The 56885-nt window shown below is 61.4% G+C and carries 54 protein-coding genes and 1 pseudogene (2 of these 55 only partly in view); 29 read left to right on the top strand and 26 right to left on the bottom strand.

Annotated elements, in window-relative coordinates; translation table 11 throughout:
* The 8 genes and pseudogenes from RPF88_RS16620 to RPF88_RS16655 all read right to left on the bottom strand — a co-directional run.
* Positions 1-72 carry the 5' end (the start) of a hydantoinase/oxoprolinase family protein gene (locus RPF88_RS16620; protein WP_337122683.1) on the bottom strand. Its footprint begins 1956 nt before the window's first position, so only the first 72 of its 2028 coding nucleotides appear in the window; it begins with the start codon at positions 70-72; the stop codon falls past the left edge of the window.
* Positions 73-174: 102 nt separating this feature from the next.
* Positions 175-1155 carry a helix-turn-helix domain-containing protein gene (locus RPF88_RS16625; protein ID WP_013533169.1) on the bottom strand — a complete coding sequence of 327 codons (981 nt, stop codon included), beginning with the start codon at positions 1153-1155 and terminating at the stop codon, positions 175-177.
* Between the two features lie 295 nt (positions 1156-1450).
* Positions 1451-1698, bottom strand: a pseudogene (locus RPF88_RS16630) (helix-turn-helix domain-containing protein); the annotation flags it as partial.
* Positions 1699-1895: 197 nt separating this feature from the next.
* Entirely contained in the window at positions 1896-3233 is a 1338-nt protein-coding gene (locus RPF88_RS16635) for an HlyD family type I secretion periplasmic adaptor subunit (RefSeq protein ID WP_063167461.1), read from the bottom strand.
* A gap of 19 nt (positions 3234-3252) precedes the next feature.
* Positions 3253-4947 (bottom strand): type I secretion system permease/ATPase, encoded by a 1695-nt coding sequence (locus tag RPF88_RS16640; RefSeq protein WP_013533172.1) that lies wholly within the window; start codon positions 4945-4947, stop codon positions 3253-3255.
* 63 nt (positions 4948-5010) lie between these two features.
* A complete protein-coding gene (locus RPF88_RS16645; protein WP_337122684.1) occupies positions 5011-10902 on the bottom strand; it encodes a beta strand repeat-containing protein in 5892 nt (1963 codons plus the stop codon).
* Positions 10903-11626: 724 nt separating this feature from the next.
* Positions 11627-12229 carry a general stress protein gene (locus RPF88_RS16650; RefSeq protein ID WP_063170170.1) on the bottom strand — a complete coding sequence of 201 codons (603 nt, stop codon included), beginning with the start codon at positions 12227-12229 and terminating at the stop codon, positions 11627-11629.
* A 20-nt stretch (positions 12230-12249) separates the two neighbouring features.
* A complete protein-coding gene (locus RPF88_RS16655) occupies positions 12250-12993 on the bottom strand; it encodes a DUF4142 domain-containing protein (protein WP_063170169.1) in 744 nt (247 codons plus the stop codon).
* Between the two features lie 163 nt (positions 12994-13156).
* Between RPF88_RS16655 and RPF88_RS16660 the strand changes: the two genes are divergently transcribed.
* The 3 genes from RPF88_RS16660 (at position 13157) to RPF88_RS16670 (ending at position 14160) form a co-directional block, all read left to right on the top strand.
* Positions 13157-13336: a hypothetical protein gene (locus RPF88_RS16660; RefSeq protein WP_024502377.1), complete on the top strand. Its 180-nt coding sequence runs from the start codon at positions 13157-13159 to the stop codon at positions 13334-13336.
* Between the two features lie 152 nt (positions 13337-13488).
* Positions 13489-13743 (top strand): DUF982 domain-containing protein, encoded by a 255-nt coding sequence (locus RPF88_RS16665; protein ID WP_013533177.1) that lies wholly within the window; start codon positions 13489-13491, stop codon positions 13741-13743.
* 90 nt (positions 13744-13833) lie between these two features.
* Positions 13834-14160, top strand: a complete 327-nt coding sequence (locus tag RPF88_RS16670; protein WP_063170168.1) for a hypothetical protein — start codon at positions 13834-13836, stop codon at positions 14158-14160.
* A 30-nt stretch (positions 14161-14190) separates the two neighbouring features.
* Here RPF88_RS16670 and RPF88_RS16675 read toward each other — a convergent pair whose 3' ends face one another.
* From RPF88_RS16675 to RPF88_RS16715, 9 genes are all read right to left on the bottom strand, one after another.
* A complete protein-coding gene (locus RPF88_RS16675; RefSeq protein WP_013533179.1) occupies positions 14191-14523 on the bottom strand; it encodes a hypothetical protein in 333 nt (110 codons plus the stop codon).
* Positions 14524-14525: 2 nt separating this feature from the next.
* The gene (locus RPF88_RS16680; protein WP_013533180.1) at positions 14526-14885 is read right to left on the bottom strand and encodes a hypothetical protein; all 360 of its coding nucleotides are present in this window, start codon (positions 14883-14885) and stop codon (positions 14526-14528) included.
* Positions 14885-16105 (bottom strand): NRAMP family divalent metal transporter, encoded by a 1221-nt coding sequence (locus RPF88_RS16685; protein WP_063170167.1) that lies wholly within the window; start codon positions 16103-16105, stop codon positions 14885-14887. Before RPF88_RS16685 ends, RPF88_RS16680 begins: the two co-directional genes overlap by 1 nt.
* Entirely contained in the window at positions 16102-16563 is a 462-nt protein-coding gene (locus RPF88_RS16690; protein WP_063170166.1) for a hypothetical protein, read from the bottom strand. Before RPF88_RS16690 ends, RPF88_RS16685 begins: the two co-directional genes overlap by 4 nt.
* A gap of 399 nt (positions 16564-16962) precedes the next feature.
* The gene (locus tag RPF88_RS16695) at positions 16963-17190 is read right to left on the bottom strand and encodes a hypothetical protein (protein ID WP_063170474.1); all 228 of its coding nucleotides are present in this window, start codon (positions 17188-17190) and stop codon (positions 16963-16965) included.
* Between the two features lie 126 nt (positions 17191-17316).
* Positions 17317-17919 (bottom strand): hypothetical protein, encoded by a 603-nt coding sequence (locus RPF88_RS16700; RefSeq protein WP_063170165.1) that lies wholly within the window; start codon positions 17917-17919, stop codon positions 17317-17319.
* A gap of 47 nt (positions 17920-17966) precedes the next feature.
* On the bottom strand, positions 17967-18182 hold the full coding sequence (locus RPF88_RS16705; RefSeq protein WP_063170164.1) for a hypothetical protein: 216 nt from the start codon (positions 18180-18182) through the stop codon (positions 17967-17969).
* A gap of 4 nt (positions 18183-18186) precedes the next feature.
* A complete protein-coding gene (locus RPF88_RS16710; RefSeq protein ID WP_063170163.1) occupies positions 18187-18405 on the bottom strand; it encodes a hypothetical protein in 219 nt (72 codons plus the stop codon).
* Positions 18402-18668, bottom strand: a complete 267-nt coding sequence (locus RPF88_RS16715) for a hypothetical protein (RefSeq protein ID WP_063170162.1) — start codon at positions 18666-18668, stop codon at positions 18402-18404. Before RPF88_RS16715 ends, RPF88_RS16710 begins: the two co-directional genes overlap by 4 nt.
* A gap of 698 nt (positions 18669-19366) precedes the next feature.
* Between RPF88_RS16715 and RPF88_RS16720 the strand changes: the two genes are divergently transcribed.
* On the top strand, positions 19367-20545 hold the full coding sequence (locus RPF88_RS16720; protein ID WP_063170161.1) for a zinc-dependent alcohol dehydrogenase: 1179 nt from the start codon (positions 19367-19369) through the stop codon (positions 20543-20545).
* Positions 20546-20967: 422 nt separating this feature from the next.
* Here RPF88_RS16720 and RPF88_RS16725 read toward each other — a convergent pair whose 3' ends face one another.
* Together RPF88_RS16725 and RPF88_RS16730 are read right to left on the bottom strand one after the other, a co-directional pair.
* A complete protein-coding gene (locus RPF88_RS16725; protein ID WP_063170160.1) occupies positions 20968-21348 on the bottom strand; it encodes a response regulator in 381 nt (126 codons plus the stop codon).
* Positions 21345-24455, bottom strand: coding sequence for a CheR family methyltransferase (locus RPF88_RS16730; protein ID WP_063170159.1), 3111 nt, complete (start codon positions 24453-24455; stop codon positions 21345-21347). The genes RPF88_RS16725 and RPF88_RS16730 overlap by 4 nt, the downstream gene beginning before the upstream one ends.
* A gap of 271 nt (positions 24456-24726) precedes the next feature.
* On the opposite strand from RPF88_RS16730, the gene RPF88_RS16735 reads away from it, so the two are divergent.
* Complete coding sequence (locus tag RPF88_RS16735) at positions 24727-25383, top strand: response regulator (protein ID WP_082826656.1); 657 nt, start codon at positions 24727-24729, stop codon at positions 25381-25383.
* Between the two features lie 102 nt (positions 25384-25485).
* Here RPF88_RS16735 and RPF88_RS16740 read toward each other — a convergent pair whose 3' ends face one another.
* Positions 25486-25758: a hypothetical protein gene (locus RPF88_RS16740; RefSeq protein WP_063170158.1), complete on the bottom strand. Its 273-nt coding sequence runs from the start codon at positions 25756-25758 to the stop codon at positions 25486-25488.
* Positions 25759-25963: 205 nt separating this feature from the next.
* Here RPF88_RS16740 and RPF88_RS16745 point away from each other — a divergent pair, with 205 nt between their 5' ends.
* The 9 genes from RPF88_RS16745 to RPF88_RS16785 all read left to right on the top strand — a co-directional run bounded on the left by RPF88_RS16745 (position 25964) and on the right by RPF88_RS16785 (position 35187).
* Positions 25964-27070 (top strand): NAD-dependent epimerase/dehydratase family protein, encoded by a 1107-nt coding sequence (locus RPF88_RS16745; RefSeq protein WP_024502367.1) that lies wholly within the window; start codon positions 25964-25966, stop codon positions 27068-27070.
* Positions 27067-28140, top strand: coding sequence for an NAD-dependent epimerase/dehydratase family protein (locus RPF88_RS16750; RefSeq protein ID WP_063170157.1), 1074 nt, complete (start codon positions 27067-27069; stop codon positions 28138-28140). The genes RPF88_RS16745 and RPF88_RS16750 overlap by 4 nt, the downstream gene beginning before the upstream one ends.
* Positions 28137-29429: a TIGR04295 family B12-binding domain-containing radical SAM protein gene (locus tag RPF88_RS16755; RefSeq protein ID WP_063170156.1), complete on the top strand. Its 1293-nt coding sequence runs from the start codon at positions 28137-28139 to the stop codon at positions 29427-29429. The genes RPF88_RS16750 and RPF88_RS16755 overlap by 4 nt, the downstream gene beginning before the upstream one ends.
* Entirely contained in the window at positions 29414-30514 is a 1101-nt protein-coding gene (locus RPF88_RS16760) for a glycosyltransferase family 4 protein (protein WP_063170155.1), read from the top strand. The genes RPF88_RS16755 and RPF88_RS16760 overlap by 16 nt, the downstream gene beginning before the upstream one ends.
* Positions 30515-30516: 2 nt before the next feature.
* Positions 30517-31647 (top strand): CgeB family protein, encoded by a 1131-nt coding sequence (locus tag RPF88_RS16765; RefSeq protein ID WP_024502363.1) that lies wholly within the window; start codon positions 30517-30519, stop codon positions 31645-31647.
* A complete protein-coding gene (locus RPF88_RS16770) occupies positions 31644-32738 on the top strand; it encodes a CgeB family protein (RefSeq protein WP_013533197.1) in 1095 nt (364 codons plus the stop codon). Before RPF88_RS16765 ends, RPF88_RS16770 begins: the two co-directional genes overlap by 4 nt.
* Positions 32735-33838 carry a CgeB family protein gene (locus RPF88_RS16775; RefSeq protein WP_063170153.1) on the top strand — a complete coding sequence of 368 codons (1104 nt, stop codon included), beginning with the start codon at positions 32735-32737 and terminating at the stop codon, positions 33836-33838. The genes RPF88_RS16770 and RPF88_RS16775 overlap by 4 nt, the downstream gene beginning before the upstream one ends.
* Before the next feature lie 23 nt (positions 33839-33861).
* The gene (locus tag RPF88_RS16780) at positions 33862-34908 is read left to right on the top strand and encodes a UDP-glucuronic acid decarboxylase family protein (RefSeq protein WP_013533199.1); all 1047 of its coding nucleotides are present in this window, start codon (positions 33862-33864) and stop codon (positions 34906-34908) included.
* Positions 34909-35001: 93 nt separating this feature from the next.
* The gene (locus RPF88_RS16785) at positions 35002-35187 is read left to right on the top strand and encodes a hypothetical protein (RefSeq protein ID WP_013533200.1); all 186 of its coding nucleotides are present in this window, start codon (positions 35002-35004) and stop codon (positions 35185-35187) included.
* Between the two features lie 10 nt (positions 35188-35197).
* Here RPF88_RS16785 and RPF88_RS16790 read toward each other — a convergent pair whose 3' ends face one another.
* Positions 35198-36940: a hypothetical protein gene (locus tag RPF88_RS16790; RefSeq protein WP_063170152.1), complete on the bottom strand. Its 1743-nt coding sequence runs from the start codon at positions 36938-36940 to the stop codon at positions 35198-35200.
* A gap of 155 nt (positions 36941-37095) precedes the next feature.
* On the opposite strand from RPF88_RS16790, the gene RPF88_RS16795 reads away from it, so the two are divergent.
* From RPF88_RS16795 to RPF88_RS16840, 10 genes are all read left to right on the top strand, one after another.
* Entirely contained in the window at positions 37096-38199 is a 1104-nt protein-coding gene (locus tag RPF88_RS16795) for an inositol-3-phosphate synthase (protein ID WP_013533202.1), read from the top strand.
* Complete coding sequence (locus RPF88_RS16800; RefSeq protein WP_063170151.1) at positions 38196-38792, top strand: histidine phosphatase family protein; 597 nt, start codon at positions 38196-38198, stop codon at positions 38790-38792. The genes RPF88_RS16795 and RPF88_RS16800 overlap by 4 nt, the downstream gene beginning before the upstream one ends.
* A gap of 14 nt (positions 38793-38806) precedes the next feature.
* Positions 38807-39907, top strand: coding sequence for a CgeB family protein (locus RPF88_RS16805; RefSeq protein ID WP_063170150.1), 1101 nt, complete (start codon positions 38807-38809; stop codon positions 39905-39907).
* Positions 39907-40710, top strand: coding sequence for a sugar phosphate nucleotidyltransferase (locus RPF88_RS16810; protein ID WP_063170149.1), 804 nt, complete (start codon positions 39907-39909; stop codon positions 40708-40710). Before RPF88_RS16805 ends, RPF88_RS16810 begins: the two co-directional genes overlap by 1 nt.
* A gap of 2 nt (positions 40711-40712) precedes the next feature.
* The gene (locus RPF88_RS16815; protein ID WP_013533206.1) at positions 40713-41474 is read left to right on the top strand and encodes a TIGR04290 family methyltransferase; all 762 of its coding nucleotides are present in this window, start codon (positions 40713-40715) and stop codon (positions 41472-41474) included.
* The gene (locus RPF88_RS16820; protein WP_063170148.1) at positions 41467-42399 is read left to right on the top strand and encodes a hypothetical protein; all 933 of its coding nucleotides are present in this window, start codon (positions 41467-41469) and stop codon (positions 42397-42399) included. Before RPF88_RS16815 ends, RPF88_RS16820 begins: the two co-directional genes overlap by 8 nt.
* Positions 42400-42406: 7 nt before the next feature.
* Positions 42407-43555 (top strand): glycosyltransferase, encoded by a 1149-nt coding sequence (locus RPF88_RS16825; protein ID WP_082826655.1) that lies wholly within the window; start codon positions 42407-42409, stop codon positions 43553-43555.
* Entirely contained in the window at positions 43552-44538 is a 987-nt protein-coding gene (locus RPF88_RS16830; protein ID WP_063170147.1) for a GNAT family N-acetyltransferase, read from the top strand. The genes RPF88_RS16825 and RPF88_RS16830 overlap by 4 nt, the downstream gene beginning before the upstream one ends.
* Positions 44539-44541: 3 nt before the next feature.
* Positions 44542-45456, top strand: a complete 915-nt coding sequence (locus tag RPF88_RS16835) for a class I SAM-dependent methyltransferase (protein ID WP_063170146.1) — start codon at positions 44542-44544, stop codon at positions 45454-45456.
* Positions 45457-45761: 305 nt separating this feature from the next.
* Complete coding sequence (locus RPF88_RS16840) at positions 45762-45938, top strand: hypothetical protein (RefSeq protein WP_081714227.1); 177 nt, start codon at positions 45762-45764, stop codon at positions 45936-45938.
* Here RPF88_RS16840 and RPF88_RS16845 read toward each other — a convergent pair whose 3' ends face one another.
* On the bottom strand, positions 45939-46502 hold the full coding sequence (locus tag RPF88_RS16845; RefSeq protein ID WP_013533212.1) for a sigma-70 family RNA polymerase sigma factor: 564 nt from the start codon (positions 46500-46502) through the stop codon (positions 45939-45941). It abuts the gene before it with no gap.
* Positions 46503-46792: 290 nt separating this feature from the next.
* Between RPF88_RS16845 and RPF88_RS16850 the strand changes: the two genes are divergently transcribed.
* On the top strand, positions 46793-48904 hold the full coding sequence (locus RPF88_RS16850; RefSeq protein ID WP_337122685.1) for a catalase: 2112 nt from the start codon (positions 46793-46795) through the stop codon (positions 48902-48904).
* A 74-nt stretch (positions 48905-48978) separates the two neighbouring features.
* Here RPF88_RS16850 and RPF88_RS16855 read toward each other — a convergent pair whose 3' ends face one another.
* The 4 genes from RPF88_RS16855 to RPF88_RS16870 all read right to left on the bottom strand — a co-directional run bounded on the left by RPF88_RS16855 (position 48979) and on the right by RPF88_RS16870 (position 51747).
* Positions 48979-49473 (bottom strand): hypothetical protein, encoded by a 495-nt coding sequence (locus RPF88_RS16855; RefSeq protein ID WP_013533214.1) that lies wholly within the window; start codon positions 49471-49473, stop codon positions 48979-48981.
* 87 nt (positions 49474-49560) lie between these two features.
* The gene (locus RPF88_RS16860; RefSeq protein WP_063170144.1) at positions 49561-50856 is read right to left on the bottom strand and encodes an Nramp family divalent metal transporter; all 1296 of its coding nucleotides are present in this window, start codon (positions 50854-50856) and stop codon (positions 49561-49563) included.
* A 249-nt stretch (positions 50857-51105) separates the two neighbouring features.
* Positions 51106-51360 carry a hypothetical protein gene (locus RPF88_RS16865; protein ID WP_244514264.1) on the bottom strand — a complete coding sequence of 85 codons (255 nt, stop codon included), beginning with the start codon at positions 51358-51360 and terminating at the stop codon, positions 51106-51108.
* Positions 51361-51366: 6 nt separating this feature from the next.
* Entirely contained in the window at positions 51367-51747 is a 381-nt protein-coding gene (locus RPF88_RS16870; protein WP_244514263.1) for a LysE family translocator, read from the bottom strand.
* 171 nt (positions 51748-51918) lie between these two features.
* Between RPF88_RS16870 and RPF88_RS16875 the strand changes: the two genes are divergently transcribed.
* The 4 genes from RPF88_RS16875 to coxB form a co-directional block, all read left to right on the top strand.
* Positions 51919-52929, top strand: coding sequence for an ATP-dependent DNA ligase (locus RPF88_RS16875; protein WP_027164032.1), 1011 nt, complete (start codon positions 51919-51921; stop codon positions 52927-52929).
* Positions 52930-53035: 106 nt separating this feature from the next.
* Complete coding sequence (locus RPF88_RS16880) at positions 53036-54790, top strand: thiamine pyrophosphate-dependent enzyme (RefSeq protein ID WP_063170143.1); 1755 nt, start codon at positions 53036-53038, stop codon at positions 54788-54790.
* A gap of 94 nt (positions 54791-54884) precedes the next feature.
* Positions 54885-55766 (top strand): cytochrome c oxidase assembly protein, encoded by an 882-nt coding sequence (locus RPF88_RS16885; RefSeq protein WP_063170471.1) that lies wholly within the window; start codon positions 54885-54887, stop codon positions 55764-55766.
* Positions 55767-55918: 152 nt separating this feature from the next.
* On the top strand, positions 55919-56885 hold the 5' portion of the coding sequence (coxB, locus tag RPF88_RS16890; protein ID WP_063170142.1) for a cytochrome c oxidase subunit II. It continues 110 nt past the right edge of the window; the window shows 967 of its 1077 coding nt (coding positions 1-967); its start codon is at positions 55919-55921; the stop codon falls past the right edge of the window.

The following is a 56885-nucleotide window of genomic DNA, read 5'->3' on the forward strand; positions in this document are numbered from 1 at the left end:
GCTGTCTTCGTCCATGATGCAGATGTCGGTGAAAGTCCCTCCGACATCGACGGCAACTCTGATTCGGCTCATGACAGTTCCTTCGCAAGGTCTTGCGGGCAAAGCCCCGCCTTCGTCGCCCCTTGCCGGGGAGACGTTGCATGAATGGTGGAATTGGCCCGGATTTCGTCGGGACTAGTGGCGCTCTCGCGAGGCCGAAGAGCCGCCCGCCCGGTTCGCTGCTTCGCGACGGGTATCCGTCGGTGCGCAGCCGAACCGCGTCCGGTAGTGCTTGCAGAACTGGGACTGGTCGGCGAAGCCCCAGCGGTAAGCGATCTCGGCTACGCTGCTGATGTTGGTCACCGACATCAGCTCCTCGGCGCAAAGTTCAAGCCGGGCGTCGCGGATGAAGCCGTTGATCGACTGGTTGCTGTCCTGAAAAAGGACCTGCAGGTAACGCAGGGAGATGCCGCAGGCATCAGCCACCGCCTGCGGGCCGAGGTCGGAATTCTTCAGATTGTCGCGAATATACTGCTCGGCACGATGCAAATGGCCGGCCCGGATCGACGAGATGCTGCTGTCCAGCACGCGATCGTCGCTCACGATCGACAGGCACAGCATTTCCAGGATGTGCCTGCCCATCATCTCACGAGCGACTTCAGTGATCTCATCGAGATGACCGATCGTGGTTCGCACCGTGTCGAGGAAGAGCGCGGCGATGCCTTGGGTCGCGTCGAAACTGAGCGCACTGAGCCGTTCGGCGGATCCGATCCGTGCCCGAACGCTCGATGATGGTACCTTGAGGACCCACAGCGCGTTTGGCTTGCCGTGCCAGAATTCGTAAGGCGCATCTCCCCGCTCGACGAGAAAGCCCCCCGGCCTGCAATTGACGGTTCTCGACCCTTGCGAGAAATTCACCTCCGACATCTCCGGGATCGTGATGAGCAGGCTGGCGTCACGCTCGTTGAGGAAGTGGCGGCGGTGGCGACGATAGCTTACGGCATCGCAGCGCATTTTAGACACGCTGACGAGCCCAAGCGAGAAGGTTTCCAGCGTGCCTGAAAATTCGCGACGGTTCCGATACTCGGTGTCGAGCGGAAAATAGGCTTCGGTAACAGCGGCTTGCCAGGCATCACCGCCTGCGGGACCGCCGATCGTATCGACGACGTATTTCATTCCCCGACCTTTCTGGTTGACCCGGTTGTCCCGGTGTTGTTCCGAAGATTACAGGAATTCACCGGCGCGTATTGGTCAAAAACGAATAAACTTATGTGGTCGGTTGGCCCAGGACCGGAGCTCGCGACGGTTGCAGTTGTCGTCACGATCAGTGTGCAGCTGATCAAACCAGCCTTGGCGCGCAAACCGCCAGCCGACTTGGAACCATGCATTCTTTTCGCACACTCATTCAGGAAAAGTTGTCGGCTTCCAGATGTGGGCGGAAATGATGTCCTGCAGTTCCGTGCGTACGGAAGAGTGGCAGCAGCGTGTAGCGGCGGAAAGCGACAATGTCCGCCTCGTCCTCAATCGAGAGCACCCTCGATCTCGGTTCCTTCGGACCAGTCGATAGATCGGCGACCGAAGCTCGCCTCTTCCACTTCGCAACCGTCTTCCGGTTGATCCCGTAGCGCTTGGCCAGCCCCTCAGGTTCTCTTGACTATGCTGTATCGCTCGACGGACCGCCTCTGTCGTTTTGGCGCTCCCATGCAGAACTTGGCCCATAGCGCATCCTTTCATTCGGGAGACAAGGATGCTCCATAAAGCCCGGGATCAAACATCTAGGATCATCAGATCCAGCACCAAAGAAACAGAGGGGCTGTCGGCAGGGAACATGCAGACCATGAGCGACTGGTTGTCGGCTTGTCTCCGACTGCTCTGCGTCAGAATCACCTCAAAAGCGAAGTCGCTTGGCTAATCCGTCATTTCTGGCGAAAGGCGGAGTGGAACGACACAACCAGCGGGCCCAGAATGTAGTCGAGCGCGGTGCGTTCCTCGGTGACGATCATGACTGACGCTGGCATGCCCGGATAAAGCGCAATCTGTGGGGCTGCTGCCAATTCCACCGGATCGACCGCTACGTCGGCAAGATAGTAGGGAAACCCGGTCTTGCTGTCGGTAATGCGATCCGCCGAAATGCGGGAGACGCGGCCATGAATTATGGGTATTGAGCGCTGCTTGTAGGATGTGAAACGAACTTCGGCAGCCATATCGGGTCGCAGGTTCGATATGTCCTCGACGCGAATCTGGGCCTGGACGATCAGCGAATTTTCGGTCGGCACGATATCGAGGATGGTCTGGCCCGGCGAAACGATCGCGCCTATCGAGAAGACGCTGAGATCCATCACCTGGCCGTCATACGGCGCGCGCACCTCGGCTCGGTCCATGGCAGCCTGGGCGGCAAACATCTTGGGCACGAGGTCGGAAAGGCTCGATTGCGTATCGATCAGCATGGCCGACAGCTTGGCTCGGCGCTCATTTGTCAATTGTGCGATCTGGCTTTCGAGTTCGGCTTTGCTCTGTTGGCTGCCGCCGATCGCGCCGAGGTTCTCATCGATCAGGCCCTGCAGATCCGAGGCGGATCTTTCCAGCTCCAGGATGCGTGGGCGGGTCGTCAATCCGGCCTTGAGCAGCTTCGACAGGCTGGCCTTCTCGTTGATCGTCGATTGCAACTGGGCATGGTAAGATTCGACCCGAGACTGCTTGCCCTGGATCTGCTCCTCGAGTTCGGCAATGCGCCGCTCGAGGATCTGCCTGGCGCCGGCCATCGAGGCGCGTTGGCTTTCCAGATCGGCGATCTGGTTTGCCATTGCATCCCTAAGGTAGTCTTCGTGCTCTTTGAGAATGTCCTTGGGAAAGGCAACAACCTCGCTGCCGTCCAGTTCGGCTCGGATCCTGGCATCGGTTGCGCGCAACAGCGCATATTGCTGGGCATAAAGATTGAACTCGGACCGAATCCTGGTGTCGTCCAGCTTCAGCATTATGTCGCCCTTCCTGACGACGTCGCCATCCTTGACGCGGATCTCCTTCACCGTACCGCCGTCGAAGTGCTGTACGCTTTTGCGATTGCCATCCACCTTGACGATGGCGTCGGCAAGCACGGCGCCGTTCAGCGGGGCAAAGGCCGCCCAGCCGCCAAAGATGCCAAAGAAAGCAACGATGATCAGCAGACCTATATAGGCCGGCACCCGGATCGAATCCGGGGCCAGAATACCGGCGTCGCCAGGCAGGCTCCGGTAGGTAAGCGCGCCGTCGCTCATCGCTCTCTCCAAACACGGCTCATTGCGTTGCCACCGCCATTGGCGCCGCGCGCTGGTTGAGGAGCGCCACGATCTCGTTTCTCATGCCAAAGGCCTCGACGGCGCCATCGCGCAACAGGAGGATCTTGTCGACATTCGCCAGGGTCGAGGGCCGGTGAGAGACGATGATCACCGTACTGCCGCGGCGCTTGAGTTCGATCGCGCAGTCGCTCAGCGCGCGGTCGCCATCGGCATCGAGATTGGAGCTGGGCTCGTCGAGAATGATCAGGTTCGGAGTTCCGAACACTGCGCGGGCAAGAGCAATCCGTTGGCGATATCCTCCTGACAGCACTGCGCCGCCTTCGCCGATCTGCGTCTCATAGCCTTGCGGCAGGCGGATGATCATCTCATGCACGCCGGCGAGCCGCGCGGCCTCGATGACCTCCTGGTCGACATTGGTCTTGAAGCGGCCGATGTTGGCGGCGACGGTATCGGAGAAGAGTTCGATATCCTGCGGCAGATAGCCGATGTGGTCGCCGAGCGCGTCGTGTCCCCATTGCGACAGGTCGGCGCCGTCCAGCCTGACGGTACCACGGCTGGGTTGCATGACGCCCGCGAGATGACGCGCCAGCGTCGACTTGCCGGCGCCGGAAGGGCCGACGATTCCCAGCGTCTCGCCTGCTTCCAGCCGGAACGATACGTCCCGCAGAAGCACTTTCTGCTGGCTTGCAATTGCAAAGCTGACCTGCTCAACCGAAATCTTGCCGGTGGGCTTGGGCAGGTTGAACGATCTTTCGCTCTGCGCGCCCCCGTCGACCAGCTTCTCGACCCTTGCCAACGCCGCCCGCCCCAGGATCAGGCTGCGCCAAAGGCCGACGATCTGCTCGACCGGCTGTAGCCCCCGGCCCAGCAAGAGGCTCGCGGCGAACATGGTGCCGCCGGTGATCTGCCGTTCGATCACCAGATAGGCGCCGAGGCCGAGGATCAGCGACTGCATGGTGAGCCGCAGGAAACGGATCAGACCCGACATCAGTGCGGCGCGATCGCTTGCCTCCGCCTGGCGCCGCAGCGCCAAATTGCGGTCGCGTCCCCAGCGGCGGATGAGGCCGTCGATCATCCCCATGGCGCGAACGACTTCGGCGTTTCTGAGGCTCATCTCGGTGAAATTATAGTTGGTCGTCGCCAGGTCGTTGGCCTGCTTCAGCGGCGAACGCACGATATATTCGTTTAGCACCGCCATGGCGACCAGAAGCAGCGAGCAGCCCAGCGCAAAGAAGCCGAGCCAGGGATGCAGCAGGAAGATGATGCCGATGTAGATGGGCGACCATGGCAGGTCGAACAAAGCGTGGATGCCGCTGCCGGTGATGACCTGCCTGAACGTGTCGAAGTCTCGGATGGGCTGGCTCGGCGACGAGCCGGGCGATGGGGTCTCGACCGACGCGGCCAGGACTTTTGCCGACAGCAGCCGGTCGAGCCGCGCACTGGCACGCGTCAGGATGGAGGCGCGCACCAGGTCGAGGCCGGCCAGCGAAAGAAAGGCCGCCAGCAACACCAGGGTCAGCATCACCAGCGTGGTTTCGCTGCCGCTGGTAACGACCCTGTCGTAGATCTGCAGCATGTAGAGTGGGGACGCGAGATAGAGCAGATTGATGGCCAGGCTGAACGCCGCCGCTACCAGGAAATAGCGGCGGCAGGCCCGAAGCGCATCCTTCACAATTCGAGATTTGCTATCCACGTCCAGAACCCCACTCGATACGCATCAGGCCAGGTGGGCCGCCGCTGGCGGCGGCCTTTTGGTTCACACCACGAAGTCGCTTGAAATTGCTCCATTGCCAACGCCCGTCAGCGTGAATTCCGCCGGATTGTACGAAACGGCGGTATGGCCTTGGCCGTCATCGGCAAGCTTGAAGCCGTTCGCATCGTAGCTGCCGACCAGATGCAGCGCGGTACCGTGGGTGCCGTCCGAAACGGTCAGCGTTCCGCCGCTGCCATCCTGGTTTGCCTGGTAGACGGCCGTCGTTCCCGCGCCGAACAGGATGTCCTCGAGCTCAAGCCTGTCGTCATTGGTGATGCCGCCGATCCGCCCGCTGAAATCGAAGGAATCGTCGAGCTGCAGCGTGCCGGCCGCATCGTGCGCGAAGGTGACATCCGTCGACGAGGCGCTGCCGAACTCAAGCTTCGACAGGTTGCCGATCGTGGCATCGCCGTCGCCGGTGACCTGGCCATGGATGACTATGTCGCCGCCATTGGCCAACAGCATGCCGGAATTCGCCAGCCCGCCGGTGATCGTCAGTCCACCTGAACCGGTCGCCTCCAATGTTCCGGAGTTGGTGACGACGCTGCCCCCCGTATCGATGACCAGCGCATTCGCGCCGGAGGCGATAATGGTGCCCTGGTTGTCGAGGCTCAGCATCCCGCCGCCCAACTGGCCGGCGCCCGATATCGTGTTGTCGACATTGACCAGAGTGACGTCCGGCCCCGTGCCGGAGATCACGTTGGCGGCGCTGTCGGACAACAGTATCTGCCCGCCGCCCTGCAGGGTCACGCCATGCTGGATGATTTGCAGCAGCGTTTCACCGCCGGTCGAGTCCAGCGAGATGAGGCCGCTATTGTTGATCATGCCGCTCAGCGGCAGCAAGGCGCCGTCGCCGATCGTCATGGTGCCGGCATTGTTGACCACCGGCGTCTGGTCGAAGACGAAATTGCCTGCCGTCAGCGCGCCCGAGTGCACGCCATCCAGCGTGATCGACTGCCCATCGCCCAGCGTGATCACCGCGTTGCCGTGGGCATCGTCGGCGATATGGGTCTGCAGGTCGGCAAAGTCCGCCAGTCCGTTGTAGCCGATAAGGTCGATCTGGTCGGCCGCGGCGTCGAAATTGTGCACCGTGTCGGCACCGATCGGCTGCGAGAAGACGAAGAGGTCGTTGCCGCTGGACCCGGTCAGGTAGTCGTTTCCAGACAAAGCAAAGATGGGCGAACCCTTGGCATAGATTTCCACGTTGTCCGCGATGGTCATGGTCCCGGTGGTCCCGTCCTCGTTACTCCAGGTCCCGGTCACGTTGAGCACGTGTGCACCGGTATAGGTGACCGGCGTCGTGACGGTCAGGGCGGAAACATTCGTGGTTGTTGCGGTCCAAGAGCCGTCCGCGTTGCGGGTGCCCCCATCGATCGTCCATCCGTCGGGGACGTCACTAATCGTGAGCGTAATCGCGCCATCGTGGCCGGCTGGATCGGTAAGTCCCAAGTTCACAGCCTCTCCGGCAATGCCGGCGGGCGCTGTGACACCGATGGATTGGACAATGGTACTGCTGCCTGTCGTAGCGACCACAAAGAAGGTGTGGGCTCCGGTGTTGTTGCCCAGGTTGGTCTTAGCCCCGCTCCAGGTGCCATCGCCATTCAGCGTCACGGCAACTGCGTGGGTCGGATTGTCGACGTCCCAGTACGCGCGTATCGTCACACCGGTATTATAGTGCCCGGAAAGAGTGAAATTGCCGCTTTGCCCGTTTTCCTTCGTCGCTGCGTCAAAGGTAAAGCCCTCGAATACCGTGTCGTTGCCTCCGGAGCCTGTGTTCAGAGCTGCATCCGTATAGCTTCCCGAGCTCACTGAAACGGTCGCGTTTCCGACAAAAGTCGAAGATGCGGTGAACGTTGCGACATAGGTTTTGCCGGTTGGATCTGTGGCGTCTATGGTCGGCCCGCTGGTGATCGAGCCGCTGCCTGACGTCACAATGATGTCGGCCGCCGTGAAACCGGTAGGGACTTCGCTGAAGACAAACTTTACCTGTGATGTCCCGCCTGCCGGCAGGTCTGGGGCGATGATGTCGACCGAAACGGTCGGCGCCTTGGTATCGTAGGCCTGGGTGGCATTGACAGTGCCGGTCCCCGAATTGCCCGCCGTATCGGTGATGCCAACCTGGTTCACTGTTACACTGATCGTGCCGGCATCGACGTTGGCCGTCGGGGTCACGGTCAGGTTATATACGTTGCTGGTGCCGACTTGCGTCAGCGCACCGACCGTGCCGCCCGTTACCGTCACGTCCGCAATGGTCAGCGTGCTGCCAACGCTCTCGCTGGTGGTGAAGGTGTAGAGGACACTGCCACCGGCAATGTTGGCCGTCGCCGCCGGCTCGTCGTCGGTGATGATAACCGTCGGCGCCTTGGTGTCGTAAGCTTGCGTCGCCTGGATCGCCACCGTGTTGCCGTTGCTGGCTGCATCGTTGGCCGCGCCTGCCGCCACATCTACGGTGATGATACCGGCCTGCGTATTCGCGGTTGGGATCACATCCAAGGTGTAAACCGTGCTGCTCACCGCGGTGAACGTACCCTTGGTACCGCCTCCCACAACGATATCCGATGTAACAAATCCGGTGACAGGCTCGCTGAAGGTGAAGGTGTAGAGGACATTGCCACCGGCAATGTTGGCCGTCGCCGCCGGCTCGTCGTCGGTAATCGTCACGGTCGGCGCAGTTGCGTCGATGATCTGCGCCGTCGCCGTGCCGGTGCCGACCACCAGGTGTTCAAAGTTGCCGCCCAAGGTGCCGGTGATGGTCGCGGACAGGCTTGATGCGTTGGGGGTTGCGATCACCAGTGTGCCAACGGTCTGGCCGTTAGCGATGGTGATGTCGCCATGGTCGGTGTGGACCGTGGTGACGCCTTGCGAGGCGTTGCTCAACGTCGCCGTGAAGGTGACGTTGGTATCGTGATCCGTAACGTTCGACGTGCTGAGATTCACCGTCGCGTCGGTGGTGGTGTCGGTGACGTTGGCCGTCGCCGTGCCGGTGCCGATCACCAGGTGCTCGAAGTTGCCGCCCGCGGTGGCGGTGATGTTGGCGGTCAGGCTCGATGCGTCGTTGTAGACGTCCTCGCCATTGCCCGAGGCGATCGTCAGCGTGCCGGTGGTCTGGCCATCGGCGATGGTGATGTCGCCCTTGTCGGTGGTGATCGTGGTGACGCCATGCGAGGCGTCCGACAGCGTCGCCGTGAACACGTAGTTGGCGACCGCGCCCTCGGCGACCGTCGAGGCGCTCAGGTTGACCGTCGCGTCGGTGGTGGTGTCGGTGACGTTGGCCGTCGCCGTGCCGGTGCCGATCACCAGGTGCTCGAAGTTGCCGCCCGCGGTGGCGGTGATGTTGGCGGTCAGGCTCGATGCGTCGTTGTAGACGTCCTCGCCATTGCCCGAGGCGATCGTCAGCGTGCCGGTGGTCTGGCCATCGGCGATGGTGATGTCGCCCTTGTCGGTGGTGATCGTGGTGACGCCATGCGAGGCGTCCGACAGCGTCGCCGTGAACACGTAGTTGGCGACCGCGCCCTCGGCGACCGTCGAGGCGCTCAGGTTGACCGTCGCGTCGGTGGTGGTGTCGGTGACGTTGGCCGTCGCCGTGCCGGTGCCGATCACCAGGTGCTCGAAGTTGCCGCCCGCGGTGGCGGTGATGTTGGCGGTCAGGCTCGATGCGTCGTTGTAGACGTCCTCGCCATTGCCCGAGGCGATCGTCAGCGTGCCGGTGGTCTGGCCATCGGCGATGGTGATGTCGCCCTTGTCGGTGGTGATCGTGGTGACGCCATGCGAGGCGTCCGACAGCGTCGCCGTGAACACGTAGTTGGCGACCGCGCCCTCGGCGACCGTCGAGGCGCTCAGGTTGACCGTCGCGTCGGTGGTGGTGTCGGTGACGTTGGCCGTCGCCGTGCCGGTGCCGATCACCAGGTGCTCGAAGTTGCCGCCCGCGGTGGCGGTGATGTTGGCGGTCAGGCTCGATGCGTCGTTGTAGACGTCCTCGCCATTGCCCGAGGCGATCGTCAGCGTGCCGGTGGTCTGGCCATCGGCGATGGTGATGTCGCCCTTGTCGGTGGTGATCGTGGTGACGCCATGCGAGGCGTCCGACAGCGTCGCCGTGAACACGTAGTTGGCGACCGCGCCCTCGGCGACCGTCGAGGCGCTCAGGTTGACCGTCGCGTCGGTGGTGGTGTCGGTGACGTTGGCCGTCGCCGTGCCGGTGCCGATCACCAGGTGCTCGAAGTTGCCGCCCGCGGTGGCGGTGATGTTGGCGGTCAGGCTCGATGCGTCGTTGTAGACGTCCTCGCCATTGCCCGAGGCGATCGTCAGCGTGCCGGTGGTCTGGCCATCGGCGATGGTGATGTCGCCCTTGTCGGTGGTGATCGTGGTGACGCCATGCGAGGCGTCCGACAGCGTCGCCGTGAACACGTAGTTGGCGACCGCGCCCTCGGCGACCGTCGAGGCGCTCAGGTTGACCGTCGCGTCGGTGGTGGTGTCGGTGACGTTGGCCGTCGCCGTGCCGGTGCCGATCACCAGGTGCTCGAAGTTGCCGCCCGCGGTGGCGGTGATGTTGGCGGTCAGGCTCGATGCGTCGTTGTAGACGTCCTCGCCATTGCCCGAGGCGATCGTCAGCGTGCCGGTGGTCTGGCCATCGGCGATGGTGATGTCGCCCTTGTCGGTGGTGATCGTGGTGACGCCATGCGAGGCGTCCGACAGCGTCGCCGTGAACACGTAGTTGGCGACCGCGCCCTCGGCGACCGTCGAGGCGCTCAGGTTGACCGTCGCGTTATCAGTAATTCCATTGATCGTGACCGTTACTACCTGCGCTGTCCCGTCCGCAGTCCGAACCGTGAATGTGTCGATCAAATGATCGCCCGCGTTGAGTTCCTGGACCGCACTATTCGTGTTGTCGAGCGTATAGGTCCAGGTGCCCGCCGCGTTCATCGCAAAGGTGCCGTAGCCGTGGTCAGTTGCCCCGCCGGCACCAACCGCCTGGAACGTGTTCGCCAGATTGTCGACGTCGGTATCCGTCAGCGTGCCGCTGACACTCGGGGTGCCATTGATAGCGCCGCCGGCCTCGACGACCGTGCCGGCAATGGTGCCGGAGATTACAGCCGCGTCATTGGTGCCGTTGATCGTGACCGTTACTACTTGGGCCGTGCCGTCCTGTGTGTGGACGGTAAACGTCTCGGTGAGATGCTGGCCGACGTTGAGACCCTGCACTGCCGCATTGTTGTTGTTGAGGGTGAAGGTCCAGACACCACCCGCGGTCATCTGGTAGGTCCCATACCCATGATCGCCCGCGGTTCCGGGCGCGACCGCCTGGAACGTATTGGGCGTGTTGTCGACGTCGGTATCTGTCAGCGTGCCGCTCACCGTCGGCGTCCCGGTGATGGCATTGGCGACACCGCCAGCCTCGACGACCGCGCCCGTAGAGACGCCGGAAATCACCGCGGCGTCGTTGGTGCCGGCGAAATGTACCGTCGCGGTTGCCCAGCTGAGCGTTCCATTGCCGAGCCGGACCGAGTAGATGAAGCTGTCAGTCAGGTACTGTCCCGCATTCAAGCCCTGTAACTGTGCCTTGAACGCCGCTGACAAGGTAGTCGCGTCGTATCCCACGAGTCCGTCGGACGTAATCCAGATCTTCGCGCCGTTATAACTTGTCTCGGAGGTGGGGGATTCAGTGCGTGCTAAGTCTTGGGTCAACAAATCAGCGGCGGTGTATCCATTCATTGCGCCTGTGTTGTTGATGCCATTGTCGACTGACCAGAGGGTCTTGGCATTCCCGCCGAGATCGTTGGCCATCACGTTCAGGAAGACGGATTGGAAACTATCATAGGTAAACAGGTCATCCTTCGCCTGCGGCGTGTTGGAGAAAGACGTCGTGGTGCCGCCGGCACCGGTGACCTGAGTAGCCATTTTTCAACCCCCCTTTTAAGAACAGACGCCTCATCTGTTTTTCTGTTTTATCGACAGTACTGAACGACCGGCTGCTTCCAGCCGAAGAAAAACCGCGCGAATCCAGGCAGGCATGAATTTTCGCCCTCATCCAGGCACACCGCCGCGCCTGGAACAGCCGCCTCAAGCTGGCCATTCACGGACGGATATTGACCCGATGCTGCTGGACGCGACGACTGGTCGTCACGCTACGTTCCCTACCCAACCTACATCGTCAAACTCGTGGCTTTCGACCACGAACTTTAGATGCTTCTTATATTAGGAGATTATTAACTCTTATAGAGAGGAAGCGTCAACGCCCAACTTGGCCGAACAGTTAATAGTCGAACATAAGGGGAGCCACAGTCACTAGAATCGAGTTGTGAGATCGAACAGGCGCACGCCCGATATGAGCCAGGCGGCAGACGTGCGGCTCAGCGTGACCAGAGCCCGCCAGCGCACCACCATACCAACACCGCACCTTGATCGCTGAGTACTTTTCGTGCAGCACGCCAACCCGACAGCCAGCCAGTTCGCTTGAACGGTCGGGGATTCAACTGAGATCACTTAACGCGCCGGACAGCCGGGAAGCTTCATGCCTTGCTCACGGAGATCTTGAAGCCGGGCAACTCGAACATCTGTCCCACACGCTCCGTAGCACTTCGTGAAACCTCGTCGTTCGGTACGTGCGACCACACCTCCTCGTTCAAGGCCGATTGATCGCCCGAGCGCTGTCGCGATCGGTCTCGTCAGGGATATATTCGCCGGCATTGGCATCGAAGCCGGTCCAGCCGCCAGCCTCGTAAGCCCTGCGGCGTTCGGCAAGATCGACCGATCTGGATTGCCCCAGAATTTCCTCGGCATTTGCAATGAGTTCATCGTCCACCCTGGCCGTGACCAACGTGCCGCCGCGGCGTACGCCCTCCGCATACACGTGGGCATCGTTCTCGGGCACGCCGGACTCCGTCAGAGCGCCGACAATGCCTCCGACCGCACCGCCTGCCACCGCCCCGGCAACGACACCTGTCGCGGTGGCGGCGAGCCAACCCGCCGCGACCACAGGTCCGACGCCCGGGATGGCCATGACCCCCAGCCCTGTCAGCAATCCGCCGGCACCGCCGATCACGGCTCCAATCCCCGCGCCAGCCCCGGCATCCTCGGCAGCCTCCGAACGGTCGCCCTCGTACCAGTCATCCGAGTTGTTGGCGACGATGCTGATGTTCGCATGCGGGACGCCCGTGGCTTCCAGTTCGCGGACCGCGTCGGCCGCGTCGTCATAGTTGTCGAACAGTCCAGTTACCGTTTTCATTGATTTCTCCTGATCCGTGCTCACTTGCTGGCGGCAACGACGTTGCCCTGATAGTCCAGGCCGACGGCGAGGCTTTCGCCTGCCTTGGTGGCATGGCCCCGCCAGATGCCCTGGTCGTCCTTGGTAAGCTTCGACACGTTGGTATAGCCTGCACCCTCGATGCGGCTCTTGGCCTGGGCTTCGGTGAAGCTGTTTGCGCCGGGAACGAGAGCGGCGGCATTGGGGGTATTGTCGGTCTTCACCGCCGGTGTTGTCGCTCCCGTGATGGCGTCCTGCCCGGCTGCGATCTTTTCGATCATCTGCTGGTGCGTCTTCAGCGTATCGACCGTTTGCTGGGCGAATGTCTTGAGCCCGGCGTTGTCGCCGCCGCTGGCATAGGTTTCGAACAGCTTGACGGCGTCGGCATGCGCCTTGCGCTGCATGTCGACATAGGCTGGATCGATCGGAGCCTGCGCATTCTTGAGCTTGTCGAGATCGCCCTGGTGCTGGGCATCAAGCGCCGGCGGCACTTTCAATTTTTGTTCGCCGGCCACCGTTGCCAGCTTGGCATTGGCCGCGCCGTGATCGCGGATCATCATCTGGGCGAAGTCCTTGATGCTCTGGTCCTGAACCTTGCCCAAGGCAATCTGGCTCGAGTCGACTTCGAACTTGCCGCCGATGGCAGCCTTGTCGACGAAGGCCTGGGCGCTGTCGGCAGCAAAAGCAGGCACGGCGAGAAAAATGGAAGCAGCGGCGAGCGATGCGAAAAATTGTCGTGTTTTCATCGGCTTTGTCCTTGCCTGGGATGCGTCGCCCTAACAGGCCAAGATGCGCTTTGTTCCGATACCCAGACGACATGCCTGCAGGCCCGGCAGCACCACGATCCACGCATGAGGCTGCCGGACTATCTCGCGTGAGATCTGCCACATCGACGGAAAATGTGGAGAAGTGACAGGCGACAGGAACGCCGGCACCATGAACCAGCGTGGCTGCAAAAAAGCCGTGGTCGAGACAAGCAGTTTCCAGGCGCCGCTATTCTACATGCAGCATGGGTTCGAGGAATTCGGCAAAGTCGAATTCGGAATTCCAGGGCACGCACGCATCTTCCTTCGCAAGGACCTGTTGTAAGTCTTGGGACGGGCGCGCACGGACGGCCAACGGCTAGTTGTTTCAAACGCCAGGTGCTCTGGAACAAATCGACGGTTGCGGAGTTAAAGCGCGTCGCGACGCGCAGTCTTGCAGCGGCGTGTCGAATAGAGTGCATCCCGCTGGAGAGGCATGTGCGTACTGGACATTTCAGAAAGCCGATTGTCATTCAACCTGGCCGGATAGACCGCGACAGGGTTGTGGTTTCGGTGTCGGACGCAGCCGAAGTGCTGCTGCGGGACTGGCCAAAGCCGACATCCGAGAGGCGTCTTGCCGCGATCAGAGCGTGCCTTGCCGTCATGCGAGGCGAAAAGCCGACAAGGGCGGCACGACAGGCGTTCATCGTTGCGGCCAAGGACGCCAGGATTCTGCTGAGCGAGCAAGTCTGACCGTGGTGGGTCGCCTCAGCGCATGCAAGCTTGGTTCCGCCGGCGCCTGCAAGTGCGATACTGCCGAGATCGGTTCGAAGGGGAGAGATTATGGCTAAGGTTACAGGTCTCACGGCTGCCGCGGCCAGAGGCGAAGTTCAGGCAGGAGCAACGCACGACAAGACGCCGGGGTTCGATCCCGCCATTGCCCCGCTTGAGACAGACGCAGAGGCCGCGGACACACAAAATCCGGTCGCTGAGACAAGTCCGCCGCGCACTCGTCCAAAATTCGAAAACGATGCCAGCTTTGCCAATGCCATGCGTCCGGTCGAAGGCGAGCCGGAACTGCGGCCTGGCGGCAACTGGCCGGTGTTGGTGATTGCAGCTGTCGTTTTGACAGCAGCCGTGGTCTTCCTGGCGGCAAGCATGCTGCGCTGAGACTAATCCCGACGATGCAGCACCCACGACCTATTCCTGGAGGTCCGGCGCGTCCTTCATGCCTGAGAGTTCAGTCATTGGGCACAGCAGCCGCGGTCGCGCGGGATCGGAGATGTCGAGCTTGTCCCAAGGAATGCGGTATAGACCGTCGCGGCGGCGTAATCGGAAAAGATCCAGCACCGCCACGCCTATGGCCGAGGCCGAAAGACGCTCGAAAGCAGCGTAGACCCCGACGTGGAATTCGGTGACGACGAAATCGTCACCATCCCGTTCGGCGCGGATCTCCTCGATATAACCGACATTCTTGCCGCGCTGCGAGAGTACGCGCCGCCCCGCCAGATGCTCGAGATTGACCGTAATCATCATCAAGCTCCCGGAATGCGCCCGATGATATGGTCGCGCAACCAGTCCTGCCAGGCGAAGATCGACGTTTCTCGCACATCGATGTCGAACTCGATATCGATGCCGATATCTTTCACCTTGCGCCAAGCGATCCGATGAGGTTCGCCATGCTGCGTGCCGCCCAGCTTGACCGCGAGCCGCGCCATCCAGCGCCCGGGCCGTGCGCCGAGGCGACGCGCCAGGGTGATGGAGCCGAGCTCGATGGCAATGATCCGAGGCGGCTTGCCAGGCCGCAACTGCGCCACCAAACCGTCGACCTTACCGACCTTGACCTGCTCGCGGTCGACCACCTGCTTGTCCAGGAGATCACGCAGCAACTTCATCATGTGCCTCCGAATATCTGCAGCGGGATGGTCACCACCGCCAGTACGAAGCCAAGCGCGATGATGAAGATGACGGCGGCATTTGACAAAATGCCGTTGCGATGCTCGCCGACATAACGTTTGTCGTTCAGCAGAAACAGGAACGGAACGACGGTCAGCGGAAGGCTGGCAGCCGTCAGCGCCATGGAAAAGATGGTGAGCCTCAGCGGGTCAAGACCAAGCGCGATGGGAATAGCCGCCAACAGTAATGATATCGTGTAGATGGCGCTGAAACCCGGATCGTCGCGCGGCTTGCGATCCTCGCCCCAATTCCAGCCGAACCCTTGGGCCACAAGATAGGCCTGTTGCAACCCGACCTCGAGCGCAGCGCCGAAGCAGGCGATGGCGAGAGAAGCAACAAACAGCACGAAGCCCCAGAAGCCGAATATGGGGATCAGCATCAACGGCAGTTGGTGATAGTCGTCCACCTGGGTGACGCCATGCGTGGCGAGCACGAGAGCGGCCACGATCAACACGCCGATCGAGATGGTGCCCCCGAAGGTCATGCCCAACCCCGCTATGGCCCGATTGGCGCCGAGATAGCTTTTGTCCCACCGGTCCTCGATGGCCCCCGAGGAATAGAACATGAACAGGTAGGGCGATATCGAGGCGCCCAGAATGCTGACCGCCATGAACCAGTAATTGGCGGCATCGTGGACCGGCAGCGAAGGCACGGCGCCCCTTGCGACTGCCGTCCAATCAGGTCTCAGCATCACCGCTCCGACGACGAAACACAGCGTCACCAGACCGAGAAACGACACGCCCTTCTCGATGACGCCGAACGTGCCTTTCCAGAGCAGCAGCCACGCCAGCAAAGCCACCGGCAGTGCCCACCACTGGAAGCCTATGCCCGTGGCAAGTTCGAGCGCAATGGCAACGCCGCCGATCTCGGCGGACAGCACCAGGAAATTGACCAGCAAGGCGGCAAGCAACGGCCATAGAAAGACGTTGAAACCGAACCTTTCGCGGATGCCGTCGGAGATCGTGTGATGGCTCACGGCCGCGAACCGGCCGGACATTTCGACAAGGAAGATGATGCAGACGGTGCCAAGCACCACCGCCCAGATCAACTGGAAGCCAAACATCGCGCCTGCCTGCGCCGCCGTCGCCATGGACCCAACTTCGAGGAAGCCGCCGACGCTGGTGACGACGCCGAGGGATATTTCCATGAGCTTTTTCATGGCTTCGGCGCGAAATACTTGGCGTAGGCGGCAGCGAGCGCACGCGACGCCAGCCGTAAATCCTGTTGCGCGTCTTGGACTTCCAGCCGGTCATCTGCCTGCAGTCCGGCCTCGGCACGCGTCACCGCGACCGACAAATCATTGACTGCTTTTGTCAGAGAAGCTTGCTCGGTGGGTTCACTGGTTTCGGCGGACCGGATTTGCGCCCCCGTATCTACGAGCGTCTTGGCGATCGATTGCAGCGTGTCCACCGTGTATGCGGTCGGCGCCGCGCCGCCCATCCAAGCGTCGAGCAACATCGATGCGGTCTGTGCCGCGGAAGCCGCTGTTCGTGATTGCTGCTCGATCTCGTCGGAAGACGAGCATCCCGCCGACACGCACAACAGCAACAGCAAGCACAAACAATCCAGCCGGAAATGACGGCCGCTGAGGATCAAATTCGGCGTTTGGTGCGCCACAAGAATAGTCTCCCCTAGTGCCGAACGAGCGGTGGTCGGCTTGAATTGACCTAGAGCGTTCAGCGGGCGCGTCAACGAAAGCCCATCCGGCGGGGCGGCTGCAGGGCATGTGGACGCGACAGATCTCAGCCGGCCACCGCAACTCAAGCGGAACAAAGGATCGCGTGCGGAATTAGGAGCACAAGGAGGCGGCGGAGCCGACTTCAATTCCGTCCTGATCATCACGTCGACGTGAATGGACTGCTGGCACGGAGAATCCCGCAATGCCTCGTCTCATATCCTGGATAGTGATCGTGGCAGTCGTGATCGTCGCGGCTTGGCTGTGGTTCGGCGGCCATAGAGCAAGCAACGATGGCGGCAGCCAACCCGCGCCTCACGCGATAGACCAGAACGGGTAGGTCAATCCTGATCGGCCGGGCTGCGAGGGGCCACGATCCTGTATTCGTGGATCAGGCCGAAAACCTGATTTCTCACCGTCTCGCGCGCTTCGGGCTGGATGAAAGGCATTAGCCGGTCGACGCTTTCAACGAGTTCCGGCGGCAGGTCCGCCACCGCATCCGTGAGTTCGCTGGCATGTTCATACATGTTGTCCGTCAGCTTTTTGTCGAGGTCGGAAAGGATGCTCATCATCACGCTCCATGTCTGTCCTCTCCCGTTCTGTTAATGACCAGTCCGGCAGAGATGTTCCGCGCGAGACGGCGCTCAGACCGCTGAGTACTTGTGGTCAAGGAAGCATCGTTTCAGACCGCCCCATCACCGCAACGTCGTGTGGCCCGGGTCGCGTCGCCTGGCTTTCGGCGGGATCAGCCTCCCGGCATTGGCCCGTAAGCCCCTGACGAATTCCTCCACATACGGAAGCAACTCGAAAAGTACGATCACGGCCATCACGCAGACGATATAGATCAGTGGCAACTGCTGCGATTTCCAGACGATATCGAAGCGCGCGGTTTCCGGCCCCGCCCCGAACAACGCAAGAAACTGCGTCCAATGGAGGGAGACGACGCTGACCAGGCCCATCAGCGGGATCATTTCCAGAAAGCTGTGCACATGCTGTTCGATCGGCGTTACCCTGCGCGCCGTGGTTGCATAGCGTACATCCCACATCGCCGTCGCCTCGTGGATGAAGAAGGTGACGATCATGACAGCGATGACCAAGGCATTCACCTCGAGGAACATGGCTGCCAGCAACGGCACGCCTACTTCGGCGAACATCAGAAGATGGATCAAGGATTCCTTGGCGCCCGTGGTCGACTCGATATGTGAGGCGCGGTGGCAAAGCCAGTCTGCAAAGCCAGCGACAAGCCAGACGGGAAGCAGAAAGTACATAAGGATCAGCACGGTGGGACCTGACAGCATAAACGCGTCTGGCTTGGTTCGAGGTCTACTCAGAGACGAGCTGTCGATCACTGCCCAGGCATTTCGGTGTTTTCCTTGGGATTCTTCTGGACGCCCGCGGCTGGTGAGGTATCCGCCGGGGCGTTGCCACCCTGGTTCTGTTCAGGCGCGCGTTTCAGCGGCGAGGTCTGCCAGCCCATATCAATGTAGAAAAAGCCGACGACGAAACCGACAATGATGACTGCGGCTATCACCAGCGAGATTATCGCGTTGCGTCGCTCCATAGGCCTAGCCGCCACTTGGCTTGGGAGATGCAGGCTGGGCTGGCTGCGTACCTTGCTGATCGCCGCCGGTGCTGGTCTGCGGTGTCGGGTTGGTGTCCGTCGTGGGATTCTTGTCGACCGGTTGGCTGTTCGTGGTATCCGTCTTGGACTTGGCTGGATCGGCATTGTCATTACACGCCGCCAAGGCGAGCAATGCGGCCGACATCAAAAGCACTGCCCTCATGCTGATTTCTCCTGGCTGAGTTCGGGCGAAGCCGCCTGCCAATGACCTATCCGGTCGAACCGCACCGACAGCCCTTGTTTGACGGCGCTTCTGGCCAGCAGATGGTCCAGTTCGGCGTCCTCGATCGGGCTTCGTACGACCTGGCGGATGGCCTTACAGGCGAGTTCGGTCGAGACGAAATCATATCTCCTGCTCCTGGCGACAACATATTGTTCGACCAGCATCTTTACGCGCCTGAGCGCGATTTCTTCCGCGAATTGCATTTTGTTCCTCCTGCACGCCGAACTGCTGAACGGGTACGTTGTTCCAAAGATTTAAAACATGGCGCCCTGCCCATAGAAAGCCCGCGCTGCCGCGAGGGCGCGCGGGCTGATCAGGCTGAGGGAACCCGACCGTGCAGCATCAAACAAGGGGAGCGATGACGCTGCACGGCTACCGAACTCGCACAAACTTGAGTTGTTCCACCGCCATCATGAGTTGTTCACAGTCGAATGTGCCCAGAACAAAATCGCTTTTCATGGCCGGCATAAAGCCGCCCATTCAATCCTATCCGTACGGAACAATCAGCCTCGATGGTGGTTCGGCCGAAGCGAAATTCGGAGGACGTTATGACGAATGAAAAGTTGGCCGTGGTGAGGGCAAGGTCGGCACCGATGAGAAGGACAATCCCACCGATGTAGTCATAGCCGGTTACGAGGCGAGATGGCCGGCGAGGAACAAGTCATCAGCAGTTGGAGAACAAGCTGCAGGTCGCCGCGGCGCATGTGATGCCGGCAGGCACGCTGGCTGAACAGCACCGCAAGATGGCCGAGCCGGGTTCCGCATCCAAAGACTGAACAATCGGGCATCACGGCAGCAACTCCTATGTGTTGACCTGTATATCGACGGATTGCTGCAGACGCTCAGACGGTGCCTTTTACACGATTTGCCTTCCAACCTTCTTCCAACAAGGAGCAACCTCATGAAAGCGCTCACATGGCACGGCAAAGGCGACATCCGATGCGACCAGGTGGCTGATCCCGCTATAGAGGATGATCGCGACGTCATCATCAAGGTCATCTGCTGCGCCATATGCGGCTCGGACCTGCATCTGATGAACGGATATATGCCGACCATGGAATCGGGCGACGTGCTTGGACACGAGACCATGGGCGAGGTCGTGGAAGTCGGCCGCGGCCATTCGAAATTCAGGAAGGGTGACCGCATCGTGGTGCCGTTCAACATCTCATGCGGCGAATGCTGGTTTTGCCAGAAGGGGCTGTTCTCGCTTTGCGACAGGTCCAATCCCAATGCCAAACAGGCCGCCGAAGTGATGGGACAATCCCCGGCGGGCCTGTTCGGCTATTCGCATCTGGTCGGCGGCTATTGGGGAGGGCAAGCCGAATATCTGCGAGTCCCTTTCGCCGATGTCGGTCCGATAAAGGTGCCCGAAGGAATGGACGACGAACAGGTGCTGTTCCTCTCAGACATCTTCCCGACTGGCTACATGGCGGCTGAAAATGCCGGCATCGAGCCAGGCGATACCGTCGCTATCTGGGGCTGCGGTCCGGTCGGCCAGTTCGCCATCCAAAGCGCATGGATGCTCGGCGCCGGCCGCGTTATTGCCATAGACAAGGTGCCGGAGCGGCTGGCGATGGCTCGCGAGCACGGCAAGGCCGAGACGCTCGACTTCAGCAACTCCGATATTTACGACGCCTTGATGGCGATGACCGATGGCCGCGGTCCTGATCGCTGCATCGACTGTGTCGGTACCGAGTCGGATCCCGGCGCCAGTGCCGACGCCATGCTCGACAAGGTCAAGGCCGCCGTCTACCTCGGCACCGACAGGCCGCATGTACTGCGCGAAGCAATCTACTCCTGCCGCAAAGGCGGCACCATCTCGGTGCCCGGCGTCTATATCGGTCTCGTCGATCATATTCCGTTCGGCGCCGCCATGAACAAGGGCCTGACCTTCCGGATGGGTCAGACCCATACTCAGCGTTACCTCGAACCGCTCCTGGACATAGTCCAGAAGGGCGACATCGATCCCTCCTTCGTGATCACGCACCGGGCGGATCTCGGAGCCGGGCCGGATCTCTACAAGACGTTCCGTGACAAGCAGGATGGCTGCATCAAGGTGGTGATGCGGCCGCATGGTTGAGGTGTCGGGCTCTCGCACCAGGTCTGCCCTGAGTAAGTCGGCGGCCGTGGATCGCAATGGACCCGTTGGCACCTGGAACCTTCGATCGCGGCGACGGTTTGACCTGCAGACTTCACAGCGGCGGGACTACCGTGCCCCACCCGATGCAAAGAAAGGTGCTGCCATGAGCAATGAGAGTTCCACATCGAAACCCAGCGTCCGGTCTCCGAACGCCGATGGTCTGCCGCACCCGAGACGGGACGCCAGTGACACGGATGCCGGTGGCAAGCCGGAGACGCCGAAAACCGCAGGCACATCCCGGCCGTCGACCGCGCCGCTTGACAATCCGGTTGCCAATCGCAACGCCGGGCGGCCGCGTCAGGCGAGCACCACGCCTCGGCCGACGGACAAGCCCCTGGACTGATCGAAACCGGCTGTTGAAATCACGACGAGTGCGTGTCGGGACGAAGCAATGCCAGGTCGGCCAGGGTGTTGAGAAGGGCAGCGTCGCCTGCCGGCTTTGGCACGAATTTGCAGCTTCGGAAGGGTTGGGGAACATCACGCGGCCCAAATCCGGTCATGAAGGCGAAGGGGACGCCGCGAGCCAGCAATGTTTCGGCTACGGGCAGACTCGTTTCACCGTTCAATTGAATGTCGAGCAGCGCCACGTCGACTTTGCCTGCATCGATAAGTTGACGAGCCGCGGCGACCGACGAGACCGGGCCGATCACGGGATAACCCGCCGCACGCAGGCGAGACGCGACGTCTTCGGCGATCAGCCATTCGTCCTCGACCACCAGAACGCGCGGCCTGTCGTCGCTCACGGCGCCTCCTTGTGGTTTGCTGGAAACGCGATCTGGACGCTGAGGCCGTCCTTGTGGAACGCGGTCTCGACATGGCCGCCGAGCCTGTAACCAATTTCTCCCTGCAGCAGTGTCAGGCCAAAACCATTGTCCAAGGGCGCCTTGACAACAGGGCCGTCCTTTTCGCGCCAGCCAAATGTGAAACTGTCCTCCTCGATCGACCATTGCACACTGACCTTGCCGTCGGTTTTTGACAAAGCGCCGTACTTGGCCGCGTTGGTGGCCAGTTCATGAATGGCCATGCTGAGGGAAAGCCCCTGTTGCGGACCTAGTTTGACATCCTCGCCATCGAGTTCGATCCGCTCGATGCCGAATGGTTCGAGCTCCTGCTGGAGCAGTTCCCTGACCGAGGCTTCCTTCCATCTCTCCCGGGTCAGCAGGCCGTAGGCCCGCGACATGGCATGCAGGCGACCGATCAGCGCATCCGCGAACTCCTCCTTCGTATCAGAACTTTCCCGCGTGCGGCTTGCAATGCTGGCGATCACCGCAAGCATATTCTTGACCCGGTGGTTGAGTTCAGAGATGAGCACCTGCTGATGCTCTTCCGCCTGTGCCAGAGTGGTGACATCGACAAGTGTCACCACCACGCCCTGGATCCTGTTGCCCTTGTCGCGATAGGGATTGATGCGGACCATGTGGAACAGGCCCCTGGCATCGCGTGCCAGATGGTGATTCAGGATCTCGCCTGTCTCGAAAACCTTGTCGATGTGCTGCTTCAGCTCGGGGTAGTCGAGCTGGCTAGACAGATCCGTCAGCGGCCGGCCGACATCGGAGGGACGCAGGCTGAAGAAGGATGACGCCGCCGGCGTGAAGGTACGGACCACAAGGCTGCGGTCGAGGAAAATGGTCGCGATGTCGGTGCTTTCGAACAGGTTGCGCAGATCGCCGTTGACGTGGTCGAGCTCCTCTATCTTGGCCGTCAACTCGGCGTTGATCGTGTTGAGCTCCTCGTTGAGCGACTGCATCTCCTCCTTCGAGGCTTCGAGTTCCTCATTGGTGGACTGCGCCTCCTCATTGACGGAGACGAGTTCCTCGTTCGACGATTTGACCTCCTCCAGCGCGGTCTCGTATTCCTCGATCGTCGATTGCAGGCGCTCCCTGGTGTCGCGCAGCTCCCGCTCGAGATCGGCGGTGCTGTCACTGTCACGGCCGCCGCCGTCTTCCTCTGAGCGGGCCTGGGTCGGCCCCGACGGTTCGAACAGGACGAGATAAAGCGGCTCGCCATTGCCACGTTCGGTGAGCGGTTCGATCGTGAGCTTGATCGGCTGGACCCGTTCGTCGTCTTCCTCTACGATGAGGTTTTCCCGCACCACTGTGCGGCGCGTCGTCGTCGCTTCCCGCAACGCGGCGCGGAGGTCCAGTCGCAGCCCACGCCTAGCCATCGTCAGCAACTGCCGGCTGGGAATCCCTTGCGGCGCTTCGAGATATCTGCCGGTCCTGGCCGAATAATAGACGACATCGCCCTCGGCGTTGACCAGGACATGCGGCGGAGCGAAGCGCTCCAGCACCTGCGCCTCGACAGCCTGGCGCAGCGGATAACCGGCGGCTCCCTTCCTTAAGCCGGCGCTTTCAGAGGGAAAGACGCCGGAACGGCTCTCACCGATCAAGGCGGGCAGCCTGATATGCGGCGAGGCATGCTCGCGCGCCTGGAAGAGACGATGTTTCTTGTCGACAGTGGCAAACAGATTGTCGTGCTGCCCAACGCTTTCGGAGGTGCCGAGGAACAGGTAACCGCCGGGCTTCAATGCATAGTGAAAGACAGGGATGACACGGCTCTGGATGCTCGGGCCGAAATAGATCAGCAGATTGCGGCAGGAGACCAGATCCATGCGCGAGAAAGGCGGATCGCGAATGACGCTGTGCGGCGAGAAGATGCACAGTTCCCGTATCTCGTTGCTAATGACATAGCTCTCTCCGTCGCCGTTGAAGAACCGCTGTCGGCGTTCGGGTGAAAGCCCTTGCAGCAAGGCTTCGGGATAGCGTGCCGCCCGGGCCACCGCCAGCGCAGGCTCGTCGATGTCGGTGGCAAATATCTGGACGCGCGGAACGACCGTAAGCTTCTCCATGTGTTCGCGCAGCAGGATGCCGATAGAGAACACCTCCTCGCCCGTGGCGCATCCGGGAACCCAGACCCTGACGGTGTCGCTGGCGGTCTTGCCTTCGAACAACTGCGGTATGATCTTTCGCTCGAGCAACTCGAAGGCATCGGGGTCGCGAAAGAAGTTGGTGACATTGATCAGCAGATCGCGAAAAAGGTTCATCACCTCGCGAGCATCTTTCTTCAGCCAGTCTATATAGGCGCTGATGGAATGGACCTGGGCGATCTGCATGCGTCGCTTCACGCGGCGCAGAAATGTCTTGGTCTTGTAGCCCGAGAAGTCGTGGCCGGAGTGGCTGCGCAGAATGGCGTATATCTGTTCTCGCACCTTATCGATGTCGGCCGTATGGTCGCCATCTTCTTCCGCCAGCCCTTCCAGCGTGTCGAAGCCGCGGGCGAAAGCCTCCAGCTTCGCCCCGATCTCCTCGGCGGGCACAGCGACGTCGACGAGCCCGCTGGCAATAGCGCTCTGTGGCATATCGGGATTGCGCGGCCCGTAGCCGTCGTGCGCTTGCGCGACAGTGAGGCCACCCCGCTCCTTGATCGCCTTGGCGCCCAGCGTTCCATCGGAATCACCGCCCGACAGAATGACGCCCACGGCATATTCGCCCTGGTCTTCAGCGAGCGCACTAAAGAAGATGTCGACGGGTTTGCGCTCTTGGGTAAGCCCGTTGGGCCGCCGCAGGCGCAGCACACCGTTGGCGATCGCCAGAGTGACGTTTTGTGGCATCACGTAGACGTGGTCAGGTACAACAGCTATGCCATCCTCGGCCACAACGACAGGCATCTCGGTGTAGCGGCTGACAACTTCATGCAACAGACTTTCTCGCTTCGGGCTGAGATGCGTGATGATGATGAACGCCATGCCGGGCTGGCTGGTAACGCCTTTGAACAAGCCTTCCATCGCGGGAATGCCACCCGCGGACGCGCCGATGCCAACGATGGGAAATCTAGTCGATCGGGCAGTCACGGCATGTCCCCCTTTCGCCGACCCGACATGAAGTCTCCTCAAGGCCGGATCGAACAGGACACAACCATATAGCGCGCAAGAGGTATGGAACAAGACGTCAGGGATGACGTTGAACCCGATATCAATGGTGGTTCAATGACGAAACGCTCTGCTGACATAAAACTCCGAGCGCCAGTGGTGTCAGGGGCGCCTGGATCGCTAGCAGATTCCGATGCGGGGCCCGTCCCGGATCGCATGCTGATGCTTGCGAAGCGGTTGCAGGCGGCCTTGGATGACAGAATTCGGAAAGCAAATCCTCTGCATTCTAACCTCCGTTGCAAGAAAGGATGACGACGTGCGCGACCTGCGGGGGCTGCATATTCTGATAGTTGAAGACGAATGGACGATGGCGGGAGATCTTGCGCGGTTTTTCAGCAATATGGGCGCCATAATCCTTGGTCCCGCTGCAACCGTCGAACAGGCTTCCAAACACACCGGGACGGCCGAAGCTGCAATCCTCGACGTCAATCTCAATGGCCGACGCGTGTTTCCAATCGCCGATGAGTTGATGCGCCGGGGTGTCCCCTTCGTGTTCTTCAGTGGCGATGACGACATCGCCATTCCCGACCATCTCCGCTATGCCAGCAATCTGCGGAAATCCTCGGGCAGCCAGGCGGTGTTCAACGCACTCTTTCCCCCGCAGGAATCGGGGCGGGCGCCCCCCGGACCGGACCCGTCCGACGACGTCTTCGCGCTTTTGCCCAAACTGCGACTTGCGGCGCGCCTTTTGCTGGGAGACGTCGACGCATCGGATCGGCTCGTCGAGAGGACGCTCGAGCAAGCGATCCGGGATGTCGACCGCAGACAGCCTGGTCAATCCACTGAAAACTGGCTCAACGGCATCATGCGAGAGATGGCGAAAACCCGCGGCGCAAACCTGATGCATTAATTTTACCCTCCCTCTCAGGCTGAAGTGCTAAGCCGCGGGGCCGTCATTGTTGACCACATCTCGACAACTGGGCCGTACAGATCAGCCGCTTGGCTTGCGTCATCAGCCCTTCTGATCGCGCTCGACGAATTTGTTGAAACGGCTGGCTTTCCCCTCCCCAGTCTTGGCCTGATACAGAAAGGCCAGATCGTTCTCGTCGAATATCCGGAAGAACTCGTCCCATTCGATGGGCTCGAATGCTTCCTCAGGCTCACCGAAGTCGATCCGCAGGATGCCGCCCTCGCCTTTTGTGCGTACCACTGCCGGCCGGCCGTCCCGCTCCTCGGCCCACTTGCGAATTTCGTCGTGGTCGGTGGTCGTTTGCGACTGAGACATTGAAATCTCCTTTGATCGGCGTTGCTCCATGGGACACGCGGGCTGTCGGGCGTCCTAACAGCACAAGGGCGTCAATGTTCCAGCACCGCGCCGTGATCGCGATGCCGGCCCAACGAAGTCCGCCAAAGGAACTTTGTTGAAGCAAGGGAACAAACCTTTTGCCGAAAAGTTCGGGGCGCCGAGGTTACTTGTCTGAGGAGTCGTCGTGAAACGCATATTGGTTACAGGAGGCTGCGGCTTCATCGGCCGGCATGTCGCACAGGAACTCGTCGAGCAGGATTATTCGGTTCGCATCCTCGATGCGCTGCTGGAGCAGGTGCATGCGGGCGAAGCCGTCGCGCTTCCCGCCGGGACCGAACTGATCAAAGGTGATGTCCGAGACCGGGAGGCGGTCGCCAGTGCGCTGGAAGGTGTTGACGCGGTCATTCATCTGGCGGCGGAAGTCGGCGTCGGACAATCGATGTACGAGATCGCGCGCTATGTCGGCGCCAATGATCTCGGCACCGCAACGCTACTTGAAGCACTGATCAAGCACCCGGTCGAACGGATCGTCGTCGCCTCGTCGATGAGCGTCTATGGCGAAGGGCTCTATGCAACGCCAGACGGCCGGCGCATCGACAATGCCCGGCGCAAGGCGAGCGACATCAAAAGCGGGCAATGGAATCCGCTGTCGCCAGAGGGAGCCCCCCTCTCGCCGCTGCCGACGGACGAAGAAAAGCCGGTCGATCTCGCCTCAATCTATGCGCTGACAAAATACGCACAAGAACGCGCTGTGCTGATCTTCGGCGAAGCCTATGGCATCGATGCTGTCGCGTTGCGCCTGTTCAATGTCTTCGGCGCCGGCCAGGCATTGTCGAACCCCTATACCGGCGTGCTGGCCAACTTCGCTTCGCGTCTCGCCAACGGCCAACGGCCAATGATCTTCGAGGATGGCGAACAGAAGCGCGATTTCGTCCATGTGCATGACGTCGCCCGCGCCTTTCGCCTTGCACTGCAGCAACGCCAGGCAAAGGGTCATGTCATCAACATCGGCAGCGGCCGAGCCTACGCGATCAGCGAAGTCGCACGATTGCTGGCCGAGGCCATGGGGACACCGAACCGCTCGCCCGAACTGCTCGGCAAAGCGCGCTCCGGCGATATCCGCAACTGCTTCGCCGATATTTCCAAGGCCCGTGAGCTGCTCGGTTTCGAGCCGGTGCGGCAACTGGAGAATTCGCTCGGCGATTTCGTTTCCTGGGTGCGTAACACGTCCGCCGTCGACCGCGGCGCCGACATGAAACGCGAGCTCGAAGAACGCGGGCTGGTGTCATGAACACACGCAATCGAAGCGACGCGCCGGTCGCCATCGTCGGCGGCAGCGGCTTCATAGGATCGAACCTCGCCGACAGCCTGTTGTCGGATGGCGAACCGGTGCTGGTGATCGACAATCTCAGCCGTCCGGGCGTCCAGCAGAACCTTGAATGGCTGGCGCAAAAACACGCCAGTCGCCTCACGGTGGAGACCATCGACGTGCGGGACGCCAACGCCTTGGCGCCGGCTCTGACGGGTTCAAAGGCAATTTTCCATCTGGCCGCGCAAACCGCCGTCACCACAAGCCTGGTCCAGCCGGGCGAGGATTTCGACATCAACCTTCGCGGAACATTCAACGTACTGGAGGCGGCGCGACTGAGCGGTGAGTGTATTCCTGTTGTCTTCGCCAGCACCAACAAGGTCTATGGCAGCCTGCCCGACGTCGCGGTCCGCGAGGACGGCGACCGCTATGTGCCTTGCGACAGCGTCATCCAGGCGAACGGCATCGATGAGGCTCGGGGCCTGGACTTCTGCACGCCCTACGGTTGCTCCAAGGGCGCGGCGGACCAGTATGTGCTCGACTACGCCAAATCCTACGGCATGCCGACGGCGGTGCTGCGGATGAGCTGCATCTATGGACCGCGCCAGTTCGGAACCGAGGACCAGGGCTGGGTCGCGCACTTCCTGCTCAGCGCGCTGACGGGACGCCCCATCACCATTTACGGTGACGGCAGGCAAGTGCGCGATATCCTACATGTTTCCGATGCCGTCGCCGCCTACAGGGCCGTACTCGACCACATCGAGACGACCAAAGGCCAGGCATTCAATCTTGGCGGCGGCCCGGAAAATGCGCTCAGCCTGCGCACGCTGTTGAGCGAGATCCGTGGCCTGACCGGCCATGAGCTTTCAATCCGCCATGATGGCGAACGCACCGGCGACCAGCCCTTCTTCGTCGCCGACACCCGCAAGATCAAAACCGCGCTTGGCTGGATGGCCCAGGTTTCATGGCGCGAAGGCGTCCGCGACCTAGCCGACTGGCTGCAGCGCCACCGGCTCGAGCCTCACCCCGAAGCCGTGAGGTACGTCGCATGAAAATCGCTCTGGTAAACCCATTCTGGACCTACGACGACAGCATCTATTTCGGCTGCCGCCAACCACATCTGCCGCTGGAACTCGGCTATTCGAAGGCCCTGCTCGAAGCCGCCGGACATGAGGTGCTGATGCTGGATGGTCAGTTGCAGAAGCTCGACAATTCCGGTCTTTGCGAGCGGGTGGCCGATTTCGCCCCGGCAATGACTGTCGTCAGTACCGCGCCGACCTATCTGTTCTGGCGCTGCGCACCGCCGGAATTGCGCGTGCCGGCCGATTTCCTCAACCTTCTCGCCGGGCGCGGTGGACGCACGGTCGCCGTCGGGCCGCACGGCTCGGCCACGCCGGCGCCAACCTTGCGCAAGCTCGGCGTCGACATCGTCGTGCGCGGCGAATGCGAAGAAGTCGTCGAGCAACTTGCCCGGCGCGACGATTGGAGCGCAGTGCCCTCAACCGCTTATCTGCGGGATGCCAGGGTGGTTTCGAACGGCGGCGTCCACGCCAGCTCGTTTGTCGATCATCCACCCCTCGAATGGCCTGCGGACTGGATCGCAGCCCATTCGCACCACCATCACAGGTTCGATGACAATCAGGTCGGGTTCGGCGCGGAAGTCGAGGCATCGCGCGGCTGTCCCTACAATTGCAGCTTCTGCGCCAAGATCGATTTCCGTGATGCCTATCGCCGTCGAAACCACGAAGCGGTGGTCGCGGAGATCGATCGGCTGATTGCCCAAGGTGTCGGCTACATCTACTTCATCGACGAAATCTTCCTGCCGCAAAAAGCGTTGCTGGAAGCCTTGGTCGATCGCAATGTGAAATTCGGCGTGCAGACCCGCATCGATCTGTGGAAGCCCGAGCTGCTGGAATTGCTGGGCGCCGCAGGCTGCGTCTCCATTGAAGCAGGGCTCGAAAGCCTGACGGTTGAAGGCCGGGCGATGCTGGCCAAGCGCTGCCGGCTGGGCACCGAGGAACTTGCCGCGCTGCTCGTCGATGCTAGACGTCACGTTCCATTCGTTCAAGCCAATCTGATCGGCGTGGTCGAGGATGATCCCGCCCTGGTCGAGCGCTGGCGAACCCACCTGATCGACCACGGCGTATGGGCCAATGAACCTGTTCCGCTTTATCCGTATCCGAGTTCGCCCAGCTATCGCGAGCTTTGGGGCGAACCCGACGACCTTGCCTGGGAGCGCGCCCATGACCACTATCTCGCATCCTTCCAGAAATTCAGTGACATCCAGGAGAAGCGGCCCCGGCCGCTGGCGGAACTGGAGGCGACATGTTGCGGACACTGACGCCGCGCTCGTGGCGCATCCTGATGACCGTCGATGCCGTGGGCGGCGTATGGCGCTATGCGCTTGATCTGGCAAGGGAACTTGTGAACGGCGGCGACAGCGTGGTGCTTGCCGGGCTCGGTCCCCAGCCGACGAGGCAGCAGGCTGCGGAGGCAGAGGCTTTCACCACGCTGATCTGGTTGAACACGCCGCCGGATTGGATGACCCACAACGGCGGCGACCTGGATGCGCTACCGCGAGAATTGCTTGCGCCCATGCGCGACCACGCCATCGACCTAGTCCATTTCAACGCGCCGACGCAGGCGGCGGGATTCGATGCGCCGTGCCCAGCCGTGGCGGTCTCCCATTCCTGCGTGACGACATGGTTCCACGCCGTCAGGAAACAGGCAGTGGATGGCGCGTGGGCCTGGCAGAAGGAGCGCAACAGGCGTGGCTTCAATCGGGCCGACGCAGTCATCGTGCCGAGCCGCAGCCACGCCGACATGCTTGAGACCTGCTACGGCCCGATCGCGCGTCTGAGTGTGGTGGGAAATAGTGCCAGTCCGGTGCCGAAGGCCGAAAAGCGCCAACCGCTCGTCTTCGCCGCTGCCCGCTGGTGGGACGAGGGGAAGAATGCGGCGGTGATCGACCAGGCCGCGTCGCTGACGCGATGGCCCGTCTTTGCCGCCGGTTCGATGCACGGTCCGAACGGCGGGCGTACCAGCTTCAGCTATGCTGTTCCTCTGGGAGCACTGCCGTCTCACGAGGTGCGCTCCTTGATGGCGCGCGCCGGCATTTTCGTGTCGCCGTCGATCTATGAGCCATTCGGTCTGGCCGCGCTGGAAGCTGCCATGTCGGCGACGCCCCTGGTGCTTTCCGACATCGCAACCTATCGCGAACTATGGGACGGGGCTGCGATGTTCTTTGACGCGCGCAATCCGCACGACCTCGCTGCCGGCCTCAATCGTCTTTCCAGCGATGCCGAACTCAGGCGAGAGCTCGGCCAGGCAGCGATGCGACGGAGCCGCCGGTTTACACTGGCCAGGCAAGCGGCAGCCATGCGAGGCGTCTACGACAAGGCGGCCCTGGCTATGGCGGGGCGTTGACCATGCGCTTTTTGTTCTACACCCACTCGGTCGTATCCGACTGGAACCACGGCAATGCCCATTTCCTGCGCGGTATCATGCGGGATCTGATCGCGCGCCAGCACCAGGCAGTCGCGCTGGAGCCGTCCGACGGCTGGAGCCGTTCGAACCTGTTGGCCGAGAAGGGATCCTTCGCCATCGAACGCTTCCGCAAGGATTTCCCAGAGTTGATGCCGGTGACCTACAATGCCGGGTTCGATCACGAGGCCTGGATCGCCGAGGCCGACGTTGTGATCGTTCATGAGTGGACGGATCCGGAGCTTGTCGCACGCATCGGCCGTGCCCGGGCCGCTGGCGGCAACTTCATCCTTCTGTTTCATGACACCCATCACCGGGCCGTATCGGCGACCGAGGCAATCTCGGCGCTACGGTTGGAGCACTATGACGGCGTCCTCGCCTTTGGCGAGACCTTGCGCGAGAGCTATCTGCGCGCCGGCTGGGGCAAGCGCGTCTTCACCTGGCATGAAGCCGCGGACGATCGCCTGTTCAAGCCGCACCCAGAGATCCATCCCATGTCCGATCTGGTCTGGATTGGAAACTGGGGCGACGATGAGCGGACTGCCGAACTCAAGGAATTTCTGATCGAGCCAGTACACGATCTCGGTCTCGAGGCCACTGTTCACGGCGTACGCTATCCCAAGCCCGCACTTGCGGACCTGGCCGCCGCCGGACTGCGCTATGATGGGTGGATCGCCAATGCCGATGTGCCGAAGGCGTTCGCCGCGCATCGTGTCACCGTTCACATCCCACGGCGCCCCTATCGTGAGGGATTGCCTGGAATTCCGACGATCCGGATGTTCGAGGCGCTCGCCTGCGGCATTCCGCTGATTTCAGCACCCTGGTCCGATGTCGAGCAGTTGTTCAGGCCCGGCGTCGACTTCCTGTTTGCGGAGAACGGCTCTCAGATGCGGCAACACTTGCGGGCGGTATTGGCCGATGCGGATTTCGCGGCTTCCCTGGTGACTTCGGGCCTCGAGACCATTCGCTCCCGGCATACCTGCCAGCACCGCGTTGACGAGCTGTTCCGCGTGCTCACGGCATGCACGACCGAACATACCATCAACAACACCACCGCAAAGGAAGCCGCCGCATGAAGATGGCATTCTACGGATCGAGTCTTTTGTCGTCCTACTGGAACGGTGCCGCGACTTACTATCGCGGGTTGCTGAAGGCGCTTTCCCAATTGGGCTACGAAATCACCTTCTATGAACCCGACGTCTACGACCGGCAGAAGAATCGCGACATCGAGGCGCCTGACTGGTGCACTGTCGTCGTTTATGAAGCGACCCAGCACGCGCTGATGCAGGTCGCGGCACGTGCCGCCAGCGCCGACATCGTCGTCAAGGCGAGTGGCGTCGGTTTCGAGGACGAGGCGCTGCTGCGCGCCGTTCTCGACCACGCCCGCAGCGACGCGCTGGTGGTATTCTGGGACGTGGACGCTCCGGCAACCCTTGCCCAGTTGCGCGACGAACCGGACCATCCGCTCCATAGCGCCCTGCAAGAAATCGACCTTGTGCTGACCTATGGAGGCGGCGACCCCGTGGTATGGGCCTACCGTGCCATGGGGGCGAACGAATGCGTGCCGATCTACAATGCGCTCGATCCCCAAACGCATTATCCGGTCACCAGCAATGCGCGTTTCGCTTGCGATCTGGCGTTCCTTGGCAACAGGCTGCCGGATCGTGAGGCACGGGTCGAAGCGTTTTTCCTCGATCCCGCATGCCAGCTGCCGAAACAGCGTTTTCTCCTCGGTGGATCGGGCTGGGGGGACAAGCCGCTTCCCGCCAATGTCGGCTGGCTCGGTCACGTCGGCACCCGCGATCACAATGCCTTCAACGTCACACCCAAGGCGGTTCTGAACATCAGCCGCGACAGCATGGCCGTAAACGGTTTTTCACCGGCCACGCGTGTCTTCGAGGCGGCCGGCGCCGGCGCCTGCCTCATCACCGATGCGTGGCTGGGCGTGGAACTGTTCCTGAAACCAGGCGAGGAGATCCTGGTGGCGCGCGACGGCGGCGATGTCGCCGAGATCATGTGCTCGCTGACCTCCAGTCGGGCAAAGGCAATCGGCCAGGCCGCACTTTGCCGCGTGCTGGCCGATCACACCTACGCGTTGCGGGCGGACGTGGCCGATGCAGTCTTCAAACGTCACTTCGAGCAGGGGACCGTGGAGGCAGCGGAATGACCAAGCAATTGGACATCGTCTTTCTTGGCCTGTCGCTGTCCTCATCCTGGGGAAACGGCCACGCCACGACGTTTCGAGGCCTGCTGAAAGGTCTGCACGAACTCGGCCACCGCGTGACCTTTCTGGAGCGCGAGGTGCCGTGGTACGCAAACCACCGCGATCTGCGCGATCCGGATTTCTGCGCCTTGCGCTACTACGAAACCACCGCGGAGTTACAACGCGACTACGCCCGGTGCCTGGAGCAGGCCGACATCGTCGTCATCGGCTCGTTCGTGCCGGAAGGGCGCGTGGTCATCGACATCGTCGCTTCACTTTGCAAAGGGCGCTTCTGCTTTTACGACATCGACACGCCGGTGACCGTGGCGCAGCTTTCAGCCGACGATTGCGATTATCTGAGCTGGCGGCAGATTCCTTACTTCGACGTCTACTTCTCGTTCACCGGCGGGCCGATGCTTGGCCGTCTGGTGGAGGACTTCGGCGCGCGCCGCGCCGAGCCGCTCTACTGCTCGGTCGACCCGGAACGGCACCACCGGACTGGCGATCCGATCCGCTGGGATCTCGGCTATCTCGGCACCTACAGTGCCGACCGGCAGACAATGCTGAATGCGCTGCTGCTCGAGCCCGCACGGCATATGCCGGACCGGCGTTTCGTCGTGGCCGGCTCGCAATACCCATCCGACATCATCTGGCCGGACAATGTTGAACGTATCGAACATCTGCCGCCCGCCGATCATGCCGCGTTCTACAGCCGTCAGCGTTACACGCTGAACGTCACACGCAGTTCCATGATAGCTGCCGGATGGTCGCCCAGTGTGCGCCTGTTCGAAGCGGCTGCTTGCGGCACGCCCATCATCAGCGATCGCTGGCCAGGGCTCGACAGCTTCTTTCCTGCATCGGCGATCCACACCGCCGGGGAAACGGACGATGTCGTCGAGATCCTGTTCGGCGAGTCCGAGCGCACACGCCTCGCCATGGCCCGCCGGGCCCGCGAACGCGTCCTCGCATCCCACACCGGTGCGGCCAGGGCCCGCGAATTCGTGGCGGCGTTGACACAGCCAAGGGCGGCGGCCCTCGATTTCGACATCGGAAGCGCAGCATGACCAGCAGACAGGAGAAAACGGCGATGCGACAAACACGAAACGCGCGAAGGGCAAAGGCAGTGCTTGTTGCCGGCGGTGCGGGATTCCTCGGTTCGCATCTTTGCGAAACATTGCTCCGCAACGGCTGGCGCGTGATCTGCGCCGACAATTTTCTGACTGGGCGCATGGAGAACATCATCTCGATCATGGACCATCCGGGTTTCCGGTTGATCGAGCAGGATATCTGCCGGCCATTGGATCTCGGCGAGCCCGTGGAGCGTATCTTCAACCTGGCATGCGCTGCCTCGCCGCCGCGTTACCAGGCCGACCCTATCCACACCACGCGAACCTGCGTGATTGGAACGCTCAACCTGCTCGAACTCGCTGTCCGATATGACGCGCGGCTGCTACAGGCCTCGACGAGCGAAGTGTATGGCGATCCGGAACAGCATCCCCAGAGGGAGGATTATGTCGGCCACGTGAACTGCACCGGTCCGCGCGCCTGCTACGACGAGGGCAAACGCACCGCCGAAACGCTTTGCTTCGACTATCTGAGAGCCGGCAAAGCCGACGTGCGCGTCGCGCGCATCTTCAACACCTACGGTCCGAGAATGGATCCGGCGGACGGCCGCATCGTCTCGAACCTGATCATGCAGGCGCTCGAGAAACGTCCCCTGACGATCTTCGGCGACGGCTTGCAGACGCGATCCTTCTGCTATGTCTCCGATCAGATCGATGGATTGAGGCGCCTGATGGATATCGATCCCAATCCAGGCAAGCCGGTCAATCTGGGCAATCCCGGAGAATTCACCATCGTGCGACTGGCTGCGTTGGTGAAGGCGATGACGGGTACCAAATCGGATCTGAGATTTCTACCGCTGCCGCAAGACGATCCTCGGCGCAGGCAGCCCGATATTTCGCGTGCAAAAGCGCTGCTCGGCTGGACGCCGAAGGTGCCCCTCAACGAAGGGCTCAAGCTGACGATCGATTATTTCGCAGCTCTCGAAGGCAGCCGCATCGGCGATCAGATGACGGGCTTTGCCAAAAGAGCGAGGCCCGCACCCGGAGGGCTGCAGAACCTTCCGGCGTGATGCGAGATGGCGCCGAACCTTTCCCGAGATCGTGCGGAACATCCGCCCAGGCTTGTGGTTTGGCAGAAGGACCCGATATGGAGGATCACCCTCATGCAACCCAAGCGCCCCTCGAGGGATATCGACCAGATGGCCGAACGCGAGACCGCTGCCTATCTGCGGCGCGCCTCGATTACCTATCTCGAGTGCTGCGTCAGCCTGATGATGACGCATCTGCAGCGCGAGGAAGTGGCCACTATTCTCGAGCAGGAAGCAGACATGCTGCGAAGGCTGGACTGATCGGAAACGATCATATCCGGCATTCGTCCAGGAACCGTATCAGCGGCATCCTATATCGGTCTGCCATCTCGGCCAACCTTGTTTTTTCCCCGCCGTCTTCGGATTGCGCAGCCGTGCTCCAGAGCCCGAGTTGGAATGCCAAATAGCATGGTTCGAAAAAGCCGATGTGGTCATGGTCGATGGCAAGTTCCATTCCCTCGACCAAGGTCCTCACATCGCTGTCGGACAGTCCATACTCGACGCGGGCGCCGGCAATGTCCCACTCGATCGGTTGGCAGCCGATCAAATCATGTGCCCGGCAGTGGTCAACAGCATCTGTCTTGAGCACCGTGCCATCTGCACGAACGAGAAACTCCCACGGTTGAAGCTTTCCGTCGATTTCAACGCGCTGCAGCACATGCGCGGAGGTCGGTTTCGAGAGCCAACCGCGCAACGTCGCTGCGCGTTTCTCGTCCAAGGCTTCCGACGCATTGGAAACAGCCATCTCCGCGAGAGCAAGCAATGATGCACCCGGTTCGCAAGTTCGAAGATTGAGCGCACGCCAGGTCAGGTAGTTTGTGAGCTCCGCGATCAGTTTTTCCCTGGGCAGCGGCGCCTGATCCATCGTGCTGCCATCAATCCACCGTTCAACCAGAAAGCCATGGCAAAGCGCGACAACTTGCGATCCGAACCCGGCTTCATGCAACATCGCCGCGGCTCGTTTCTTGCGGAGTCCGGTTTCGCCGAGGCCGGCGAATTTGACGAGCCAGCGGTCACGCCCTGCGGACGCCAGGAATTTACGCCGCTCGGTACCGCGTGGGCTCGGCGGCCAGCGTCCTTCGTCGGCATAGTGGGCGGCCCGCCACTCGCCACCAGATAGTTCGGTCAGGTTTAATTCCGGCCTGCCGACCGCCTCGGCCACCCAATCGCGCAGCGTGGGAATTTTCGAGCTTTCGGAGAAGGTGCATTCAAACGCCGTCGCCACATGTTTCGGACAGCGCGACCACGTTTCCCGAGCCTCCGGCGACGCTTCGCTGCCCGGGCCGCCTGAATGGCTGGGAAACAGGTGAATGCGGTCCGTATCGACATCCAGTTCACGCAGCCAAACGACAACGGCATGCATCGAACTGCCGGACAGGCCGGGACCCTCGTCGACAACGGCGAAACGCGCCGATGGATTGTTCTTCCAAGCGGTGATCGACCGCGGATCGGCGTTGATGTGCCTGTGGAAGGGATGGCCGATCGGACGAACGCTGAATGGCGCAGGCGCGCCAATCGAGGCCGCCACCATAGCTGCGAGCCCAAGGCCAATGCTGCGGACACCGATAACGCATGTGTTCGCATCGAGCCCCGACTTCTGCGCCGCGTCCAAATAGCTTTCGGGATAAAGCGCATAATGCGCATAACCCTCAGCGGAGCCGGTCAGAACCTCGGCCTGACAGTCGAGCCCGGCCAGCAGCTTGAGAAGTCCCGGATCGATGCCACCGCCAACGTTGAAACCGCTTCGCCACGACTTCGCTACCTCTGCCGCAAGCCCGACCAGCAGCCTGGCGCCTTGCTGTTGCCGTGGCGAAAAAATGTCGATGCCGCAGGTTCCGAAATCGACGTCGGCAAGCGCCTGAACCAGCTCCGACACGCTGATGAACAGTCCGACCAATGCAGCATGGCGTCGGATGCCATGAGACATCCGATCAAGTCTTACGGCCATTTCGCCTGCTGCTTCGCGAAGCTGTTGTGCGTCCTGCGTCCGCTTGTGGTCGCCGTAGACGATCATCGATCGGTTTCCAATGCTTGCCGTGCGGGAACGCATCGGATGCGGCTTCGATCCATGCTGTCTCGCGCAATTTTTCGATGGGTGGAGGAACATTCCGGCAAGCTGATGGTTCGGCGCCAGGAACTTACCTTTGAACAACATAGGGTGGCGGTTTCGTGGGATCGAAAAAGGTTCGTGTTGGTATCGTTGGGGTCGGCAATTGCGCATCCTCCCTGGTGCAGGGCCTCTCGTTCTATCGTCACGCTAAAAGCAACGAACCAATCCCTGGGCTGATGCATGCCGACCTCGGCGGTTACCACGTCGACGACATCGAGATTGTCTGCGCATTCGATGTCGCCAAGAGCAAGGTTGGCCTCGACGTCGCGGAAGCGATCTACGCCGCCCCCAACAACACGTTCCGCTTTGCCGACGCCATGACAACCGGCGTTCGCGTCGAGCGCGGACCGACGCTGGACGGGATCGGCAAATATTTGCGCGACGAGATTGAAGAAGCTCCCGAGCCGGTTGCCAATGTCACCGAGATCCTGCGTGACAGCAGCGCTGACGTGCTGGTTTCCTACCTGCCGGTGGGTTCCGAGGAGGCGACCTGCTTCTATGCCGAATGCGCACTCGAGGCCGGCTGCGCCTTCGTCAATTGCATACCGGTCTTTATCGCCTCACGTCCGGAATGGCGACGGCGCTTTGAGCAGCGCGGGCTGCCGCTGGTCGGCGACGACATCAAGAGCCAGGTCGGCGCGACCATCGTGCATCGGTTGCTAGCCAATCTCTTCCGTGAACGCGGCGTACGCATCGACCGCACCTATCAACTGAATTTCGGCGGCAACACCGATTTTCTCAACATGCTGGAACGCGAGCGGCTGGAATCGAAGAAAATCTCCAAGACACAGTCCGTGGCCAGCCAGTTCGATGTTCCCCTGGAGCCGGGCAACATCCATGTCGGCCCGAGCGACCATGTGCCTTGGCTCACCGATCGCAAGTGGGCCTATATAAGGGTCGAAGGCACGACCTTCGGCGGCGTGCCGCTCAATGCCGAGCTCAAGCTGGAGGTCTGGGATTCGCCCAACTCGGCCGGCGTGGTGATCGATGCGGTACGCTGCGCCAAGCTGGCGCTCGATCGCGGCATAGCCGGCGCGCTGACCGGTCCCTGCAGCTATTTCATGAAGTCGCCTCCGGAACAGTTCACCGACGCCGAAGCGCGGCAGCGCACGCTCGCTTTTATCGCAGGCAAGGACGAGCCTTTGCTCGATGCCGCAGAATGACGACGACCTTCTTTCTGATCCGCCATGCGGCACACGAAAATGTCGGCTCCTATCTGGCAGGCCGTATGGACGGCGTTTGCCTCGGCGATGCCGGTAAGGCGCAGGCAACGCAGCTTGGCTGCCGCATGGCCCGGGAGCCCATCGTCGCGATCTTGTGCAGCCCGCGCGAGCGTACCCGAGAGACGGCGCTGCCAATTGCGCTCGCCTGCGGTGTCGGAGAAATCGCGATCTGCGCCGAACTTGACGAGATCGACTTCGGCGACTGGTCGGGAAAGACTTTCGATGAGCTGAATGGCGACGCCAGCTGGCGAGCCTGGAATGATCAGCGGCAAGTGGCAAGGACACCGAGTGGCGAGACCATGCACGATGTCCAGCAGCGCGTCGTCGCGGTGATGAATGCTGTCCACGAGCAGCATCCGAATCAGTGTGTCGCCCTGGTCAGCCACGCCGATGTGATCAAGGCCGCCGTCTGCAAGGTCCTTGGCTTGCCGGCCGGCGACTGCTTTCGCTTCGACATCGATCCCGCTTCGATCACGACGATCGTATCGGGGGACTGGGGGGCGAAGCTGATCCGATTGAACGAAGTTGCCTGACGAGGATTTGCCGGATGCAGATGGTCATTTTCGGTCTTACCGTCACGTCTTCATGGGGCAACGGCCATGCCACCTTATGGAGGGGACTGATCCGAGCCCTCGCCCGGCGCGGCTGGTCCGTTACCTTCTTCGAACGCGACACGCCCTACTATGCCGGAGCGCGCGATCTTGATCGCCTGGACGGCGGCAACGTCGTGCTCTACCCGGACTGGGAGGACATCCGCCGGGTCGCGGAGCAAACAGTCAAACAATCGGATGTCGTTATTGTCACCTCTTATTGTCCCGACGCCGTGGACGCCTCGCGGCTGGCGCAGCAGGCAGGCCGCGGACTGCGTGTGTTCTACGATCTGGACACTCCGGTCACGCTTGCCCGCATCGAACAAGGTGAGCGTCCACCCTATTTCGGCCCTGAGGGTCTTGCCGATTTCGACCTCGTCCTGAGTTACACCGGCGGCTCGGCGGTCGACGCGCTGAAGACGGTTCTGGGTGCGCGCCATGTGGTGCCGCTCTATGGGCACGTCGATCCCGACCAACACCGGCCGGCAGAGAAGCGGGCCGAATTCGCCGGTGATCTGTCCTATCTCGGGACCTACGCGGCGGATCGCCAGGCCGGCGTCGAAAAGCTGCTGGTCCGCACCGCCGCGCGTCTACCGGATCAGCGCTTCATCATCGGCGGCGCACAGTATCCGCAGGAATTCCCGTGGGGCGACAACATCTTCTTCGTCAGGCATCTGCCACCGGCCGATCATCCGGCGTTTTTCTCATCCTCCCGACTGACGCTGAATGTCACCCGCGAGGCGATGGTGCAAAAAGGCTGGTGTCCTTCGGGCCGGTTGTTCGAAGCGGCGGCATGCGGGGTGCCGATCATAACCGACACCTGGCCTGGCCTGAGCAGCTTCTTCGAACCCGGCAGCGAGATCCTGCTGGCCCACGACACCGATGACGTGGTCGCGGCGCTCGCCTTGCCGGCAGATGAACTCGATGCCATCAAAACCCGTGCGCGCGAACGGGTTCTGGATGAACACACTTCTGCCCGGCGCGCGGCGGAGCTGGACCACATTCTAAACGACGCCTTTCAAAGATCTCCCCGCGAACCGATGATGGAAGCAGTCTGATGTTGGGCATTGTGCCCGCTGCCGGGCGCGGCAGCCGCATTCAACCGCTCGGCTTCTCGAAAGAGCTGCTGCCGGTAGGCAGTCGGATCGATGGACAGACGGAGCGTCCCTGCGCGGTGAGCGAGTACCTGGTGCGGCGGATGGTGCGCGCCGGCGTCGACAAGATCTGTTTCATCATCGGATCGGGCAAATCCGACATTCTCGAATATTACGCCGCCGGCTATGGTGACGCTGCGGCTCTGTTCGTGGTGCAGCCCAACCCTGTTGGACTTTGCGATGCGATTTTTCGGGCAGCGCCTCTCGTCGCGCCCGACGAGACGGTTTTGATTGGTTTGCCCGATACGATCTGGTTCCCCGAGGACGGCTTCTCCTGCCTGCCGGATAGTTCCCTATCGTTTCTGCTCTTCCCGGTGGACCGCCCGGAATTTTTCGATGCCGTGGTTCTCGACGAGGGAGATCGGGTGAAGGAAATTCTGGTCAAGCGGCAAGACGCTGCCACGAACTGGATCTGGGGGGCGTTCAAGATGCCGGGCCGGATCTTGCACCAACTCGCTGCACTCTGGCGTGAACGGGACCGGCGTGACGAATATATCGGCACCCTGATCAATGCCTATCTGGCTGCCGGCGGTGAAGCCTACGGTGTCAGGGCCGGAGTCTCCTACGTCGATGTCGGCACCTTCAACGGCTATCGCACGGCTCTTCGGCTGCTCGAAGAGGGCGTCGCATCCGAACAACGCCAAACCGCCATGCTTGTGGGTGGAGCACACCCGCATGTGCCTGTCGTTCCCGGCGAAGGAGCCTGACCATGCTGCATTCCCATGCCGAAATCCGCCGCCGTATCGATGCTCTCGGCCCATGGTTCCACAACATGGAACTGGCCGGTGTCGAAACCGCTCCCAACCATTTTCTCGGCAATTACCCGCTGATCAAATGGCGCAAATTCGCCGAGGCCATTCCCGCGGATCTGACAGGCAAGACGGTGTTGGATATCGGCTGCAATGCCGGCTTCTATTCCATCGAGATGAAACGGCGAGGTGCTGCCCGTGTCCTCGGCATTGATTTCGATGAGGCTTATCTGGCGCAGGCCCGCTTTGCCGCCGAGATCGCCAATTGCGAGATCGAATTCCAGAAACTGTCGGTCTACGACGTCGGCGCCCTGCGCGAAACATTCGATATCGTGCTGTTCATGGGGGTGCTTTATCACTTGCGCCACCCGTTGCTTGCGCTCGACCTTATCCGTGAGCATGTCGCCGGTGATCTGATGATCTTCCAGTCCATGCAGCGCGGCAGCACCGATCTTCCCGAGATGGAAGAGAACTATCATTTCTGGACGCATGACCTGTTCGACCGGCCGGAATTTCCCAAGCTCCATTTCATCGAGCACCGCTATGCCGACGACCCGACCAACTGGTGGATACCCAATCGAGCCTGCACCGAAGCGATGCTGCGCAGCGCCGGTTTCGAGATCGTTCTGCACCCTGAGCAGGAGGTCTATTTCTGCCGGGCCGCAGGCGACCCGGCCAGTGGCGGTCCCGTCTACCCCTCGAAAGGACAGCGCCATGATTGAAGCCGCGATGATCTGGAACGAGCCCAACAACAAATCGCATTGGGATCCCGAGCTCGACCCCGACTGGAGCCGCTTCGCCAGGATGGCAATCCTGGCGGCGGACGCAATCGCATCTGAAAACCCGGCTTTGACCAAAGTGCTCGGTGGCATCTCGCCGATAGACCCGGGATTCATCACCCGCATGAAGGAATTCGGCGTGCTGGATCATGTCGACGCCGTCGCCGTGCACGGCTTTCCGCTCGACTGGAACCTGTGGCAAATCCAGGAATGGCCGCAGAAGATCGGCGAGATCGCGACCGTCACCGACCTTCCCATCTGGGTCAGCGAAGTCGGCGTATCGACCTTCGGCGCCGAGGAAATCCAGGTCTGGGGGCTCAAGCGAACAGCTGAATTGCTGCTCGGCAATGCACCACGCGTCCAGTGGTACAGCCTCTACGATCTTCCGCGTGAATGGGAAGCAACGACGCGTCACCGCGAAGCCGAAGGCTCCTCTTATTACCGTCATTTCCATATGGGGCTGCTGCGCCAGGACGGCACGCCAAAGCCCGCGCTGGAGGAATTCCTGCGCTATACACCCGCAATGGGACTGGTGCAGTGGTTTCATTTCGAAGATCCGCGGCTGGACGACGCTGTCGCCTGGCTGAAGCGGCTGGGTGTCACCAATATGCGTACCGGGCTTTCCTGGGCGGACAGTTTTCGGCCGAATGCGCTGGACTGGTTCGACCGGCAGATGGAAGCACTCGCCGATTTCGACGTGACGGTCACCTTCTGCTTCACACCTCAGCATCGCGGAATGATGCCCCACCACACCAGCCCGCCACTGGTGCCGGAGGAGTTCGCGGAATTCTGCTCAACCATGATCCGCCGCTATGCGCCTGGCATGACATCCGCCTCGCTCCCCACGCGGCGGGCCTCGGCCGCGTGAAATCGTCATGCTGCCCATGCATCAGATGCCGGACTTCGCAACACCACTGACAGGTGGGGATGCGGCGCAGGGCACCGGGACGCAACCGGCCGCGACACTCACCGTCCTCAATGTCGCCTACCCTCTCGCGCCCGTCGGACCCGACGCTGTCGGCGGTGCCGAACAGGTTCTGTCGATGCTCGATCGGGCGTTGGTTCACGCCGGCCATCGATCTATCGTCATTGCTTGCCGTGGCTCCAGCACGAGCGGCACGCTTGTGGAAATACCGGCCGAAAACGGCATGCTCGACGAGGCGGCGAAGCGCCGCGCGCAAGAGGCCCATCGCAAAGCGATCGCCGCTGCCCGCGCCCGATGGCCCATCGATGTGGTTCATCTGCACGGCATCGATTTCGACGCTTATCTGCCCGACGATGGTCCGACCTTGGTGACCCTCCACCTGCCGTTGGATTGGTATCCGGCCGCGGCATTGCGCCCGACGCGTGGCGACCTCTGGCTTCATGCGGTCTCACCCAGCCAGCAGAAAACCGCGCCATCAGGCGCCAGGCTGACGGCACCGATTCCGAACGGCGTCGACATCCAAGCACTGAACCTGCCGCAGCCGAAGCGCGACTTTGCCCTGGTTCTGAGCCGGGTTTGCCCGGAGAAGGGCATTCACCTGGCGCTCGATGCAGCCAAACTAGCAGGCGTTCCGCTGGTCGTCGGCGGTAAGGTCTATCCCTACGAAACGCATACGCGGTACTTTCGCGACGAGGTCCAATCTCGCCTCGATGGCCGCCGCCGCTTCCTTGGCCCGCTCGGCTTCACCGCCAAGCGACGCTTTCTCAACGCAGCGCGCTGTCTGGTCATTCCGAGCCTCGCAGCCGAGACCAGCTCGCTTGTGGCCATGGAGGCCCTCGCCTGCGGGACCCCGGTAGTCGCCTTTCCAAATGGTGCGCTTCCCGACGTCATAGAGCACGGCAGGACGGGCTTTCTCGTCGACACGGTCGACGAGATGGCCCAAGCCATTCTTGCGGCGCCCAGCTTGGATGCCGAGACATGCAGGGCGGAGGCGCGACGGCGATTTTCGCTGGAACGGATGATCTCGTCTTACATGGATGCCTATCAGGCGCTGGCACAGCTTGGCACTGGTCGCCGGCGCTTGGCTGCGACGCCGTGAGCAAAGCGGTGCTGCGCTGCGAAATCATCGGTGACCCCGCGCAGTTCGACGCCTTGACGCCGCACTGGTGGAAACTGTGGCAGCAGAGTCCCTCGGCGACGCCGTTTCAATCTCCCGCCTGGCTGGTGCCATGGTGGCACGCATTCGCACCCGGTGAACTGGCGACAGTCGCGGTCTGGCGCGGCGGCGATCTGGTCGGGCTGGCGCCGCTCTATCTCGAGCACGGGACGGCCGGTTCGAAGCTGCTTCCGGTCGGCATTTCGCTCAGCGACTATCTGGACATCCTGGCTGTCCCTGGGATCGAAGCCGAGGTTGTCGGCATTATCAGCGAGTCGATCTTCTCGATCGGGTGGGCGCAATGGATCTTGTCGGACTTGCCGCAGGACAGCGTCGCCCTTGCGATGAAGCATCCCGAGATGGATCGGCCGACCGCCCATGCCGCCTGCCCCGTGCTCGCCATCGCCGGCGACGAAACGCTGGCAGGCTGCGTCCCCGCAAGACGCAGACGCCAGTTGCGTCGGGCGCGCCAGGCGGCATCAAGATGCGGCCGGATTGCGCTGTCATCGGCAAACGGCAGTCCGCAAACCTTCCTCGATCAATTGATCCGCCTGCACAATGTGCGATGGGCCGAACACGGAGGGGGTGTGTTGGCCAACCCCGCCGTCGAGCAATTCCATCGGCTCTCGCTTCCCTTGCTCGATGCTCATGGTCTGGTGCGATGCTGGCTGCTCGCGATCGATGACAGGACCATCGGTGCCTATTACGGATTTCACCACCGCGGCCGTGCCTACGCTTATCTGGGTGGGTTCGACCCTGCTTATGCCGAGGAGAGCCCGGGCGCGATCCTGATTGGCCACGCAATCGTGGAGTCGATCCGTGAAGATGCGCGCGAGTTCGATTTCCTGCGCGGCCAGGAGGCCTACAAATATGGCTGGGGCGCCGCCGACAGGTGGACGATGCGCAGGGTCTGGACGCGGAGTTGACCCATGAGTGTAACCGCACCGAAAGGCGCCCAGCGCCGGACATCGGTCAGGCTGGCGGTTGAAGACTGCATGGCCGACGGTATTTGCGCCGAAGGTGTTCTCGTCAGGCTGGCGCTCCACCTGCCGCCCACAATTGGGGCAGCGGAATTGGCGGAGGTCGTGCTGAAAGTCCGTCCGGCGGATACCGGCGACGCGGCAAGATTGCGGAAGGTCGCCGGACTGCTGCGCTGCAAACCAGACGTCTTTGCCATGTTGCGAGCGACGGGCGGCGCCGTTCGCCATGAGCGCAATGAGGACGAGACGAATGCCGCTGTCGTCATGCGGCTGGCGTCCAGCTTCGATGCCGCGGCAGCGATTTCGGGAGCCGCGAGTGTCCAACTGGCATCCCTCGGCGATGTGGAAAGGCTCACAGCCACGACCAACGAAATCGTCGCATGGCTGGAAGCCCGAGAATTCACCGGAAGGGAACGGAGCATTCTCGACATCGGTTGCGGCATCGGCCGTTTCGAGCGTGCGCTGTGCAGATCCTTCAAGCGGATGGTCGGTATCGATATATCGTCGCGAATGATCTCCATCGCCTCAGAGCAATGCGCCGCACTCGGCAATGTCGAGTTACGACAAACCTCCGGTCTCGATCTGGCCGATTTCGACGATGCCAGTTTCGATTGCGTGCTGGCGGTCGACAGCTTTCCCTATCTGGTTCTGGCCGGCATGGCAGAGCGGCATTTCGAAGAAATTGCGCGCGTTCTGAAACGGCCGGGCTGGCTCGCCTTGCTGAACTATTCCTATCGCGGATCGCTTTTCTCAGACCGCGACGATATCGGCCGTCTGGCGCAAGCTCATCAATTGCGGGTCCTCATCGACGGTGAGAAGCCGTTTCGATCATGGGATGGCAACGCTTTTTTGCTCGCTCGGTGAGACGGAACATTACAGCACGATGCCAGTTCGGATGTCGAGCAAAGGGCACCAACGAGTGTCCTCGATTCGAAGGAGGAGCGCGGGCTGGACGGCAATCGGATCAAGTCCGAAGGATTACGCCGCTAATCGATTGCCGAAGGACTGAACGCCACCGCGCGGGCCTGTGGTCCGCGGGGCGACCAAGGAGCAAGGAAATAAACCTGTGCAAGGGTCCGCCGGTCAGCTTCTCGGCGGTGGACACAGGCTTGTAATGCCGGGCGCTTATCACCACACTACGATCAAGGGACCGCTATCAAGAGAATGTGATGTCTCGTTCGAGCGACGATACCGCGGATCCGCATGTCGAGATGGCGGTGGATCGGGAGATTGCCTCCCTGCTGGCAGCCATAGAGCAGGAAAAGATTCCGGACCGCCTCACCAAGCTGGCGATCGAATTGCAGAACGCGCTCGTCGAGAAGCGTCGGCGCGACGTGAACAACTGACTATCTGCGGCTGTCGACCTCGACGTCGAGCTGACCGTCCGACAGCTGGTTTCTCCTCTCCATCAATGTCTCCAGCGAACTCTCCCCTAGGAGTTCAAGGATGTTGGCGCGCGCACGGTTCAGGCGGCTTTTGACCGTCCCGACCGCGCAACCGCATATGTCGGCGGTTTCCTCGTAGCTCACTCCCAAAACGCCGATCAGCATCAGCACCTCGCGTTGGTGTTCAGGCAGTCTTTGAATGGCGCCGTGAACTTCCCTGCTCTGAACGGTCCATTCCTGGGTGGCTTCCGAAATTGGTCTCGAAGAGGCGCAGTCGAGCAGGCCTGGCGCCTCCCGGGCAGCGATCTTGACCCGGGTATAATAGGTGTTGCGCATGATGGTGAAGAGCCACGACTTCATTCGCGTACCGGGTTCGAACTTGTCGATGTTGGCGAGACCCTTGGTCAGTGTCTCCTGCACGAGATCGTCAGCATCGTCGGGGACGCGGCAGAAGGTGCGGGCGAATGCCCGCAGGGCGGGTATCAGGTCAACGATGGAAACTTCATTGGTTTCCTGGTCGGCCAAAAGGCAGCCTCCGGATGACAATGGTCCAGCTCCCAGCAGAAAGAGTGTGTGAACGCAGCCTCAGCTAAATGCATGGAAGTTTGGTTCGTTCCTCTTGCTGGAGACAACTCTTCATAATTCTTCGCGGGCGGAGATATCTGTCATGCGATCGGCGCATACCATCACCGCAGCAGCGACGCCTCCTTCGACAGTGGTATCTACAGCGTCCGCTTTTTTACGGGAACAAAGCCGTTCACCGGCAGTTTGATGGCTTGCCACTTTAACCTTCCAGTATCGATCGAGGACCTGTCATGGCCAAATCCGCTCGCCCCTCCGCTCGCCAATCGGCAAGTGGACTGGATCAGAATAGCGCGCGCGGAAATGGCGGCGAGTTGCACCAGGTCGCGGGAGACGACACGCCTGTCCTTACCACGGCGCTCGGAACGCCTGTCTCCGACGACCAAAACACATTGCGGATCGGTGAACGCGGACCATCGCTGATCGAAGACTTTCACTTTCGCGAGAAGATTTTCCACTTCGACCACGAACGCATCCCGGAACGGGTCGTCCATGCCCGCGGCTATGGCGCGCATGGTTATTTCGAGACCTACGACTCACTGGCCAAATACACACGTGCCGACATTTTCCAGCGAGCTGGTGAAAAGACGCCGGCATTCGTTCGTTTCTCGACGGTTGCCGGCAACAAGGGCTCGTTCGATCTCGCCCGCGACGTGCGCGGCTTTGCGGTCAAGCTCTACACCAAGGAAGGCAATTGGGATTTGGTCGGCAACAACATTCCGGTCTTCTTCATCCAGGACGCCATCAAGTTTCCCGATCTGATCCACGCCGCCAAACAGGAGCCCGACCGTGCTTTTCCGCAGGCACAGACGGCGCACGACAATTTCTGGGACTTCATCAGCCTGATGCCGGAATCGATGCACATGGTGATGTGGATCATGTCGGATCGCGCCATCCCGCGTTCCTTCCGCTTCATGCAAGGCTTCGGTGTGCATACGTTCCGCCTCGTCAACGCCAAGGACGAATCCACCTTCGTCAAGTTCATCTGGAAACCCAAGCTCGGCATGCAATCGGTGGTCTGGAACGAGGCGGTCAAGATCAACGGCGCCGATCCCGACTTCCATCGCCGCGATCTGTGGGAGGCCATACAGGCCGGCAATTTCCCGGAATGGGAGTTGACGGTGCAACTGTTCGATCAGGCGTTTGCCGACAGTTTTGACTTCGATATCCTGGACGCAACGAAGATCATTCCCGAAGAGGTTCTCGAACCAATTCCGGTCGGTCGGCTGGTGCTCGACCGGATGCCGGATAATTTCTTCGCCGAGACCGAGCAGGTTGCATTCATGACGCAGAATGTGCCGCCCGGAATCGATTTCTCCAACGATCCGCTTCTGCAGGGCCGCAACTTCTCCTATCTCGATACCCAATTGAAGCGGCTGGGCAGTCCGAACTTTACCCATCTGCCGGTCAATGCGCCGAAGTGCCCGTTCGCCCATTTTCAACAGGACGGGCACATGGCCATGCGCAATCCGGCCGGTCGCGCCAACTATGAACCTAACTCATGGGGACTGGGACCGCGCGAGGATCCGCAGCGTGGCTTCCGTTCTTTCTCCGATGCCGAACAAGGGCAGAAAGTACGTCTGCGCGCGGAGAGCTTCGCCGATCACTACAGCCAGGCCCGGCAATTCTTCAACAGCCAGACACCACCGGAGCAGCGTCACATCGCGATGGCGCTGACGTTTGAACTGAGCAAGGTCCAGGCACCGGCGATCCGCGAACGCATGGTTTCGCATTTGTTGAACATCGATGAAACGCTGGCGACCACGGTCGCCGACAAGCTCGGCATCCGTGACATGCCCGAACCTGCCGAAGCCGCCGTTCCACCGCGCGATGACTTGCCGCCGTCGCCGGCGCTCAGCATCATCCAAAACGGGCCCGACAGTTTCGAAGGCCGCAAAGTCGGTGTCATGCTCAGCGATGGAGCCGATGTCGCGCTGTTCGAGGAACTTCGTTCCGCCATCGAAGCGGAAGGCGCGGTGATGGAGGTGGTTGCGCCCAAGGTGGGCGGCGTCGAAGCCGCCGACGGCACCCACATCGAGGCAAGGCACATGATCGACGGCGGTCCATCCGTTTTGTTCGACGCGGTGGTGCTGCTCCTCTCCGAGGCGGGCGCCGAGCTACTGGTCACGGAGGCCGCTGCGAAGGATTTCGTGTCTGATGCGTTTGCGCATTGCAAGTTCATCGGCTTCACCTCCGGGGCCGAGCCGCTCCTGATCAAAGCAGGCGTCGCTCCCGATGCCGATGAGGGGCTGAGGCGGCTGAATTCGGCAGCTTCGGTAGCTGCGTTTGTGCAGTCATGCCGCAAACTGCGGCTCTGGGCGCGGGAGGCGGCTGTCAAACTTTGATGCGATGGCGTCAGCTGTTTCCGTTGGCGCGTCCGCACTCTTTGGTTTGCCGCCAACCCAGCCGGCACCGCGGTCTACGAGCGATCTTCCTTGCTGGACGCTTGTCGCCGCTGCTTCTCCAGAACCTCGTCGGTCCCAACCAGCTTCTTTGCTCCGCCTGAAATGGTCGTGGACACCACCGAAGGCGGATCGCTCGCCGGAAAGGAATCCTCCAACCCCGCCTGCAGTTGGTCCTCGAGCGTGCGTGGTTCTTCGGACCGGCCGGGCGTTCTGCGCGTGTCGATCTTCTCCAGCGACTGTTTCTTTTTCGGCGAATCGTTGGCGTTCCGGACCAGGGCGTAAAGCTGCTCGATCGCGAGTTCCTTGATCGTTTCGAAATCGGCCCGATCGTCCTTGGCAGCCTCGATTTGATCAACCATGGCTTTCTCGAAGCGGTCGAGGCTGTCGCCTCCGCAGGCATGGGAAAGGCGCAACAGGGCTTCGTTCAGCATCAACGGAGCGAAATGTGCTGAAGCTTCAAGCCTGAGTTGCCTTAAACGGTCCGGAGTTGCGGCCTGCAACTTTGACATGGACAACCTCCTTTCTCCCACAAGCGTCTCAACGGGATTTGACCGCCGATGTTCCACCGTGCCTGAACATCTGTCATGCCATGCGAGCTACAGGAACCAGCTTGCCACCAATCCCGCCGACGCCGCAAAAATCGCCAAGGTCGTCACGCCGCCCAGGATGTTCGTGCTTGTGCTGTTGACCTTGTCGCCCATGATCTTGCGATTGTTGGTCATGATGAGGATGAGAAGCAGCAGCGGCGGCGTTGAAAATCCTTGCACGATGCCGGACCAGACGAGAGCTTTCATCGGGTTGAAGCCGAAGAAATTGAGACCCACCGCCACCAGCGTTATGACCCCGATCGCGATGTAGAATTTGGGAGCCTGCCGGGGTTTGGCATGCAGGCTATTCTTCCATCCCATCGCCTGGGCGAAATCGAAAGCAGCGCCAGCGGTCATGATCGGCACGGCCAGGAAGCCGACGCCAATTACACCGGCCGCAAAGAGAATGCCGGCAGCGTCGCCGGCAAGCGGCCGCAGCGCTTCGGCCGCCTGTGCCGCTGTCTCGATCTGCGTGTGTCCGGCCTTGTAGAGCGTCGACCCGGTCGAAAGGATGATAAAATACATGATCAGATTGGAGAACGTCATGCCGATTAGGATATCGCGGCGGGATCGGCGCAGTTCACCCTCGGTGGCGCCTTTGCGCTCTTCGAGGCTCGTTCGACCCTTGGCGATCTCCTCCTCCACCTCCTGATTGGACTGCCACGTGTAAAGGTATGCGGAGAGAGTGGTCCCGACGATGGCGACGAGGATGGACAGGTACTCTCGGCTGAACTCGATTTGTGGCAACAGCGTGCCACGCAGGATGGAAGCGGCATCCGGTTTGGCAAGCACCGCGGAGACCACATAGGCAAGCAGAGCCAGAGCCAGCCACCGGAACACATTTCGGATCAATTTGTACGATCCGAGCACCTGCAGGGCAAAAATGACGACCGCAACGGCAGTGACGACCAACGGAGCAGGCAGCGGAACGAACAGCACAATAGCCGCCGACATGGCGCCAAGGTCGGCGGCTGCCTCGATCGTGTTGCCAATCAGCACGCCCACCAGCACGGACCATAGCAGCCAACGCGGATAGAGGTCCGATATGACCTGGAAAAGCCCGCGACCCGAAACCTGGCCAAGTTTGGATGAAAGGTAGACGACGAGATACATCATCGGCAGCGTGACAGGTGCCGTCCACAGCAGGTCGGGGCCGAACCGCGCTCCGGCGCTGGCGTAGGTACCGATGGCCGAGCAGTCGTCATCGGCCGCGCCGGTGATCAGGCCAAGCCCAAGAGCCCGAACGACGTCGCCCCCTTTTCGCCTGCTTTCCCTTTGGCCAGCATTCTCAGGCGGCTTGTTCATTGAAGGCGCGTCTTTACCGAGGCCACGCAAGAAATCATGACGAACATTCCAATCGGATGGCGATGAAGCGTTGCAGCTGCATTGAGATCGAGGTTCGAACCTCCGGTCAGGTTTTTTGTTCCTGGACACGGTCCCGGCCCGCAACGGCGGCGGAGCCGAACGTCAAAGCGAATGCTCCGTCCCCCTGAAGAAGACAATGCTTGTGTCGAAGCCAATCCTTCAGGCGACGTGGCAAGCTATTTCTTCAAGTCAGCGGCTCGTACTGCCGCCGATCACCATCCGCACGCCGAGGCCGATAATGAGACAGCCGGCGAGCCGCTGCTGCCAAAGCCTTGCGCGAGGGTGCCGCATGACCCATGCGCCGACCGCGCCCGATGCCAAGGCGTAGGCTCCCAGCACCAGCACACCGGTTATCTTCTGTGTTGCGCCAAGCAGCACCAGTTGCAACGTGACGGAGCCCCTATGCGGGTCGACAAATTGCGGCAGGAACGCAACCATGAACATCAAAGGCTAGGGATTGCTCAGATTGGCGATCATTCCTTCCCGGGCGGCGGCGAGCGGCCGCAGGGCCTTGATGTCACCTGTGGGAATGGTTGCCGAGGCTGAAAGCAGCAGCCGGAAACCCAGCCACATGATATAGGCCGCCCCGGCCCATCGAAGCAGATTGAACGCCACCGGCGAGGCGTGGACAAGCGAAGACAGGCCGAATGCAATCAGCGGAAGCTGCACCAGTCCGGCGCCCAGCGTCATGCCGAGTACCGTGAACAACGCCACGCCGCGCCCGTGTCCGATGCCGCGGGCCATCACCAGCATGCTGTCGGGGCCTGGCGGCACCTGCATCAGAATGACGGTTCCGACAAAAGCTGTCCACAATGAGAGGTCGATGGGCATCTCCTTTCGCGCCGCCGATGACATCAAAGCGGCCAGCCGTCACCGGGTTCCGGCGGCAAATGAAAATGTCCATCGTGAAGAACCTCCATGAACCCGTCAGATGGAACGCGGTGCAGTCCTGGAAGTTGAAAAGCCGGAGCCGTTCCTGAACCGGTTTTGGAGGCCTGATCCGTGCATGAACCGATAAACGCCTTCCCGCTCCCGCTGGATACGTCTCCGATGGAGGCCAGGCTTGCCGATGCAATCCCAAGGGATGGGAACCGCTGGCAGTACGAGCCTAAATGGGACGGATTCCGCTGCCTTGCTTTCAAGAGCGACGACACCGTTGACCTGCGCGCCAAATCCGGCAAGCCGCTCGGCCGCTATTTTCCGGAAATCACGGAGATCCTGCGTGACCTCAAGCGCGGGCATTTCGTCATCGACGGCGAGATTGTCATCGAGGTGGACGGTGAGCTTTCCTTCGAGGCGCTGCAGATGCGTCTTCACCCGGCACAAAGCAGAATCCGCAAACTGAGTTCGCAGACGCCTGCCAGTCTGATCCTCTTCGACATGCTTGCCAGGCCGGGCGGCGAGGTCATCACCGGCAAACCACTTGTCGAAAGGCGGCGAGCGATCGAGGACTTCGTGACCTCCTCGAACAGTCCGGATCTTCGCCTGTCGAAGTGCACTTATGATGCAGCGACGGCGGCTCGATGGCTGAACGGGGCCGGCCATGCATCGACCGACGGCATCGTGGCCAAAGTGCTCGACGAGCATTATCTGTGCGGCGAACGTGCGATGGTGAAGGTAAAGCCGAGGCGCACCGCCGATTGCGTTGTCGGCGGTTTCCGCTATCTCGCGGGTAGCCGTGAGGTCGGCTCACTGCTCCTCGGCCTCTACAATGACGACGGCAAGCTCGATCACGTCGGCTTCACGTCGACCATCGCCAGGACCGACAGAGGAGCGCTCACGCGCCGGCTGGAAGGGCTGCGGTCAGAGCCCGGATTCACCGGCAAGGCGCCCGGCGGCCCGAGCCGCTGGAGCACGGAGCGCAGCGGACAATGGGAGCCTTTGGAACCTGAACTGGTGGTGGAGGTCCGCTTCGACCACGTCACCGGCAATCGGTTTCGCCATGGCACCAAACTGCTGCGCTGGCGCCCCGACAAGGCGCCACGGCAATGCACGTTCGAGCAGATCGAATAAACCGCCCCAGGAAGATCGCCCCAGAAACCTGTCACGATTTATTGCGACGAAGGAACCAACTCGGGATTCACCGGTTCGGACACCATCCACCCGGAGCTACCCTGACATGCCGAATGCAGCAGAAATTCTGATCGACACACTCGTCGCCTGGGACGTGGAGGTGGTGTTCGGCTTGCCGGGAGACGGCATAAACGGGGTCATGGAAGCGTTGCGGACGCGGCGCGACAAAATTGCCTTCGTTCAGGTCCGGCATGAAGAGTCGGCTGCCTTCATGGCATGTGCATATGCCAAGTGGACAGGAAAGCTGGGCGTGTGCCTTGCGACGTCCGGCCCCGGCGGAACACATCTTCTGACCGGCCTCTATGACGCCAAGCTCGACCAGGCTCCGGTGCTGGCGATTACGGGCATGCAGTTCCACGATCTGATCGAGACGTTCACGCAACAGGATGTCGATCTGACGCGCGTGTTCAACGATGTCTCCGTTTATAACGCCCATGTTGCCGATGCCGCGCATATGGAAAACGTCGCCAGCCTTGCCTGCCGAACGGCGCTGGCGCGCAAGGGCGTCGCCCATCTTTCGATTGCCAGCGACATCCAGGAGCAGGAGCGTGATCCGTCGAAGCGCTCCAAGCGCAATCGCCCGGCGCACACGCCGCAGGATATGTTCGCCGGTCACAGCGTACCGCTGGACGTTGAGCTCGACAAAGCCGCCGCCATTCTCAATGACGCTTCGCGGGTTGCGATCTTGGCCGGGCGCGGCGCCATCGGCGCGGCCGCCGAACTCGAACACACGGCGCGCCTGCTGCAGGCGCCTGTCGCGAAGGCTTTGCTGGGCAAGGCGGTGCTGCCGGACGACCATCCCTACACCACCGGCGGGATCGGCATTCTTGGAACCCTGGCTTCGCAAGAGGCGATGGAGAACTGTGACGCGGTGCTGATTGTCGGTTCGACCTTCCCCTACATCGAATACTACCCGCAGCCCGGACAGGCCCGTGGCGTCCAGATCGACTGCGATGCGCAACGGATCGGCTTGCGCTTTCCGGTCGAGGCCGGCCTCGTCGGCGACGCGGCCGAGACATTGCGCGCGCTCAACCAGCGCCTGACGCAAAAGCCCTCCGATGAATTCCTGCGCCGTTCCCAGGAGACCATGAGAAAATGGCGCGAGATGATGCGGCAGTCGGAAGACATGCAGGCGCAACCATTGAAGCCACAAGCGATTGCCCGGGCGTTCGGACAAAGATTGGCGGACGACACAGTGCTGGCCACGGATTCCGGTCAGAATACGGAGCTGGCCGCCCGCCATGTCGATCTTCGCAGCGGCCAGGCATTTGGGGTGTCCGGATCGCTGGCGTCGATGGCTTGCGGTCTGGCCTACGCCATCGCTGCCGGCATAGCGTTTCCCGGTCGACCGATTGCCGCCATCGTCGGCGATGGCGGCTTTGCCATGCAGCTCGGCGAATTCTCGACGGCGGTGCGCTACAAGATCCCGCTCAAGGTTCTGGTGATCAAGAACAACATGCTCAATCAGATCGCCTGGGAGCAGATGATGTTTCTGGGCAACCCGCAATTCGGTTGCGAATTGCAGCCGATCGATTTTGCCAAGGCGGCAGAAGCAATGGGCGCAAAGGGTTTTCGCATCGAGCGGGCCGATCAGATCGAGACGGTTCTCGACCAGGCTTTCGCCACGCAAGGCCCTGTCGTGATCGAAGCGCTGGTAGATGCCTATGAGCCGCTGATGCCGCCCAAAATGCCGGCAGACTACGCCAAGAACTTCCGCCAGGCCCTGCCGCGGACGCCGGGACACGAACGCATAGAAGAAAATATCGCCCGTGAGCCGGCGAAATCGATGATGGATGCCTAGAGGCGGCGCAGGGAGGTGGAACAGCGCGCCTCAGTGGCTTCATTCTGAATCTTTCCAGATGAACCCGCGCTCTTCCGGGTGACGGATGCGGATCATGAGCTTCGACGCGCTCTTTTCGACCTCGATTTGCTATGGCAACGGCGCTCCGCAGGCTGGTTGGACTCTGGCGCTACCCATCACATTGCCACTGGCGGCAATCCTTTTGCTGTATGTTGCCGGCGCTGGCCGGCTGTGGCGACGGAGCGGACGTGGACGTCGCTTGCGATCGCGGCAGGCCTTGCTGTTTGCTGCCGGCTGGTCCGTCCTGGCGTTCGCCTTTGTAAGCCCGATCCATGCATTGAGCGAACATGTGTTTGCGGCGCACATGATCGAGCACGAATTGCTGATGGCGGTCGCAGCGCCTCTGCTGGTTGCCTCCCGCCCGACGGCGGCGATGATGTGGGCCCTGCCGGTACAGCTGCGCCAGATATTCGGAGTGGCTGGACATGCAAATGCGCTTCGGGCGGTCTGGGCGTTCATCAGCCGTCCTGTGGTCGCGACCGTCCTGCACGGAGCCGCGATATGGATCTGGCATGTCCCGGCGCTGTTCGAGGCTGCCCTCCAGCAGGGCTTCCTGCACTATGCCCAGCACGCGAGTTTCCTCGGTAGCGGGCTTTTGTTCTGGTGGGTGCTGCTGCCTCGCCTTGGCCGCGAGCAGGCTTGCGGCAATGCCGTGATGCATCTTTTCTTCACCTCCCTCCACACCGGGCTGCTCGGGGTGTTGCTCGTCGTCTCGCCCAGGCTGTGGTATCCGGATAATGCGATCGGCTCGGATTTATGGGGGCTCAACCCGCTCGAGGACCAGCAACTTGCAGGCTTGATCATGTGGATTCCCGCCGGCCTGATCTATGGCGGAGCCGCACTGCTCCTGGTCGCTTTCTGGATTCAAACGAGCAGTCCGCGGCAACAGGCTTTCCAGCAGTTGCGCATCGTCTAACCCGCACCGCTTCGCGTCGGTTTTCAGCCGGGGGGTGTTGCCAAGCATCCTTTTTCAGTCAGCCGCGTTATGGCCTTGGCAACGATGGTGGATCCTTCATGGCGAGGTGCATGAGTCCGTTGGCCAGCTCTCGCAGGCTGACACGACCGCGAATGTCGCTTGCCCCCACATGTCCTAGGCAAATCTTGCCTGGCACCGTTCAGGGAACGGCCGCGCAACGGCGTTTGAGGGCGATCAGCGCAGCGCCGATATTGGCCTTGGCAGGATGCGGCGACAAGCAATCGGCCCTCCATGCACACGGTGCGAATGCCCGGAGAATCCTTGATCTGATCTGGTCTTTCAGCGCAATCGCAGTGGCCACGTGGCTGCTTGTCATGTTGATCCTGGCGGCAGCGCTTTTGCGTCGTCGCCTGTCCGAGACAACGCGCTCGCCGCTCGAGATCGATTCTCGTCAGGAGCGCCGATTTACCCGCGCTGTCGGCAGCGCCATTGCGTTGACCGTTCTGGTGCTCGTCATGATGACGATAGCGAGTTTTTTCGCCGGCAAATCCATTGCTTCGCTGAGTGGAACGGAAACGCTTGCCGTGCGCATCACCGGGCACCAATGGTGGTGGGAGGTCCGGTATCCCGGAGATGATCGGTCCCAATCGATCGTCACGGCAAATGAAATCCATGTCCCGGTTGGCGAACCGGTCAAGGTCGAACTCGATTCGCTCGATGTCATTCATAGCTTCTGGGTGCCGAACCTTGCCGGCAAGCGCGATCTCATTCCGGGCCGGCCGAGTGAGCTCACACTCGTCGCCGATAAGCCCGGCATCTATCGTGGCCAGTGTGCCGAATTCTGCGGCTATCAGCACGCCCATATGGCCATCACCGTCATCGCGGAAAGCCGCGAAGCGTTCGAAGCATGGCAATCCAGGCAAAACGCCGTCGCATCCGCGCCTGGCGGCGACGAAGAGCGCCGCGGCCAACAGGCATTTCTGTCCACCGGCTGTGCGCTCTGCCACACGATAAGAGGCACGCCTGCCAGCGGAACGGTGGGACCTGACCTAACTCATCTCGCCAGCCGACGCGCACTGGCCGCGGATACGCTCGCCATGACCCCTGGCGCGCTCGCCG

This window comes from Mesorhizobium sp. ISC11, from assembly GCF_037162595.1.
GTDB lineage: Bacteria > Pseudomonadota > Alphaproteobacteria > Rhizobiales > Rhizobiaceae > Mesorhizobium > Mesorhizobium ciceri.

What these genes read in the sequence shown, in the direction of transcription:
- RPF88_RS16680 (WP_013533180.1), bottom strand. Translation starts at nt 14,885, where the DNA reads ATGAAGTTGCTGCGTGATCTCCTGGACAAGCAGGTGGTCGACCGCGAG.
- RPF88_RS16750 (WP_063170157.1), top strand. Translation starts at nt 27,067, where the DNA reads ATGAACACACGCAATCGAAGCGACGCGCCGGTCGCCATCGTCGGCGGC.
- RPF88_RS16805 (WP_063170150.1), top strand. Translation starts at nt 38,807, where the DNA reads ATGCAGATGGTCATTTTCGGTCTTACCGTCACGTCTTCATGGGGCAAC.
- RPF88_RS16800 (WP_063170151.1), top strand. Translation starts at nt 38,196, where the DNA reads ATGACGACGACCTTCTTTCTGATCCGCCATGCGGCACACGAAAATGTC.
- RPF88_RS16775 (WP_063170153.1), top strand. Translation starts at nt 32,735, where the DNA reads ATGACCAAGCAATTGGACATCGTCTTTCTTGGCCTGTCGCTGTCCTCA.
- RPF88_RS16675 (WP_013533179.1), bottom strand. Translation starts at nt 14,523, where the DNA reads ATGATTACGGTCAATCTCGAGCATCTGGCGGGGCGGCGCGTACTCTCG.
- RPF88_RS16820 (WP_063170148.1), top strand. Translation starts at nt 41,467, where the DNA reads ATGATTGAAGCCGCGATGATCTGGAACGAGCCCAACAACAAATCGCAT.
- RPF88_RS16700 (WP_063170165.1), bottom strand. Translation starts at nt 17,919, where the DNA reads ATGCTGTCAGGTCCCACCGTGCTGATCCTTATGTACTTTCTGCTTCCC.
- RPF88_RS16760 (WP_063170155.1), top strand. Translation starts at nt 29,414, where the DNA reads ATGTTGCGGACACTGACGCCGCGCTCGTGGCGCATCCTGATGACCGTC.
- RPF88_RS16650 (WP_063170170.1), bottom strand. Translation starts at nt 12,229, where the DNA reads ATGAAAACGGTAACTGGACTGTTCGACAACTATGACGACGCGGCCGAC.
- RPF88_RS16655 (WP_063170169.1), bottom strand. Translation starts at nt 12,993, where the DNA reads ATGAAAACACGACAATTTTTCGCATCGCTCGCCGCTGCTTCCATTTTT.
- RPF88_RS16885 (WP_063170471.1), top strand. Translation starts at nt 54,885, where the DNA reads ATGAGCTTCGACGCGCTCTTTTCGACCTCGATTTGCTATGGCAACGGC.
- RPF88_RS16635 (WP_063167461.1), bottom strand. Translation starts at nt 3,233, where the DNA reads ATGAGCGACGGCGCGCTTACCTACCGGAGCCTGCCTGGCGACGCCGGT.
- RPF88_RS16835 (WP_063170146.1), top strand. Translation starts at nt 44,542, where the DNA reads ATGAGTGTAACCGCACCGAAAGGCGCCCAGCGCCGGACATCGGTCAGG.
- RPF88_RS16685 (WP_063170167.1), bottom strand. Translation starts at nt 16,105, where the DNA reads ATGAAAAAGCTCATGGAAATATCCCTCGGCGTCGTCACCAGCGTCGGC.
- RPF88_RS16810 (WP_063170149.1), top strand. Translation starts at nt 39,907, where the DNA reads ATGTTGGGCATTGTGCCCGCTGCCGGGCGCGGCAGCCGCATTCAACCG.
- RPF88_RS16785 (WP_013533200.1), top strand. Translation starts at nt 35,002, where the DNA reads ATGCAACCCAAGCGCCCCTCGAGGGATATCGACCAGATGGCCGAACGC.
- RPF88_RS16840 (WP_081714227.1), top strand. Translation starts at nt 45,762, where the DNA reads ATGTCTCGTTCGAGCGACGATACCGCGGATCCGCATGTCGAGATGGCG.
- RPF88_RS16755 (WP_063170156.1), top strand. Translation starts at nt 28,137, where the DNA reads ATGAAAATCGCTCTGGTAAACCCATTCTGGACCTACGACGACAGCATC.
- RPF88_RS16695 (WP_063170474.1), bottom strand. Translation starts at nt 17,190, where the DNA reads ATGAGCATCCTTTCCGACCTCGACAAAAAGCTGACGGACAACATGTAT.
- RPF88_RS16865 (WP_244514264.1), bottom strand. Translation starts at nt 51,360, where the DNA reads ATGTTCATGGTTGCGTTCCTGCCGCAATTTGTCGACCCGCATAGGGGC.
- RPF88_RS16825 (WP_082826655.1), top strand. Translation starts at nt 42,407, where the DNA reads ATGCTGCCCATGCATCAGATGCCGGACTTCGCAACACCACTGACAGGT.
- RPF88_RS16715 (WP_063170162.1), bottom strand. Translation starts at nt 18,668, where the DNA reads ATGCAATTCGCGGAAGAAATCGCGCTCAGGCGCGTAAAGATGCTGGTC.
- RPF88_RS16625 (WP_013533169.1), bottom strand. Translation starts at nt 1,155, where the DNA reads ATGAAATACGTCGTCGATACGATCGGCGGTCCCGCAGGCGGTGATGCC.
- RPF88_RS16670 (WP_063170168.1), top strand. Translation starts at nt 13,834, where the DNA reads ATGGCTAAGGTTACAGGTCTCACGGCTGCCGCGGCCAGAGGCGAAGTT.
- RPF88_RS16705 (WP_063170164.1), bottom strand. Translation starts at nt 18,182, where the DNA reads ATGGAGCGACGCAACGCGATAATCTCGCTGGTGATAGCCGCAGTCATC.
- RPF88_RS16780 (WP_013533199.1), top strand. Translation starts at nt 33,862, where the DNA reads ATGCGACAAACACGAAACGCGCGAAGGGCAAAGGCAGTGCTTGTTGCC.
- RPF88_RS16645 (WP_337122684.1), bottom strand. Translation starts at nt 10,902, where the DNA reads ATGGCTACTCAGGTCACCGGTGCCGGCGGCACCACGACGTCTTTCTCC.
- RPF88_RS16855 (WP_013533214.1), bottom strand. Translation starts at nt 49,473, where the DNA reads ATGTCAAAGTTGCAGGCCGCAACTCCGGACCGTTTAAGGCAACTCAGG.
- RPF88_RS16860 (WP_063170144.1), bottom strand. Translation starts at nt 50,856, where the DNA reads ATGAACAAGCCGCCTGAGAATGCTGGCCAAAGGGAAAGCAGGCGAAAA.
- RPF88_RS16870 (WP_244514263.1), bottom strand. Translation starts at nt 51,747, where the DNA reads ATGCCCATCGACCTCTCATTGTGGACAGCTTTTGTCGGAACCGTCATT.
- RPF88_RS16815 (WP_013533206.1), top strand. Translation starts at nt 40,713, where the DNA reads ATGCTGCATTCCCATGCCGAAATCCGCCGCCGTATCGATGCTCTCGGC.
- RPF88_RS16720 (WP_063170161.1), top strand. Translation starts at nt 19,367, where the DNA reads ATGAAAGCGCTCACATGGCACGGCAAAGGCGACATCCGATGCGACCAG.
- RPF88_RS16740 (WP_063170158.1), bottom strand. Translation starts at nt 25,758, where the DNA reads ATGTCTCAGTCGCAAACGACCACCGACCACGACGAAATTCGCAAGTGG.
- RPF88_RS16710 (WP_063170163.1), bottom strand. Translation starts at nt 18,405, where the DNA reads ATGAGGGCAGTGCTTTTGATGTCGGCCGCATTGCTCGCCTTGGCGGCG.
- RPF88_RS16770 (WP_013533197.1), top strand. Translation starts at nt 31,644, where the DNA reads ATGAAGATGGCATTCTACGGATCGAGTCTTTTGTCGTCCTACTGGAAC.
- RPF88_RS16790 (WP_063170152.1), bottom strand. Translation starts at nt 36,940, where the DNA reads ATGATCGTCTACGGCGACCACAAGCGGACGCAGGACGCACAACAGCTT.
- RPF88_RS16880 (WP_063170143.1), top strand. Translation starts at nt 53,036, where the DNA reads ATGCCGAATGCAGCAGAAATTCTGATCGACACACTCGTCGCCTGGGAC.
- RPF88_RS16735 (WP_082826656.1), top strand. Translation starts at nt 24,727, where the DNA reads ATGACAGAATTCGGAAAGCAAATCCTCTGCATTCTAACCTCCGTTGCA.
- RPF88_RS16765 (WP_024502363.1), top strand. Translation starts at nt 30,517, where the DNA reads ATGCGCTTTTTGTTCTACACCCACTCGGTCGTATCCGACTGGAACCAC.
- RPF88_RS16850 (WP_337122685.1), top strand. Translation starts at nt 46,793, where the DNA reads ATGGCCAAATCCGCTCGCCCCTCCGCTCGCCAATCGGCAAGTGGACTG.